Below are 57,671 nucleotides of genomic sequence, written 5' to 3'. Positions count from 1 at the left end.
CCATAAATCTTGATTATTCTGATGCTTACCCGCTTGGCGTTGGCGTTCCAACTCTTGCAGAATATCTAACTTCATTTCTGCACGTGAAGAACATTCCATAATCTCAAACAGGGTTGCCAAGGCTACATGGTGCGACCACTTATCTTCGCCCGCAACGGTATGATTGAAGCGGTTAAATAGGTGTTCTATACGGATTAAACTACGAACACGTTCTGATAAAGGGTGGTCAAAACTTAGCATATTTTCCTTTAACTTTCTGTATTTTTCAGGCTGCAATAGAATTGGTGCATTTTTTGCACGACTTGCTGTAAATCTTTCAGGCTGCTTTCATTGCGGATAACATCATCTGCCACGCGTAATCGCTCTTCATCTGTGGCTTGATTTGCCATAATATTGCGGACTTCAATCTCACTTAATCCATTGCGTTTCATCACGCGCTGCAGCCTGAAAACTTCGTTGCATTCTACCACTAAAATCCGTGAAACTAATGTTTGAAAATGGGGATTTTCAATCAATGTGGGGATTTCTATCAAGCCATACGCAGCCTGAAACTGGCTTTGCTGAAAATGTATTTCCGCCATAATCAATGGGTGCAATATCGCTTCCAATCGTTGTTTTGCTGTTTTATCAGTAAACACTAATTGGCGGATATAAGCTCGATTCAGGCAGCTTGAAACATCAATTGCTTTATCGCCAAATGCTTGCTGGATAGCATTTAAGGCTGAACTGTTCGGCGTATTCGTTAATTGGCGCGAAATTGCATCTGCATCAATAATCGGCACGTTCAAGGCAGAAAAACAGGCAGCGACCTGACTTTTGCCGCTGCCAATTCCTCCGGTTAATCCAATCCAAATCATTTTAGAATCCAGATTTCGTTAGCCACCAAGTTAATGCTTGACCTGCTGAACTGTAGAACAAGAAAACAAACCAACCTGCTACAGCCAAACATGGACCAAATGCCATAGGTTGCCCTTGTGATAAGCGTTTGGCATAAAAGGCGATAATACCAACCAATGCCGCAGCAAACACCACAATCGGCAAAATGCCAGTGCCTAACCATGCACCAATCGCAGATAGCATTTTAAAGTCGCCGTAGCCCATGCCTTCTTTGCCAGTTAACAATTTGAATACATGGAACAAAGTCCACAAACTCATATAGCCAACTACTGCGCCGATAACGGATTGTTCCAATGGGATAAATCCTGTTATTAAATTGAACAATAAACCTAGCCAAATCAATGGTAAAGTTAATTGATCTGGCAGTAACTGCGTGTCTGCATCAATAAAAGTTAAAGCGACAACAAATGCAGTAAACAAGCACGCGCCTACAGTTATTATGGTTGCGCCATATTGCCATGCCATCACACCAAACAGCACACTCGTTAATAGTTCAACCAACGGATAGCGAATGCTGATAGGCGTTTTGCAGGTATGGCATTTGCCACGCAAAATGAGCCAACTGATAATCGGCACATTCTGCCAAGGGCGAACGGGCGAACCACAGTTTCCGCAACGTGATGGCGGAACCATTAGGTTGAAAATAGGCTCTTCGCCTACTTCCATACCTAATTGCAATTTCGCTTCTCGATTCCACATATTTTCTAATATCAAAGGAATACGATAAATCACTACATTGAGAAAACTACCAATGAGCAAGCCAAAAACAACTGCTAAGATAATTGCAATATCCAATTCTTATCCTTTTTATTTGATGGCATCACCCATGCTGAACAGTGGTAAGTACATGGCAACCAGAATCACGCCGACAATACTACCTAAAACCACCATGATGATAGGTTCCATCAAAGATGACAGTGCAGCCACAGCAGTATCTACTTCTTCTTCATAGAATTCTGCTACTTTGTTCAACATATCATCTAACGCACCAGATTCTTCACCAATAGAAGCCATTTGCACTACCATGTTTGGGAATACATTGGCTGCATTCATGCCTGAAGTTAAAGAAATACCTTGGTTTACTTTATTACGAATTTCCATGGTTGCTTCTTCATAAATGATGTTACCGCAAGCACCTGCCACAGAATCCAATACTTCCACCAATGGCACACCTGCAGTAAACAGCGTCGCAGTGGTACGCGCCCAACGAGCAATCGTTGCTTTCATCACAATGTTACCGAAAATAGGCATTTTCAATAACCAAGCATCCACTTTCTTTTGGAATGCTGGCGAACGTTTATGGAATTGAGCTAAACCCCATACGCTACCAATCAGACCAGGGATAATAATCCAACCTTGAGCAACGAAGAAATCAGACAATCCCATCATCCATTCAGTCAAAGCAGGCAATTTTGCACCCAAGCCTTGATAAATTTTCTTGAACGATGGCAATACGAACATCATCATCACCAAAATCAAACCAACCGCAACCACCATCACGGCGATAGGATAAGTCAAAGCACTTTTCACTTTTTTCTTAATGGCTTGAGTTTTCTCTTTATAGGTTGCCAATTTATCCAGCAAGCCTTCCAACACACCACCCGCTTCACCTGCTGCAACCAAGTTGCAATAGAATTTATCAAAATAAGCTGGATGTGCAGCAAAAGAGTCACCTAAAGATTCACCTTGTTCCACATTGTTACGAATATTCATCAGCAAATCTGTCATATTCGCATTTGGGTTACCTTTTGCCACAATATCAAACGCTTGCATCATAGGCAGACCCGCTTTCATCATTACAGAAAGCTGACGAGTGAAGATGGTAATATCAGCTTGAGTGATTTTTTTCGCACTCATCTTTTTCATCTTCGTCAGTTGCATCACTTTGATAGAACGACGTGATAATTTCTGACGTGCTTCATCTTCATTCTTCGCAACCACTTCACCACGAACAATAGAATCTGTTTGTAAGTTTTTACCTTCAAACTGATAGCGGTTACCACGTTCTTTTTTTACTGGTTTGTCCGCTTTTTTCGCAGTTGCTTTTTTCACAGGCTTTTTAGCTGGCTTTTGAGGTGCCATTGTATTTTCCTTTAATCAAAATTATTCATTCGTTGTCGCAATTACTTCTTCCAAAGAAGTAATCCCTTGCATCACTTTCAGCAAACCTGAACGACGCAAATCGCACAATCCATCTTCATAAGCAATGTTAGCAATATCCACTTCCGTACCACCAGACATAATCACAGCCTTCATACGTTCAGACATCTTCATTACTTCATACAAACCGGCACGACCTTTATAGCCTTTACCTTTACAAGCATCACAGCCAACAGGACGATACATCATCCACTCTTTAGCCAAATCCTCTTCAGTAAAACCAGCATCTAACAAAGCCTGTTTAGGCGGACGCTCCATAGGCGCTTTACACGAATTACACAAACGGCGTGCCAAACGTTGCGCCATAATCAAGTTCACAGCAGACGCAATATTAAACGGCGCCACACCCATGTTCAGCATACGAGACAAAGTAGCCGGCGCATTATTCGTGTGCAAGGTTGAGAATACCATGTGGCCCGTTTGTGCCGCTTTAATCGCAATATCCGCCGTACTCAAGTCACGAATCTCACCAATCATAATCACGTCCGGGTCCTGACGCAGGAACGCTTTTAAGGCAGCTTCAAACGTCAAACCCTGTTTGTCATTCACGTTCACCTGATTGATGCCCGGCAAGTTAATCTCCGCAGGGTCTTCCGCAGTAGAAATGTTGATGTCATCCGTATTCAAAATATTCAAGCACGTATACAAAGACACTGTTTTACCCGAACCCGTAGGACCTGTTACCAGCACCATGCCATATGGACGGTGAATCGCCTCCATAATCAGCTCTTTCTGGAACGGTTCAAAACCCAATTGTTCAATATTCAAGCTTGCCGCGTCAGAGTTCAAAATACGCATCACGACTTTCTCACCAAACAAACAAGGCATAGTGTTCACACGGAAGTCGATGGCTTTCGTATTTTTAGAGAATTGCAACTGAATACGTCCATCCTGCGGCACACGTTTTTCAGAAATATCCAGTTTTGCCATCACCTTAATACGAGATGCCAGTTGGCTACGCAATTGCAAAGGCGGTTGCACCACTTCACGCAACATACCGTCCGTACGGAAACGCACACGCGCCATAAATTCATAGAACTCAAAATGAATATCGGAAGCACCCGTTTGAACCGCATCATACAAAATTTTCTGAATGAAACGCGCAACAGGACCATCTTCTTCCTCTTCCCCGTCCACAATCATTTTTTGCTGACTAGATTCCTCTTGTTTCAACTCCATGCCCATTTCCTTGAGCAATGCAGAGTTACTTTGACCAAACCATTCCAAAATCGTACTCAGTTGGTCATCGCGCACCACCACCAAATCCAATTGCAAGCCAGAGTTAAACACTGCTTTTTGAACATTTTGAATATTGGTTGGGTCAGACACCGCAACAAAAACTTTACGACCACGTTTCAAAATAGGAATCGCGCGCAATTCCTGCATTTGTGCCTCATTCATCACATCAGACACAATTCGGCTGCGTGGGAAATAGTTCAAATCCAACAAAGGATAGTTAAACAAAGAAGAGCACAAATCAGCCAACGCTTCAGGCGTAATAATTTTATCACCAAAAATCAAAGGCAAAACAGGCTTATTATCTTTAATAGCTGTTTGATATTTTTCAACTTTATCCTGCGGAACGAGTTTTTGTTGCACCAAAACCCGCAATAAACCAATACTCATAAATTTATCCTGTTTACAAATTATCCAGCTTCATGCAGCCTGAAAACACCTTTTCGGGCTGCATGAACATTTCAAAATTTCAATCCGTATAATTATAGCAAGAATAACGCCTATTCTGTTAATTGATAAAAGAAAATGTAAATTTTTTGACAGCAAGCGTTTTATCCATACAACAAAACAACACGCAGCCTGAAAAAAATCCTTTCAGGTTGCATTTTGTTATAATTTCGCATCTGAAAAATAATTGAATTTGTAACAAAAAATGAATATTCCCGATTTATCAAAAACCCTTTCAAAAGACCGCCATTTCCTAAAAACCGCTTTCAGACAGCCTGAAAAATTCGGCGGATTAGAAAAAGTCCAACAAAAATACCAAAAATCCCACGACCTATTTTTACAACGCCAAGCGCGTGTGCCAGCGATTACGCTCAACCAAGATTTGCCTGTTTACGAAAAACGCGAAGACATCAAAACTGCCATTCAAAACAACCAAGTAACCATTATTTGTGGCGAAACAGGCTCGGGCAAAACCACGCAAATTCCGCAAATTTGTTTGGAATTGGGGCGTGGCGTGTCGGGATTGATTGGACACACGCAGCCACGCCGTCTTGCCGCTCGCTCGGTGGCGGAACGGATTGCCGAAGAATTGCACAGCGAAATCGGGCAAGCAGTCGGCTACAAAATTCGTTTCAATGACAAAACTTCGCCATTATCTTTCGTAAAATTGATGACGGACGGCATTTTATTGGCAGAAACGCAAACCGACCGTTTTTTAGCGAATTACGACACAATCATCATTGACGAAGCGCACGAACGCAGCCTGAATATTGATTTTTTGCTGGGCTTTTTAAAACAATTATTGCCGAAACGTCCTGATTTAAAAGTGATTATTACGTCTGCCACGATTGACGCGGAACGCTTTTCGCAGCATTTCAACAATGCCCCTGTGATTGAAGTGAGTGGGCGAACTTATCCCGTAGAAATTCTCTATCGCCCATTAAATCAACAAGATGAAGACGAAGCGGAAATTGAATTGGCGGACGCGATTGTGGACGCGGTAGATGAATTGGCGTGTTTTGGTTCAGGCGATGTGTTGGTGTTTTTGTCGGGCGAGCGTGAAATTCGTGAAGCGGCAGAAGCCTTACGAAAATCGCCATTACGCAAAAATGACGACATTTTGCCGCTTTTTGCCCGATTATCAGCGCAGGAACAGCACAAAATTTTTCATCCGACTGGCGACAAACGCCGCATTATTTTGGCGACCAACGTGGCGGAAACGTCGCTGACCGTGCCGCGCATTAAATTTGTTGTGGATACGGGGTTGGCGCGTGTGAAACGCTATTCGGCGCGAGCGAAAGTGGAACAGTTGCACGTTGAAAAAATTTCGCAGGCAGCCGCGAAACAGCGTTCAGGGCGATGTGGTCGTGTGTCGGCTGGCGTGTGTATCCGCTTATTTTCGGAAGAAGATTTTAACAATCGCCCTAAATTTACTGACCCTGAAATTATTCGTACAAATTTATCGGGCGTGATTTTGCGTTTACTGGCGTTGGGGTTTGGCGATATGGAAACGTTTCCGCTATTGGATATGCCCGACCAACGCTATATCAATGACGGTTATCAGGTGTTGTTGGAATTGGGCGCGATTGCGGAAAGTTAAAAAGCAGCCTGCACTTTTTCAAGCTGCCTGAAAATAGGAATTGTGAATATGGAGACACAAAAATTGCCGCATTGGTTCTGGCAACTGTTGCCCGTTTTAACCAAACGGCAAAATATTGATTCTTTTGAGCAATGGTTATATGACACGCAAGCCGAAAGCTCATTTCCAAACGATGTCTATCAATCACTTTTATGGTTGAATTATCGTGAATCGTGCCAAGTCGTTATTACCAAACTAATTGAATTAGCAAGCCAGTATGTGCCTTTATATATGGATGATGATAGATTGTATGCCATACAATTTATGACTCAATTATTTTCATTTGAACACCCTGAATATTACTGGGAAAGTAATGATGAGATTTGGGCATTTTTGCCGATTGATAATGCTAATTATATTTCTGAATATCGAGAGATTATGGAAGATTATTGGTATGAGTTTGATAGATATAGCCAAGAATGGGAAAGTGATATTTCAACAGAATACAAGGTATTTCATTTGGAATATCAGCGAATTACAACTCAATTAACCGAAGCAATTTATAAACACATTACAGAACAAACGGATTTGCCCTGTATGCAGCCTAAACCTATTTTCAGGCAGTCTGAAAAATCCAGTTTCTCAATCTTCAATATTTTTAAAAAATATTTTTAATTTAATCTAAATAAATATGATGTCTCCACAAAAAAACCATTACAAACTCACCCCACTCGGCGAACAAATGGCGCGCCTACCGATTGACCCGAAAATCGCCCGAATTTTAATCGCCGCGAAAAAGCACGATTGCATGGCGGAAATGCTGATTATTGTGTCTGCTTTGTCTATTCAAGACCCACGCGAGCGACCGCTTGAAGTGCGCGATTTAGCGAATAAGGCACACGAGCGTTTTGCCGATAAGCAGTCGGATTTTTTGACGTATTTGAATATTTGGGACAGTTTTCAGCGTGAACGTGATAAAAAATTGTCTAATAAACAATTAGTTCAATGGTGTCATCAATATTTCTTGTCGCATTTGCGTATGCGTGAATGGCGCGAATTACACGCACAACTGACTGAAATCGCGGTGGAAATGGGTTTGACGAGCAAGGAAAACGCTTTCAGGCAGCCTGAAAATTTATCTGTGTTTGAACAATCCGATATTTCTAGCGATTTAGATTTATCGGCAAAACTCAAACAAAAACAACTGTATAAGAAAAATCATCGTGCCAATATCAAGGCGAAAAAAGAAGCGAGTTACGAGCAAATTCATCGTGCCTTGCTGACGGGTTTGGTGGCGAATGTGGGGCAGAAATCGCTTGACGCGAACGATTACATCGGGGCAAGGGGCAGCCATTTTCATTTGTTCCCTGCGTCCAGCGTGTTCAAAGCCAAGCCAAAATGGGTGATGGCGGCGGAATTGACTGAAACGTCCAAATTATATGCCCGAGATGTGGCAAGCATTCAGCCCGAATGGATTGAGCAGGAAACACCACATTTGGTGCGTTACCATTATTTTGAGCCGCATTGGGAGCAGAAACGCGGCGAAGTGGTGGCGAGCGAGCGCGTAACCCTTTATGGTTTAACGGTTTTGCCACGCCGTCCTGTGGCTTATGGGCGAGTTGCGCCCGATGAAGCGCGAGAGTTGTTTATTCGTGGCGCGTTGGTGGCGCAGGAATGTGATTTGCAGGCTGCTTTTTTCGTTCACAATAAAAAATTGATTAAAGAAGTTATTGATTTAGAAAATAAATCTAGAAAACAAGATATTTTGATTGACGATGAAATTTTGTATGAATTTTACAATCAAAGGCTGCCTGAAAATGTGGTTTCAGGCAGCCTGAAAAAGCCGCTTGCCGATATTCGCACCTTCGAAACGTGGCTGAAACACGCGGATGAAGCCACGCAAAAACGCCTGTTTCTCACGAGAGACGACTTGATGCAACACGCCGCCGCCCACGTTACCGAAGAGCAGTTTCCCAAATTTTGGAAAACGGCGGACGGCAAATTCAAGCTGTCGTATCGTTTTGAGCCGCACCACCCACTTGACGGCGTAACCGTTTCACTGCCTTTGACGGTGTTGAATCGTATCAATTCGGCAAGTTTGGAATGGTTGGTTCAAGGCATGATACGCGAAAAATTGCAGTTGTTAATCAAAGTTTTGCCAAAACAAATCCGCCGAATTTGTGTGCCTGTGCCTGAATTTATCACGCATTTTTTAAACCAAAATCCCGACCAAAACGCCCCGATTTTGCCCCAACTTGCCCAAGCGATTGCCAAATATGCTGGCGATATGCGGCTGTTGGAACAAATTGATTTGGACGAATGGGCAGCTTTCAGGCTGCCTGAACATTGCTATTTTAATTTACGGATTGTTGATGACGGCGGTCAAGAATTGGCGATGGGACGCGATTTAGTTCAATTACAACAACAGCTTGGACAAGTGGCAAGCATGACATTCCGCGACAACACGCAGGAATTTGAACGCGACAACATTAAAACGTGGGACATCGGCAAGCTGCCTGAAAGCGTGAAATTCGCTCGCGGTAAACAGCAACTAACAGGCTACATCGGATTACAACAAGAGAAAGACGGCAATATTGCCTTGCGTTTATTTGATACCGAATTGGCGGCGGAACAATCGCACCGAAAAGGCGTTATCGCCTTGATTCAATTACAATTAAAAGACCATATGAAAGACTTGAACAAAGGTATTCAAGGGTTTACGCAAGCAGCGATGTTGCTGAAACACATTGCCCCCGACACGCTGAAAGATGATTTGACGGCGGCGATTTGTGACCGTGCTTTTATTGGCGATGACGAGTTGCCACGCGATGAAAAAGCCTTTAAAGAACAAATCAAAAGAGCGAAAAGTCGTCTGCTAGCCGTGAAAGAAGCGGTGAGCCGATATTTGGACGAAATTACAACTGCCTACACCGAACTCAACGCGAAATTGGGCAAGCACCCACTCACGCCCTTAATCCGTGAACGACTGAATGTGCTGCTGGGCGTGGGTTTTGCCAGTCGCACACCTTGGACGCAGTGGGCGCGGTTGCCTGTGTATATCAAGGCGATGAGTTTGCGGCTGGATAAATATAGCGGCAATCCCGCGCGAGATGCGGCGCGTGAAGCAGATATTCAGGAATTGGAAGCGATATTGGCGGAGAAATTGGCGAATTTGTCGCGGCAGAATTTGCCTGTTTCAGGCAGCCTGAATGCGTTTGGGTGGCAGATTGAGGAGTTGCGTGTTTCGTTGTTTGCACAGGAGTTAAGAACGCCTAGTCCTGTTTCGGTTAAAAGGTTGTTGAAGGAGTGGGAAAATTTGAAATAAGTCTTATTTTTCAATTATTAAATTAAATATTTTTAGAAAGAAAAATTATGGAATTTATATTATTAGAACGTGGTGAATCTATTCCTAGCAATGCAAAGAATAAAGTATTTCTACGTATAGACAAATGGAACGATTATTCTTTTGTAACTGTGTTTTATTTACATTTTGTTGATAATTTAGGAACTCTTCATCATATTGGAAACGTAAAAATTGGTTTTAAAGGACAAACAACAGACACTGGTACTTATATAAAAATAGAAAAAGATTTTGGGGGTAAAAAATTTCTATCTTTAAATGATGAATATTTTTCTTTAGGAGAAGATCTAGAATACTATAAAGGATTAAACTTATTGAATGAAGATGTTAAAAAAGAAATTTTATCTTCGTTGAATGATTTAGCATATTTGAATCCTAAAATAGATGAAGTTAAAGATGAGAAAGTATTCAATTATTCTTTATTACGATTCGTTAGTTTAACAAGCATATATGGTCAGTTTGCAAGAATTATTAAAAGACAAGCTGAATTAACTGAATTTAATTTTAGTTTTGTAATTCCTAAAACTGAAAATAATTCTGAAATTAAACTTGATTTTAATGTTGAACCACTATCAAAACCCAGTACAAACATACACGCAATTATTGGTAGAAATGGTGTGGGTAAAACAACTATTTTGAATGGAATGGTTAAAGCCATTATGTCTAAAACTGAATCCAATAACAGATTTTATTTAGATTATTTAGGATTTTGTCGAAGAGAAATTGATAGTACTTATTTTAGTAATTTAATTTCTATCTCATGGAGTGCTTTTGATACTTTTGTTCCTCCAAAAGAGCAAGCAGACCCAGCACAAGGGACATGTTATTTTTATATTGGCTTAAAAAAGCAACATGGTATTCAAACCGCAACAGATATTCATGAAGAATTTGCTGAAGCACTATCTATATGTTTATTTAGAAAAAAAGAACAGCGTTTGACTAAAGCTATAAGAAATTTAGAATCAGATACTAATTTTAAATTTATGGAATTACCAGAAAAATTAAAGATTAATTCTAATGAATCGAATATTAATATTAAAGAAGCTGCAATTAAGTTAATTCAAAATATGAGTTCAGGTCATGCAATTGTATTATTAACTATTACAAAATTAATAGCAGTATTAGAAGAAAAAACACTTATTTTAATTGACGAACCTGAAAGTCATTTACACCCTCCATTATTATCAGCATTTGTGCGTGCATTGTCGGAGTTACTGTATGAAGTAAATGGAGTTGCAATTATTGCTACTCATTCACCTGTAGTTTTGCAAGAAATTCCTAAATCATGTGTTTGGAAAATTCAACGTGTTGGTATTGCAACTGATACAAAACGACCTAAAATAGAAACATTTGGAGAAAATGTAGGTGTTTTAACGCGAGAGGTATTTGGATTAGAAGTCATTAAATCTGGTTTTCACAAATTACTTATAGAATCTGTAAATGAAAATAAATCATATGATGAAATCTTAGATGAATATAAGCATCAATTAGGTATAGAAGCAAAAGGGTTGCTAAAAATATTGATTGCCGAAAGAGATAGAAAAAATGCTGAAATTAGAAGTGCCGAGTTATGAGAATAATGAAATATTTACATTATTGATTGAAAATATGAGCAATGCCATTTCAATAAAATCAAAATTGCAAAATCAGACAAATAAAGATTTGTTAATTCAAGCATGGGATAATTATGACCAAATGGCATCAGCACAACAGTTATTTTCTATACTACCTAATTCACAAGACGGTATTGTGCATAAAATTATTGGAGATTTAAGTTATGATGATTTAATACAAATGTATGAAAACTATTTTACTAAAAAAGAGAAAAAAATTAGACGTATATATGATGAAATTTTAGCTAAATCAGAAAGATGTCCGTGCTGTGGAGGGATAGGTATTTCTGCACAATTAGACCATTATTTACCAAAGCAAAAGTATCCTCAGTATTCTGTCTACCCAAAAAATTTAATTCCATGTTGTAGAGATTGCAATGAAGGATATAAAAAGGCTATTTTTGCAACACAAGAGAAAGACCAGTTAATACACCCCTATTTTGATAAGGAGATTTTTTTTAATGAGCAATGGATATATGCAAGTTATGATGCAACCTCCCTAAATGATACAGAAGCGACGATACAATATTTTACGCAAATTCCAAGTGCATGGAATGCCACAGATGCAAATAGAGCTAACAATTATTTTAATATTTTAGGATTAGAATCACGATTTGCAAAAGAAGCAAACAGCGAGTTGCAGATGCTTATTCCACAATTAAATCAATTGTTAAATTACCCAAATCCTTATCAAATGATGCTAGATGTTTACCAAAATTGTGCCGATACTTTTTCAATTAATCATTGGAAAAGAGTTATGTATCAAGCCGTATGTAAGAATATTTCCAATTTGATGAATGCAGTACCATAGTGATTGGTATTTACTAATTTATAACAGATAAAATTTTATCCAATATGTTATTAATTAAAAGGACTTTCATGCACGAAATCAAATGCCCCCACTGCCAAACCGCGTTCACGATTAACGAAGCCAGTTACGCTGGATATTTTAAATCAAGTTCGCACGCAAGAATTTCATGCAAAAATACATAATCATTTAATAATTTGAACTCATGCAACAAAAAGCAGCCTGAAACCCCTTTTCAGGCTGCTTTTATATTCCCTACCACCTCCAAAAAAACTCTCCAAATCCCCTTGCCCCCCCCACAAAAACTAGCTATATTTCACAATCCTTAACATACAAAAATACAAAGGAGTAAAAACCATGAATCAAGCCATCGAAAGAATCCGCCACTCAGGTTTACACAACAAAATCATGACTGCCGAACAAGCCGCAGAATTTGTCAAAGATGGTATGTTAGTCGGCGTGAGCGGCTTCACGGGTGCAGGCTATCCCAAAGCCTTACCCACCGCCATCGCCGAACACGCCAAAACCGAACACGCCAAAACCGAACACGCGCAAGGCAAGCCATTCGCCATTAAACTTATCACAGGCGCGTCCACTGCACCTGAATGCGACGGCGTATTAGCAGAAGCCAAAGCCCTATCGTTCCGCAGTCCATACCAATCCGACCCAACCCTACGCGCTGCAATTAACAAAGGCGAAGTCGCATATACAGACGTACACCTCTCCCACATTGAGCAGCAAGTGCGCTTCGGTTTCTTCGGCGAAATGGACATCGCCATTATTGAAGTGGTCGGCATCACAGAAGACGGCAAACTGATTCCGTCCACCAGCGTAGGTGTGAGCAATCAATGGGTTAAGTCCGCCAAAAAAATCATTATTGAAGTGAACACGCTGCAAAATCCCAAACTGGAAACCATGCACGATATTTTTGTAGACATCGGCACACCACCCAACCGCCGTCCGCTTTTGCTGCTAAACTCAGATGACCACATCGGCGATTATTATATCGATTGCGACACCGACAAAATTGCCGCCATCGTGTTCACCCACGACACCGATCGCAACAGCAAATTCACAGAGTCTGACGATATTTCCAAACGCATTGCCGCGCACATCATCGAATTTTTCAGCAACGAAGTGAAACACGGCAGATTAACTGAAAACCTATTACCGTTCCAATCAGGGGTCGGCAACGTCGCCAATGCTGTGTTAGCAGGCTTGCAAGACAGCCCATTCAGCGAACTCACAGGTTTCACAGAAGTACTGCAAGACGGCATGTTAGACCTGATTTTGTCAGGCAAAATGCAATCTGCATCCGCCACCGCGTTATCCTTTAGCCCCGAAGCATTGCAACGCTTTGATGACAACATCGATTTCTTGCGCGACAAAATCATCTTGCGCCCCCAAGAAATCACCAACCACCCAGAGCTGATTCGCCGCCTAGGTGTCATCAGCATCAACGCCATGATAGAAGCCGACATTTACGGCAACGTCAATTCCACGCACATCATGGGGACAAAACTGATGAATGGCATTGGCGGCTCAGGCGACTTTGCGCGTAACGCCATGTATACGTTCTTCGTAACCCCATCGGTTGCCAAAAATGGTGCAATTTCCTGCCTAGTGCCAATGGTGTCGCACCACGACCACACCGAGCATGATGTGATGTTTATCGTTACAGAACAAGGCATTGCAGACTTGCGCGGCAAATCGCCACGCCAACGCGCACAGCTCATCATCAACAACTGCGCGCACCCCGATTACCGCGATGCGCTGCAAGACTACTTTAACCGTGCCGAAAAAACCGCGCAAGGCGTACACACGCCACACTTGCTCGGCGAAGCTCTTTCATGGCATCAACGCTTTGTAGAAACAGGCGACATGCGCGTGAAATAACAAAAAGCAGCCTGAAAAATAATTTCAGGCTGCTTTTTATAGTAGCTGTAGGTCAGATACTTGAATCCGACATCTCTTCATCAATTTAGAAAGAAGTCGGATACAAGTATCCGACCTACTCCACCCAAGCCCAACCCCGTTCACGCAGCAAAACGCGCCATTGTTCCGCCACAGAATCCGTTTTCAGGCTGCCAACATCATCGCCCACATCAGGCAACAACATCACCACCAACCCAGCTTGCGCAGCTTGCGACAATTTCCCCAACTGCCGCACCACGCCCCTATCAGGTACATGTTTCGCGCGTACGCCTACCAATAACTGTACAGGCACAGTTTCCAATTCTGCTAACAAATCCCCTAAAGCCGCCCTATCTGCCACAGCCCCCCTATTCTGCCAATCCAAACCCAACACATTCACGCACCAATTGTCATCAGGCGCCAACGCGTCCAACAACACCGCCCAGCGCGTACCGTCCGCATTCAAGGCCACTTTCGGCACATTCAGCGCAACTTCATCTGCACGATAATCCGCCGCATCGTCCACCACGCGCTGCTGCCATTTCAGCACAATGTCCCGATAATACGGCAAATCCAAATCCAATTCAGGCTGCGAACGGCTCATCTGCCAACGGCAAACTACCCACGCCATCAAGCGCGGCAAGCAGCCATAACACACAATACTCCCCAGCAACAAACTGCCCCAAGCCGCCGCGTGTTCATAATGAAACGCATTTTGCGCCGCTTTTACTATTTCGGCAGACGGCACGGCAAAACCCAGTTTTTCAGGCAGCCAACTCAGCACCGCCACCAAACCCGCAAAATGCGAGCCGTTCAGCAAAGTGCTTTCCCAGTTGAAACTATATTGCCGTACCAAAAGCAGCACCAACACCGCCAAAAACATGCCCACCAGCGCACACAAAGCGCGTTGATGGCTCATCTCGCCCAACCGCCAACGCGCATGCGGTTTCATGGCAGACTGCGCATACACTTCAAAAATCGCCTGCTCCACGCTGTCTTTGCTGCCTGAAAACACACTTGCCAACATCGGTGGTATATGGCGCGGTTTACCAAACAGACTCACGCACCACACCAGCAGCATCAGCCAATTCATGCCCAAAATACCCACCAAAATCATCAAAAAATTCAGGCTACCTTGTTGCATAAGCTGATAAGTTCCCAAGAAACCCAATGCGAGCCACAACACGCGGCTCACGTGCGCCAAAAGCTGCAAACGCTGCCTGAAACTTTCCAAACGATGAAGTAGTTGTTGGTCGCGGTCAATCATCGCAGCGCGGCGGTTTAGCTTTTCTTGCACTGTGCCGTCTGCGTGGCGCAGTAATTCTGTGATAGCGAGTGGGTCGCTGGGAAAAAGGTGTCCGCGCTGCTCTAATATGCGCACGAGTTCTGTGTATAAATACATAAGTAATCAATCTGTTATTCAATTTCAGGCTGCATTTTAATACAAACGCAGCCTGAAAACCTTTTCAGGCTGCGTTCTAAAAATTAAATCAAACCTTGGTCTTTTAACGCGGCTTGCACACCTGCGTTATTTTGCACACGCTCAAAATGCGCCGCCAAATTTTTAAACTTATCAAATTTCACATCCAAACGTGGCAACCATAATTGCGTAACGTAAAAATACACATCGGCAATCGTAATTTCATTGCCCGTCAAATACGGCTGATGTGCCAATACTTCATCGGCTTGCGCGTAAATCGCTTTCATCGCCGCAATGCCCATTTCACGCAAGACTTGTTTTGCTTGCTCGTTTTCCACGCCCAACGCCGCAAACGTTTTACTAATCGCGCCGCTATGCAAATCACTGTTTGCCAACGCCAACCATTGTCGTGTCAACGCTTTTTGCTGTGCGTTACCACTACCGAAAATATTCGCTTGCGGGAATTTCTCGTTCAAGTATTCCAAAATCGCTACGTTTTGCGCCAGTTTGAAATCGCCGTCAATCAACAAAGGTACTTTGCCTTGCGGATTCAACGCCAAAAACTCAGGGGTTTTCTGTTCGCCACGTTCCACGTGAACTGGCTCAAATTCCGCTTTTGCCCAATGTAATGCGGTGTGTGGCACTAATGGACATGCGCCTTGTAAATAAAATAATTTCATCATTTTGTTTTCCTTTCTGTGTTTTCAGGCAGCCTGAAAGTTTAAATATTGCCAATTTTGTGTTGGTTCGCCGCCACCCACGCTTGCAACGCTTCTACGCTCATCCATTCAGGATTATTGTCGCTGGCATACACAAAACCTTCTGGCACTTTCTTGCCGTCCTTAATGCGTTCGGGCGTTTCGTCCCAACCGTTAATCGCTGGCAAAATTTTAAAATGTTCCGCGTATTCATAAGTGTGGAATGAATCTTCCGCGCTAATCATTTGTTCGTGCAATTTTTCGCCAGGGCGAATGCCGATGATTTCCAGCTTGCATTCAGGCGCGATTGCCGTTGCCAAATCGCTCACTTTCATAGACGGAATTTTCTTCACATAAATTTCGCCGCCAACCATATCATCAAACGCATGCCAAACCAATTCTACGCCTTGTTCCAACGAAATCATAAAGCGCGTCATGCGGTCGTCGGTAATCGGCAACACGCCCTGATTGCGAATATTCAAGAAAAACGGAATCACCGAGCCACGCGACCCCATGACATTCCCATAACGCACCACCGCAAAACGGCTGCCGTGTTCGCCCGAATACGCATTGCCCGCCACAAATAATTTATCCGAAGCCAATTTAGTCGCGCCATACAAATTCACAGGGCTGCTGGCTTTATCCGTTGAAAGTGCGACAACTTTTTTCACACCTTTGTCGATACACGCGTCAATTAAATTCATCGCACCGTTAATATTCGTTTTCACGCATTCAAACGGATTGTATTCTGCGGTTGGCACAATTTTCGTTGCTGCCGCGTGAACCACATAATCCACGCCGTCCAAAGCGCGGTATAGGCGGTCTTTGTCGCGCACGTCGCCAATGAAAAAGCGCACCCGTTTATCGCCTTGAAATTTCTTTGCCATTTCCCACTGTTTCATTTCATCGCGCGAAAAGATGATGATTTTTTTAGGGTTGTATTTCGCCAAAGTCATGGGAACGAATGTGTTGCCAAACGAGCCTGTGCCGCCTGTTACCAGTATAGTTGAATTGCTTAACATGATTTTTTCTACAATAGAATAAAATGAAAACGGCTATTATAGCAGCCTGAAAATATTATTTTGGAGAACGTCATGTATTTGCCTGAAAAACCGCCGTATGAACAGAAAAAATCGCCGTTCAATGGTGCAATCATCGCCGCACTGATAATTGTGCCGTTTGCGTTTTTGACGATGAAAACGGCGATAAGCAGCAAATCAACAAGGGCAACTTCGCAGCCTGAAAACGCCCAAGTGCCGTGGTACGCCAAAAAGCCCGACGCTGGCACATTTGAACGCGCCCATCAAGGCGACCGCAAGGCGCAATTTTTGGTTGGACGCTATTACATGCACCAAGACGATTGGGAAAACGCGGTGAAGTGGTACACGCTATCTGCTAATCAGGGACACCCAAAATCGCAAAACAATCTGGGTTTGGCATTTTTAGAGGGGCGCGATGTACCGAAGAATGCGGTAATTGGTTGCAAATACATGAAGTTATCTTACGAGCAAATGCGTACCCCTGAAGGCGCAGACAATGTGGCGATGTGCCACGACCAGCAAGGCAAAGGCACGCCAGCCGATATGCGCATTGCGTTTGAACATTACTTGGCGGCGGCTGAAGGCGGCATTGCACAAGCGCAGTTTGCGGTGGGCGAAATGTATTATCGCGACGAGGGCACGGACAAGCGGCAGCCTGAAAAAGCGGTTTACTGGTATCGTAAAGCGGCGGAACAGGAATACGTGAAAGCGATTGCGGATGTAGCGAAAATGTATTGGCGTGGCGATGAGTTGCCTGTCCGCAAAGAAAACGCTATTGCAGCGTAGTTTTTGTTGAAAAACGCACAAGTAAAAGCTGCGCAAAACGGGAAAGACAAGGCGGAAATGGAACAGAAATATCATTTGTCTGAAATGATTGCACAGTTGGAAAACAAAATGCCGCCTGATGTGCGGAAGAATATCCCCAAGTTATAGTGGATTAAATTTAGATTAGGACAAGGCGACAACGACCGCCGTTTACATCTAGTACATAAGGGAGTTGGCAACGCTGTACTAATCTAAATTTAATTCACTATAGAACAGGAATTGGCGGATAAACCGACAAAAGATTTAACTGATTAAAACGCTGACCAACAACGCTATTCGCTACACACCAAACGGTAGTCAAATCGATTTGTCCGCCGAAGAGTTGAGCGATAAGATTTTGATTTGCATTGAAGATAATGGAAATGGCATTCCCAAATCCGAACGCAAACGCGTGTTGAATCCGTTTTACCGCATTTTGGGGAGCGGCGAAGTGGGGACAGGCTTGGGCTTGTCTATCGCCGAGACGATTGCGAAACGCTATGGCGGTTCTATCGCGTTGAAAGAGAGTGTGAATTTTGAAACGGGGTTGCGTGTGGAAATCACATTTCCAAAAGCAGCCTGAAAACCACAAAAACGCAGCCTGAAAAATATTTTTCAGGCTGCGTTTGCTATAATTCCACTCTTGTTTATTCACTTCTCAGGTAGCCTGAAACATGCGTCTCACCCAAATCAAACTTGCAGGATTCAAATCCTTCACCGACCCCACCACCATCCACGTTCCCAGCCAACTTGTCGCCGTGATAGGACCAAACGGCTGCGGCAAATCCAACGTGATAGACGCCGTGCGCTGGGTGCTGGGCGAAGCGTCCGCCAAACAACTGCGCGGCGAATCCATGCAAGACGTGATTTTCAACGGCGCAGCCACACGCCGCCCCGCCCCACGCGCGTCCGTAGAACTCGTGTTTGACAACAGCGACCACACCCTACAAGGCGCATGGGGGCAATACGCCGAAGTCTCCATCAAACGCCAACTCACACGCCAAGGCGATTCCAGCTACTACATCAACGGACAACCCGTCCGCCGCCGCGACATCACCGACCTCTTCCTCGGCACAGGCGTAGGCGCGCGCGGTTACGCCGTAATCGAACAAGGCATGATTTCGCGCATTATCGAAGCACGCCCCGAAGACCTCCGCGCCTACATCGAAGAAGCCGCAGGCGTATCCAAATACAAAGAACGCCGCCGCGAAACCGAATTGCGTCTAAAAGACACGCGCGAACACCTGCAACGCCTGCACGACTTGCAAAACGAACTCACGCGTCAAGTGGAAAAACTCAACGCCCAAGCCGCCACCGCCGAGCAATATCGCAGCCTGAAAGCCCAGCTTGCCGCGCAACAAAACCAACTTGACTACGCCCAATGGCAAAACGCCCTCGCCGAAGCCGACAAAGCCGCCGAACAACACCAAATCGCCCAAACCAAGCAACAAAACACCAGCGCACAAACCGAACAACTCAACCAACAAATCCAAGCCCTGCGCCAAACCGAGCAAGCCCAACAAGAACAGCTTGCCCAGCTCAACGCCCAATACAGTCAAGTGCGCGAGCAACTCGCTCGCACCGAAGAGCAACAACGCGCCCACCAAACCCAGCAGCAACGCACCGAGCGCGAGCGCACCGCCGCTCAAGCCCAAATCGCCGCGCTGCACACCCAACACGCCGCAATCATTGCCGAGCGTGAAACCCTTGTTGCACAAAGCCAAGCCAAACAAACTGAATTGGAAACTCTCGCCCAAATCGTCGCCGAACACGAGCAGCGTTTGCCCGAACTGGAAACCCAAGAGCAAACCCAAGAAAACGCCTACCGCAGCCAGCAAGAACGCCTCAACCAAATGAAGCGCGAACTTGCCTTGAAACAACAACAACTGCAATACACCCAAACCGCCTTGACACAACACCAAGAGCGGCTCAACCGACTGCAACAAGAAACCACCGCACTCAACCTACCCGAAGACACCGAGTTAGCCACCGTGCGCGAACAAACCGAGTTGCACCAACAACAATACGAAACATCAGAAACCCAATTACAAACCCAAGAAGCCCAACTTCGCAGCCTGAAAATCGAATTACAAGCCGCTGAAGCCGCTTACCAAACCCTGCACCAACAACACATCACCGCCCAAGCCCAGCAGCAAGCACTTGCCCAACTGCTACGCAGTCAAACCACGCAAGACACATGGGCGAAAACCCCTTATGCCGACACCCCAGCCGTGTGGCAGCACATTCACGCCCCCGAAGCATGGCAACACGCGCTCAGCGTGATTTTAGCCGAGCGATTACACGCCCGTTTGCTGCCTGAAAACACCGAGTTGCAGCCTGAAAACCTGCCCCAAAGCGCAGCCGCATGGATACAATTTTCAGGCAGCCTGAACAAAAAAACACAGCCAGCACAAGCCCTAATCAACCAAATTCAATGCGACAAACCTTTTCAGGCTGCGTTGCAATATTGGTTAGACGGCGTACTTTGTTCGCCCAATTTAGCCCACGCGCTTACCCATCAACACGATTTGCAAGCCCACCAACAATGGCTCACACCCGAAGGACATCGCATTGATAAAACAGGCGCAATCCTGTTTAACGCCGACAATGCCGAACAACTCGTGCAGCAAAAAGCTCAGCACGACAGCCTATTGGCGCAACTGGAAACCCTAGAGCCGCAGCTAACCCAAGCGCAAACCCAACGCACCACCCTGCGCGAACAACTCGCCCAAGCCGAGCAACAACACAGCAACGCTCAAGCTCAACATCGCCAGCTTACCAACACCCTGCAAACCGTGCAAAACCGCGCCAACGAACTCATCACGCGCACCAACCAAGGGCAAATTCGCCGCGAACACATCGCCCAAGAACGCGCCAAAATCGCCGAAGAAAGCGAAATTTACACCCAGCAGCAAGACACCCTATCTGCCGATATAGACACGCTCACGCAAGCCGTTGCTGAATTGGACGTGCAAAACCGCGAATTGTCAAGCAGTCGCCAAAGCCAGCAAACTGCGTTAAAACAGGCGCGACTGGCGTTGCTGGAAGCCAATCTCCAACACGGCACGGCAGAACTCGCCCTGAACAAATGGCAGCAACGCATAGAAAATCTAAGCGTTCAGGCTGCCACGCTGGTTCAGCAGCAAGAAAACTGGCGTTTACGCATGGAAGAAGCCGCGCTGCTTGCCGAAAATGATGAACAAGCGCAGCTTTTGGCAACCCAGTTGGCAGACATTCAAGCGCAAGCCGAAGAACTGAACGAGCGCGTTTTAGCCGCACAAGCGCAACTTGCCGCCACACAAGCGCAAGGTCAAACCGTTTACGAAACCATGCAGCAAGCCAACGCGCAGTTGCCGCAGTTTCAGGCTGCCGTGCAAACCGCGCTGTTGCAGCAACAACAAGCCTTGCTCAACGCTCAGCGTTTCCACGAAAATTTATTAGAACGCGGCGCAGATTTGGACGCGTTCACGCCTGAAACTGAACGCAGCCTGAAAGAATTGGCACAGCACATCGCGCAGTTGCAGCAAAATATTTTGGATTTAGGTGCGGTCAATCTTGCCGCGTTGCAAGAATTGGCAGAAGCGCGTGAACGGGACAATTATTACCGCACACAAAGCGAAGACGTGTTAGCCGCGATTGCCTTGCTGGAAGAAGCGATTGCGCAAATTGACGGCGAAACGAAAGTGCGTTTCAAAGAAACTTTTGACGCGGTAAACGACAAAATGCAAGCGTATTTCCCCACGCTGTTTGGCGGCGGCGAAGCACAGTTGCAAATGATTGGCGATGATTTGCTGACGGCTGGCGTGTCGATTCAGGCGCGTCCGCCTGGTAAACGCAATTCCACCATTCACTTGCTTAGCGGCGGCGAAAAAGCCTTAACCGCCATGAGCTTGGTGTTTGCCCTGTTTAGCTTGAACCCTGCGCCATTCTGTTTGTTGGACGAAGTGGACGCGCCGCTGGACGATGCGAATACCAGTCGTTTCTGCAACTTGGTTAAAGAAATGTCTGCACAAACGCAATTTTTGTATATCTCGCACAACCGCTTAACCATGGAAATGGCAGAGCAACTGGTGGGCGTAACCATGCAAGAAAAAGGCGTTTCGCGGATTGTGGCTGTGGATATTCAAGAAGCCTTGCAAATGGCAGATGCAGCCTGAAAAACGCAAAATGTTGTTTGATAGGGACAAGGTTTATCCTTGTCCACATTTAACTTTCTGAAACACAAAAAAGGACAAGGCTAAACCTTGCCCCTACCAAATATCTGTTCGCAGCCTGAAAATTATTCCCACGAAAACCCTACCATGAACGCCTATCTCATTCTCTGCCACCGCGCCCCCACCCACATTCTCACACTCGCGCAACGCCACCCCACCGCGCAATACTATATTCACTACGACGCCAAAGCCCCGTTAATCAAGCTAGACAGCCTAAAAAACCAACCCAATATCCACATCGTCCGCAACCGCATAGACGTGAACTGGGGCGGCTTTTCCATGATAGAAGCCACATTGGTACTCATTCAGGCTGCGTTAGCCAACAAAAACAACCGCCATTTTCATTTGATGAGCGGCGATTGCGTCCCCCTAAAAACGCCCGAACAACTCGCCAAAATCTGCCAAACGCAGCCTGAAAATACCGTTTGGCTGCACAGCGAAAACGCTCCGCACCTGCGCTATCGCACCCGTTTCAACGCCCCACACGCCGACACCAAATGGCAACGCAAACTCATCGGCAAAATCCTCACACGCAGCCTGAAAATCGCCGACAAACTCATTCCCAGCAGCGAAACCTGCCTTTCAGGCAGCCAATGGTTTTCCGCCAACCGCGCTGCCTTGCAAATCCTGTTCAACGAAAGTTTGGGAGACCCCACCGCGTTTTTTGAGAAAAAACTCGTGCCAGATGAACACTTTTTTCAACACATTGTCGCCCAAAATTCAGGCAGCCTGAACCACATCAACAACAACCACCGCTTTATCCGTTTCGCCGAAAACGCCAACCACCCAGATGCACTCACGCTAGACGATTTGTGGGCAGCGCAACGACAAGATTTTTGGTTCGCGCGGAAAGTGTCGCCCGAAAATATTGAGCGGTTTTTGCAATACGAAACGCAGTTATGATTTTCAGGCTACTTGAAAATGGAACGTGGGCTGCCAGCCCACAAACACCCCACCCCCACCACTTTGCGGGCAAGCTGCCCGCACTCCATCGAACATGAACTTCACCGTCCTAATGTCGCTCTACATCAAAGAGCAGCCTGAAAACCTCCGCCAATCCCTGCAAAGCCTAGCCGACCAAACCCAACGCGCCAGCGAAATCATCATCGTGCTAGATGGCAACATCACGCCCGAATTGCAAGCCGTGCTAGACCACTTCCAGCCCATTCTACCGCTCAACATTTTCAGGCTGCCTGAAAACGTAGGGCTAGGCAAAGCACTCAATTTCGGGCTGCAACATTGCACGCACGAATGGGTGTTCCGCATGGACACAGACGACATCGCCACCCCCACCCGATTCGCCGAGCAATGCCAATACATCGCCCAAAATCCCAACGTGCAACTTTTGGGCGGACAAATCGCCGAGTTCGCCCAAAATCCCGAACACGCCCAACACGCCCGAATCGTCCCACAAACGCAGCCTGAAATCATCTCGTTCGCCAAAAAGCGCAACCCATTCAACCACATGACAGTCGCCTACACAAAAACTACTGTGCAACAAGCAGGCGGCTATCAACATCATCTGTTTATGGAAGACTACAACCTGTGGCTGCGAATGCTCTCAAACGGCGCAACCGCCGCCAATCTGCCGCAAACCCTTGTTTACGCGCGAACAGGCAACGCCATGTTGGAACGTCGCCGCGGTTGGCAATATGTGCAGAGCGAATGGCAGCTCATGCGTTTAAAACACAGATTGCGTTTTCAGGCTGCATTGCCCGCGTTTGGGTGTTTTTTGTTGAGAAGTGTGCCGCGTGTGTTGCCTGCGAAATGGTTACGTGGGGTTTATCAAGCTATCAGGAAATAAATCAAGCTGCCTGAATAGCTTTTGACGGGGATTTGATTAGAGAGAATAAATTAGAAATAATCACGCCTTCGCCGTTGCAAAACGGTGAAACTGGGAGGCAGGGATAACACAAAACCCCTGCTGGAACAGGGGTTTTTGTGTTGCACTTGCCAAGTGATTAACACTTTACAGGAGCAACGTAGGCGGTTTTTTATTGCGCTTTAAAAGCATGAAAACCGTACAAAATACACAACCCCCAAAACGCAGCCTGAAACCGTTATAATCCCATTTTTCAGGCTGCAATCAAAAACCACATGAAACCCACCCCGTCTCTCTTTATCCGACTGATTATCGGCGTGTTACTCATCGCGCTCACTGCAGAACTCTACCTATCCGTCAAAGACATCCACCCCCACGACACCAAAGTGATTAACAGCGCAATCATCTGTTTCATCGCCTATTTAACCACTGCCGTATCCATCACCACCCTCCGCGCCTTCCCTGGCAAACAAACCTGGCTGAACATTCTGCCCGCCGTCGGTATCGCATACAGCAGCGTATTTGCCGTCAGCGGCGTGTTATTCATCACATTCTCAAACAGCTTCGTGATTGCCAACGGACTGATTACCGCCGTCTTCTTTCTAGCCGACTTCTACATCAGCCGCCACCGCACCCCACGCATGGCATACATACCACTCGGACGCGCCACCCACGCCGCCGAAATCCCAAACGTAGAATGGCAACGCCTAGACCAACCCACGCTGCCTGAAAACCGCCTACGCGCCATCGTCGCCGATTTGCACAGCAACGACCTTTCCCCCGATTGGCAACGCTTTCTCGCCGATTGCACCCTGCGCGGAATCGCCGTTTACAACATTCGCCAAATCGAAGAATCGCTCACAGGGCGCGTCAAAATCCGCCACATGTATGAAAACGACTTAGGCTCATTGCTACCCAGTCCGCGCTATATGCTCGTGAAGCGCGTGTTGGATATTTTCCTGATTATCATCAGCGCACCGCTCACCGTGCCGCTGATGATAGCCACCGCCATCGCCATTCGCAGCGAAAGCGCAGGCAGCATATTTTTCGTGCAAAACCGCGTTGGGCAAGGCGGACACGAGTTCAAAATCTACAAATTCCGCAGCATGACGCTCGATTCCGAAAAAGACGGCGCAAAACTTGCGCAAGTGGGCGACGCCCGAATCACGCGCGTTGGCAAGTTTATCCGCAAAACGCGCTTGGACGAATTGCCGCAATTTTGGAATATTTTGCGCGGCGACATGAGCTTAATCGGCCCTCGCCCAGAGCAAAAAGTGTTTGTAGAACAATTCAATGAGCGCATTCCGTTTTATAATTATCGCCATATTGTGAAACCGGGGTTGTCGGGCTGGGCGCAGGTTACGCAAGGCTATGCAGGCAACGAAGACGAAACACAAATCAAGCTGGAACACGATTTTTACTACATCAAACACTTTTCGTTATCGCTGGATATTTTGATTATTTTTAAAACGATTAAGACGATTTTGACAGGCTTTGGGGCGCGTTGAGGTTTTCAGGCAGCCTGAAAACAAAAAGTCGGCTTGGAAAACCGACCTACAACAGTTTTGCAAAAATATCATTTTCAATCATTTTGAACAAAGGAAACCACCATGAACATTCTCGTAACAGGCGGCGCAGGCTTTATCGGCTCACACACCGTAGTGGAACTGTTAAACGCAGGACACAACCCCATTATATTGGACAACTTATGCAATTCATCAGCCAAAGTGCTGACTCGAATCAACGAAATCACAGGCAAAACGCTCGTATTTTATCAAGGTGACATCCGCGACCGCGCCCTATTGCAACAAATTTTCAGTGAACACAAAATCGATAGCGTGATTCACTTCGCCGCCCTCAAAGCCGTGGGCGAAAGCGTGGCGCAACCCTTGCGTTATTACGACAACAACGTTTCAGGCAGCCTTGTTTTATTGGAAGAAATGAGCAAAGCAGGCGTGTTTAGTATCGTGTTCAGCTCGTCTGCCACCGTGTATGGCGACCCAGAAATTGTGCCAATCACAGAAAGCTGCAAAACAGGCGGCACAACCAACCCTTATGGCACATCAAAATACATGATGGAACGCATGATGATGGACTTGCAACACGCCGACCCACGTTGGAGCGTGATTATCCTGCGCTATTTCAACCCAATTGGCGCGCACCCAAGCGGCAAAATCGGCGAACAACCGAACGGCATTCCCAACAACTTGCTGCCATACGTTTGCCAAGTCGCCGCAGGCAAACTAAAAGAACTTGCCGTATTTGGCAACGACTACGACACCCCAGACGGCACAGGTGTTCGCGATTACATTCACGTTCAAGATTTGGCAATCGGGCATTTAAAAGCCCTGAATACCAAAGCCCAAAGCGCAGGCGTACACATCTACAATCTCGGCACAGGGCAAGGTTATTCCGTATTGGACATCGTGAAAGCGTTTGAGCAAGCATCTGGGCAAAAAGTGCCTTATGCGATTAAACCGCGACGCGCAGGCGATATTGCTGCGTGTTATTCCGACCCAGCCAAAGCCAAAACAGATTTAGGTTGGACGGCAGAACGTGATTTAAACACGATGATGATTGACGCATGGCGTTGGCAATCTAATAACCCAAATGGGTATGAAGACTAAATAATTTTCAGGCTGCTTTTTGTGATACAAACTCAACGCAGCCTGAAAACCAATTGCCTACATATGGGCTGCATTTTTCCGATAAAATGCAGCCTGAAAATCTTTAACCATTCACAAAAAACACCATGAAAAACCTAATCCTAACCGCCATCAATAACAACTATCACTTTTGGTACAACCAAGCCATTCCCTTTTTTCTCAGCCTAGCCGACACCGATTTTTCAGGCAACGTTGGCGTGATTAGCTACGGTTTGTCCGAAGAAAAACAAAACGTCTTGCATGAAAATGGCTACTTAGTTTTTCAGGCTGCCCATCATTTTCAAGACATCACCATCGACCGCCAATGGACAGCCGCCCAAATCGCCCAATCAGGCGAATTTGACCGCGTCGCACTTTACGACACCGACATTTGGTTTCCCAATTCACATCTATCCGTATTCAACCCAATCCAAGACCCAGAAAAACTCTACGCCGCGTATGACGTTTCCTGTGCCAATTTCATTTTTAACTGCGCACAAGATTACGGAAGAGACCGTGTTCGCAACAAAATCAACCAACTCATGCAACAAAACGGCTACCCCTATCAAGTCGGCGTATTAATCGGCTATCCATTAGCATGGCAAAAATACAGCCAATATTTAGACACCCTGCTCACAGAAAACCAATTCAAAATCGAATACGGCGTAGATACCACCGCCTTTAACCTATACGCCATCGACCAAAATGGCGTGGCACGGCTGCCTGAACGCTACAATTGCCTACCCACATGGGGCTTACAAATCAGCAATTTAAGCGAACAAGGCAAGCAGCCTGAAAAAGAAACCCACCGTTTCACGCTCAACGGCGAACCCGTAGAAGGCATACACGTGGCAGGCAACTTGCGCCGTTGGGGGCGACACGATTACGAATACTCCGTTTATCATGGCGAACGCTACCATGCAGCAGGCAAAAAATTCCGTCATCGCCCATTCACACCACAAAACATTCCCGTTGAAGCCTTAACACACCAAAGCGCGTCGCATTCCCCTACGCTTATCGTCCGCCAAGTGATGATAGAAAACAGCATAGAAACCGAATGCCAAAACGACGAAATCCTCATTCGCGCATCAGGTTACAGCAAATTCACGTTGCACAACCCGCACGATTACGACATCACTTTTCAGGCTGCCTTACAAACTGTGTTAAACCGTCATTTATGTCAAGTAGCCATAGCACAACAATCCACAGGCGAAATCACCGATTTCAAATTCAAGCACAATTTCTGGCTCACGTTTACCATAAAAAGCGGCGAAGAAATCACGTTCTACACCAACGATTTAAACCCCGAACACAGCATGGCACAATGGCGGTTTAGATTAGTAAACTTCGCAGCCTGAAAACCCCATTAACAAAAGCAGCCTGAAAACATTTTCAGGCTGCAACATCATCATGAAAATCCTAAAAGACAGCTTCATCTACCTATTCGGCGAACTTGCCGCTAAAGCCCTACCCTTTCTCTTGTTGCCCTATCTCACACGCAAATTCGGCGCAGCAGGCTTCGGCGAACTCTCGTATTATCAAACCATCTGCTCCCTACTCATCATCGTTTTTGGACTCAGCCAAGACGGTGCACTGACACGCTATTTTTATGTGTACGGCAAGCGCAACCTAAACAACATCATGCTCGCAGGCTACGGCTACACCGCGCTCATGGCAACGCTCGCCCTGATTTTCGCCGCAATCACACAATCGCTCACAATCGCCGCCGTGATTTGCGCCGCCGCCGCCCAAACCGTGCTAGGTGTACAACTTGCCCTGCGCCAATGCCAAAAACGCGCCCTGCCCTACACCCTCATCCAAACCACAAACGGCGTGTTTACCAGTCTGCTCACCGTGCTGATTTTGGAAACCACCGTCGCCGCACCGATTGCCATGCGTTTCGCCGCCCTATTTCTCGGCAACGCAGCCGTGTCCATCGCCGCCTATTGCCTAATCCCCAAAACACAAAGCCGCCAAAATTTCAGAAAACTCAAACTTGCAGGCTGCTATGTTTTAACTTTTGGTTTACCGCTCGTCCTGCACCACGCCAGCGGCTTTGTGAAAGGTCAGCTAGACCGAATCGTCATTTATCAGCACTATCCAGCCGAACAGCTCGGCATTTATTCCGCAGGTTTGCAGCTTGCCAGCATACTCAGCATTCTACTGCTCGCCGTGAACAAAGCCACCGTGCCGCACTATTATCAAGCCCTGAAACAAGGTAGCCTGAACGCCGAAAAAGTCCGCAAATTTGCGTTATTTAGCCTGATTGCTGTCCCCATTCCCACATTTATCGCCTTTTTGCTGCCTGAAAAACTATACGTTTGGATTTTGGGCGCACAATATCTCGGTGTGAAATACTACATCTTGCTGTTTTTGCTCGGATTTGGGTTCACAATCCCCTATTATTTGCTCGTCAATTTCCTGTTTTATCATGGCGAAAACAAACGCATTGCGACTATTTCTGTGTTATCCACCGTTGTTTATTTGGTTGCACTGTTTGCCACTTCGCTGGTTGGTATTCAATGGATTCCGCTTGCCATGATTATTGGCAATATCACCATTTTGCCGATTTTGTATCATCGCGTTTCACAACATATCAAAGCAGCCTGAAATCTTTACGAAACTCGTAATGCTTTTGCAGCCTGAAAAGAGCCCCTGCCCCCTCGCAAGGGCTTTTTTCGTTTATTTGCTCTATTTTAATCTCTTAACTTTCCCTACAAAATATTGATAATGATTTTTATTTGTCTTAAAATTTTAGAAATAATTTGATTTTGTGAGCATGTAATTAATCATTCTGAAGAAATAGAGAGAACGGATGAAACGCTTTACCCTTTCTTTGCTTGCCATTCTTTGCGCAAACGCTTGGGCGGAAACTGCCACACCAGCCGCCAATCAAAACCTCCCCAGTCTCAAAGTAACCGCCTCCAAAATCAACCGCCCCTATCAAACCCCGTCTGCCGTGTCGCATATTGAAAAAGATGAAACTGGCAGAGACTTAAACGAAATCATCCGCAGCAGCCCCAGCCTGTTCACGCAGCACGACATTGGGCAAGGCGGTATTTCCGTGAACATGCGCGGCTTGGAAGGCTTCGGGCGCGTGAACACCACTATTGATGGCGTGAGCCAAACGTTTTACCAAACCAACCCAGCGCACGGCTGGAACGGGAACACGGTTTACGTGAACGAAGACTTTTTGGCAGATGCAGAAATTGAACGCGGCTTGGCACACGGCGCAGCAGGCGGCAACGCTTTGGGTGGCAGCCTGAATTTCCGCACACTTGCCCCATCAGATTTAGTGGAACAAGGCAAATCCTTTGGCGGACGCTTGACCTTGCGCCGTGGTTCAAATGGCTATGGCACAAACGGCATGGTCGCGCTGGCGCATAAGCAAGAATTAGCCAATTCAGGCAGCTTTGGCGCATTGCTCGCGTTTGGTGGCAAAGTGAAAGGCGGCTATAAAAACGGTGCTGGCGAAACCATTGCAGGCGCTGGCTTGGAAGACAACAAAGCCATGGAAAGTGGCGTTCACGCACGAAACTTTATGGGCAAACTGGAATATTCGCCCAACCGTTACCACAACTTCAAATTCAGCTACATCGGCAACCGCAGCCGTACGCACAACAACCACACTCCCATTGAAGTGGCAACAGACAGCGGCTTGCTGCAATACCGTTACAAACCCTTGTCTGATTTAGTGGATTTACGCGCAGACGTGTCTTACGGCGAATCCCGTCAGTATTTCCAAAAAGAAAACTGGGACAACGGCTACCAAAATCGCACCACCAAAAACCCAACGTGGTCATTCAATTTAAGCAACCGTTCCGCGTTTGAATTGGGCGATAGCGATTTGAGTTTAACGTACGGCACAAAAATCCAGCGCACCCGTTATCACTCAGATGAAGACAAATTAGACAATCCCGAAGCCTCAAGCGTGTTGGCGACAGGCAAGCAAAACACCGCCAACATTTTTGCTGAAGCAGAATGGAAGTTGAACAAATGGACAGTAACAAGCGGCGCACGTTACGAACGCTACGGCTACGCAGGTTATTTACCACCTACAGAAGACGATGGCGCAGTGGTTCTGCCAAAAGGCGGCAATGTGCATTTCAACAGCAAAGAAAACCACTTCAACCCTTATTTCGGTTTAGCGTATCAGTTCACAGACTGGCTGCAAGGTTACGCCACATACGCCCACACCAGCCGCGCACCGAATGTGCAAGAGTTTATGTATGTGAACAACTTGAAAAACAACCCTTATTCCGTGAACCCCTATTTGAGAGGCGAAACCGCGCGCAACCGCGACATCGGTTTCAACATCTTCAAACAAGGCTTTCTGAAAGACAATGACACCGCGCGTTTGAAAGTCAATTACTTCAACAACCGCGTGAAAAATTACATCTTCCAAGACCAGTTTTACGTGTGCAACAACTTCGCAAAATGCAGCTTAGACGATTATGTGCACAACGGCGGCGACATTTCTCCAGTTGGCATATTCCGCAACGCGACCGACACCACCAAAATTCACGGCTGGGAAATTGAAGGCGGTTACGACTTCGGTCGCGGCTACATCAACGTAGCCTACAGCCGCAGCAAAACCGACACGCCAACCGACTGGTTAGCCGACATTACCAGCACCACACGAACGCAGCCTGAAAGCCAGCTTGTGTTAGACGTGGGTTCGCGCTGGTTGGATAACAAACTCGTCGTTGGTGCGCGCATGACACGCATGGGCGACGACACCGTACCAGCAGGCATCGACACAGATTTGAATTTGCCCACCACCACCAAAATCAAAGGCGGCAAAAAAGTGTTTGATTTGTATGCGAAATACGACATCAATAAACACGCTAAACTGTTCTTCAACATTGATAACCTGACGAACACCGTTTACAACTATCCGCTCAGCAGTGGTGGTACGTTGGGGACGGGGAACACAGGCGCAACTTCTGACTGGGCGAACAAAGGCACAGGTCGCGGAAGAACGTATTACGCGGGTTTTACGATGCAGTTTTAATGAAACCTGTTTTCAGGCTGCTTTTGAGTATGCAACAAAAAGGCGATTTTGCCACTGTTAGTGAGCTGTGTGCTAGGCTACTTTTGAGTATGCAACAAAAAGGTAGACTGGGTCGCGCCCCAGCACATCTTCATGCAGCCTGAAAATATGGCATGTAGGGTGCGCCTCGTATACCAATTTTTCAAATTAACCCATTTTTCAGGCTGCCTGAAGATTTTAGTGCGTGGGGCACACCCTACGTTTATGCCATTTTGTCGCACACAAAAAGCAGCCTGAAACCCCAAAACCCCACCATGAAAACCCCATTCCTAATCATCATCGCCCTAGCCCTACCGCTCGCACACGCCGAGCCAACAGGCACAATCTACCAAACCGCCACAGGGCAAACCCTCACACCCGTTCAGCTTGCCGAGCAACTCAAGCAAGCTGACATCGTGCTGATTGGCGAAGAGCACGACAACCCCCAACACCACGCCGCCCAGCAATGGCTGCTGGAACACACCAACCGCCACACAGGCAGCACCATTTTGGAAATGCTCGCGCCCGAACAGCAGCAGCCCATCAACGAAGTGCAAACGTGGTTTCATCAAGGCGGTAAAAGCGGCATGCGTTCGCTCGCAGGCAAAATCAACTGGAACATGGCTTGGGATTGGTCGCAATATCAAAACGTGATGCACACGCTACTCACTCAAACACCAGCCATCGTTTCAGGCAGCCCCAGCCGCAGCGAACTAGCCGCCAACCAAAATTTCGCGCCGCAAGGCAAATTTGCCAGCCAAGCCAAAGTGCAAACTGCGTTGTCGCAAATCATCAGCAATCATCACGGCGGCGGCAACATGGTCGCTATGCAGCAATACAAAGACTTCCGCATGGCTCAAGCCCTGTTGCAATCGCCTAAACCAGCGTGGCTGATTGCAGGCAATATTCACGCATCCAAGCAACTGGGCGTTCCCCTGTTTTTGCAAGATGCAGGATTTTCAGGCAGCCTGAAAGTGCTGTTGCTCAGCAGCAAAGACAACGAAATCGACAAACAACACGCTGATTATATTTGGCTATTTTAATTTTTCAGGCAGCCTGAAAACAACACCCCACAAAAGAAAGCATTTTCATGACCCCAAACACCCTAATCGAAACCCAAGAACAATCCATTATTCAGGCAGTCAAACAAGCGCAACTGACAGAAGGACAATACCTCGCCCAACACCCGAACAGCCAATATCTCGGCAGCGAAATCAACGCCTTTTTGCTCAGCTTAGAAGCACTCGGCAACCTAACCAGCACCGTTCGCAACCCCATCGCCTACAGCCAAAAAACAGGCATTTATCACAACCTAGACCTGTCTCCCATGATGGGCACCGCCATCAATTTAGGCGGACTCGACTTGCGCCTATTTTTGCGCCGCTGGAAACACATCATCGCCCACCAACAAAACGATTGCTACAGCTTCCAATTTTTCGACACATACGGCAACGCCATCGAAAAAGTCTATCTCACGCAGCCTGAACAAATCCCAGCATGGCAGCAACTGTGTCAGCAATTTACCCAAAGCACCACGCCCGAATGGGAAACGCAGCCTGAAAACCCAGCCACCCCACTCAACACACTCACCCCCGAAACCATCGCTGCCTATCAGCAAGAATGGCAAACCCTGCAAAACGTCCACCACTTTCGCGTTGTGCTGTCTCAGTTTGGCATCGACCGCCTGCAAGGTTTGCAATACGCCCCACAAAACGATGCCATGCGCCTACCCATTGCCGCATTAGAAGCCATCATCACCCAATGCGCACAACGCAAAATCACCCTGCTGACTTTTGTGAACAACAACGGCATTGTGCAAATTCAAACAGGCAAAGTGCACCACATCACACGCCAAGACAACGGCTTACACATGCAAGACCAGCAAGAAGAACAGTTCACCTGCCACATACAAGACCAAAGCATCAGCCAATTTTGGTTTGTCCGCCGACCAGGCAGCAACGGCATAGTGCACAGCTTTGAAGCCTACAACGACCAACGCGAATTAGTTTTGCAATTATTTGGCAGACAAGCAGACGCAGAAAGCGAACCAGCTGATTGGCAACAGCTTGTTCAAGATATTTTGACTCAATTTCAGGCAGCCTGAAAATCTATTCACAAAGGAAAAAAACATGAAAAAAACCGCCCTACTATTAGCCCTTCTCGCCAGCAACGCCTTCGCGCAACGCATCGTTGTCCTCACCCCCGACACCGCCGAAATTGTCGCCAAACTTGGTGCAGCGAATGAAGTGGTCGGGATTCACGAATACAACCACCTGCCCGAATACACCCAAACGCCCACCATCGGCTTTTTCCGCACTCTATCGCCCGAACCCATTGTGTCCAAAAAACCCGATTTGGTGCTCGGCAGCTTTGTCGCCACACCCAACACCATTTTCCAAAACCTGAAACAAAGCGGCGTGCGTGCAGAAAACGTCAATCCCACCGAAACCCTCGCCGAATACACTGCCAGCATTAACCGCATTGGTGCACTGATTGGCAAACAAGCCCAAGCCAGCGAATTGACCAAACAGTTTCAGGCTGCCATCAAACAACAACCAGCCACAGGCAAACGCTATCTGCTGAGCTATGACGGGCGATACGTTTCAGGTCGCGGCACGGTGGGCGACACGCTGATTAAGTTAGCAGGTGGCATCAACGCCGCCGATTCCGTGCAAGGCTTGAAACCGCTCTCGCGCGAAGCGTGGCTTGCCGCCAAACCCGATGTCATTATCATCGCCAAACACAACGAAGCCATGCTAGGCGGTGCAAGCAAATTAGCTGCGCGTCCCGAGCTTTCAGGCAGCCCTGCCGCCAAAAATGGCAAAATCGTTTTTTGGACGGGCGACCACTTTTTGCGTTATAGCTTGCATACGCCTGAAAGCATTAAGCAGTTGAATCAGTTGGCGAAATAAAATTCAGGCAGCCTGAAAACGCATAACCGTAGGGTGCGCCCCGCTCACCAAAACTTTCAGGCTGCCTGAAAATTTGATTTCATTAAAAAAAACGGTGCACATGGTGCACCCTACGCAAAAATTCTCTCGCATTCAAAAGCAGCCTGAAAAACATAAAAATACATTCCACCCATGTTCACAAAATACATTCTTCCCATTCTCGCCATTGGATTACTCGCTCTCTTCTGCCTCGGCATCGGCGAAGGCACATGGCAAAACCCCTTCACCATCGACGACGTGATGCGCGAAATCCGCCTACCACGCATCATCGTTTCCCTACTCGTCGGCGCAGCCCTATCCGCAAGCGGTGCCGCCCTGCAAGCCCTGTTTGAAAACCCACTCGCCGACCCAAGCCTCATCGGTACATCAGGCGGCGCAGCGATTGGCGTTGTCGTCGTGATTGCGATGGGCTGGGGCAGCATCGGCGTACCGCTTGCCGCCTTTTTGGGCGCGTTTGGCGTGTGCATGCTGATTTTGCTTGTTCATCGCTGGATAGGCGGCGGCAAATACGGCTTGCTCGTTTTAGGCTTCGTACTCAGCGCACTCTGCAGCTCGCTCGTTAGCCTCATTTTATTTATGTCAGACGACATGGCACTTCGCAGCGCAATGACTTGGCTCGCAGGCAGTTTTTCCGAAGCAGGATTCATCTCGCTTAGTTACGCCGCCAGCATTATGCTCATCGGCTGGCTGATTTTATTAGCCATCGGTAGACAGCTAGACTGCTTACTTTTGGGCGACGAAGCCGCACAAACCATGGGCATCAGCATCGCCAAAACACGCACCCTCACCATTATCGGCGCAGCCATGATGACAGGCGCTGCCGTATCACTCGGCGGCATTATCGGCTTTGTTGGCATGATGGTGCCCAACGTATTAGCCCGCGTGATTGGCGGCGGACGCAGCCGTTTAATCGCCCTAGCCGCCTTATGGGGCGCAGTGTTCGTGCTGATTGCCGACACGTTTTCACGCTGGATTATCTATCCAATAGACCTTCCCGTTGGCATCGTCATTTCCATACTCGGCGGACCATTTTTCCTATGGCTCATCATGGACAAAAGAGACAAAGCATGACCCTACATTTTCAACACGGCAAAATTATTTCAGGCAGCCGCACCATTTTAGACGTGCCCGAAATCCAGTTCCCAGACCACCAAATCAGCACCATCATCGGCGCAAACGGCGCAGGCAAATCCACCCTGCTCAAACAAATTTTGCAATCTAAACACACCCAATGGCGCGGCCAACCTTTTCAGGCTGCCTTAAAATGCGGCAAATGCGCGTGGGTTGGGCAACACGAAAGTTTCCAGCTCCCCATGACACTGCTCGAATACGTCCTCATGGCGTGTTATCCCAAACTCGCATGGCATCAGCAGCCCAATCGCGCAGACAAAGAACACGCCGCCCACTGGCTGCAACAATTTGAGCTAGACCACCTGATAAACAAGCGCATCGACACCCTATCAGGCGGCGAAAAACAACGCGCCGCCATCGTCCGCGCCCTGTTACAAAATGCTGAAATTCTGCTGCTGGACGAACCTACCAATCACCTCGATATTCGTCATCAGCACGTTCTCATGCAGCAACTACGCGCCCTGAACGAACCCAAACCGACCATCATCATGGTGTTGCACGATTTGAACCTTGCCGCCCATTACAGTGATTTTGTCGCCCTGATGAAAGATGGCAAAGTCGTCACCCACGGAGAAACCAGCGAAGTGATGCAAGCGCAAACCCTCAGTCAGCTTTATGATTGGCAAATCATTGGCGACGTGCAAACAGGTTTTCAGGCTGCTTATACAGCACAGAAAGCAGCCTGAAAAATAGAAAAAGCAGCCTGAAAACCAATTTCAGGCTGCTTTTCATTTCCAGAATATCGTTGAATAAAATAAAAAACTCCTAACCTTGTAGGTCGGATTCTTGAATCCGACCTAAGAATATGGGATTTCTATTTCATTTCACTATACAATCCCATTTTTCCCATTCACGCAGCCTGAAAAATGAAAAACCTCTTTATCTGCCTCACCCCATTACAAGCCCTTATCGCCCAAGCCCTCATTCGCCAAACCGCCCCTATTCCAGCTGATTTGCTCATGGTCTGCTATCCCGAAGCCGACAACGCCAAATTCCACCATTACTACCAGCAAACCGCCGCTCAATGCCAGCATAGCAGCTACCAAATCATGCCCAACGGCAGATTTCAGCGCGAGTTCGCCCTGCCCAAACTGCTGAAAAACCTAGAAAAATCCTACCAAACCATTTACGCCGCCAGCATCGACAACCCCATTGTCCAATACCCACTCAGCCACCTAAACTTCCAAGTCCTCGAAACCTTCGATGACGGCACAGGCAACCTCTACCCCAACAGCATTCTCTACCAAAACCCACCACACAGCCTGAAACGCAAAATCATCAACCAAATCCAAGGCATACACTACCAAACCCAAGATTTGCGCCAACTCAGCCGCCAACACCACACCCTTTATCCCAACCAGCCAAATATTGTCAGCCCCACAATCCCCGTACAACTCTGGCAAATGCAGCCTGAAAACCAAACTCCGTTTTCAGGCTGCCAAAACACACAAAAAATTCTGCTCGGTCAACCTCTATTTCCCGAAGCAGAACAAAACATCACCCTTGCGCAACACATTGCCCAAAAATACCAAATCCCCCAATATTTCCCCCACCCCCGAGAAAATTACAGCGTGGACAATATGGAATACATCGACACCCCTCTCATTTTTGAAGACTATTTACTACAACAAATCCAAAAGCAGCCTGAAACCCAATTTCACATATATCATCTAGCCAGCACCGCCGCGCTGAATGTGAGCCATTTTCTGCGCGTGCAAATTCACACAATCCAACCCAATAACGCTCTTTTCAAGCAACAAAATTTCACCACTTTGTATCAAATCATGAACAACATGGGCTTGCACATTGAAAATTTAACTGATTAAAATCAAATAAAAAAATCAAAGAAAGTAAATTTCAGGTTAAGCAATAAATCTACATGAACAATCATGGTATTATCTCCCTCGCTTACTCCTAGCAACTGGCGTAATTGACTTCCCTATAATTTGCATGCAATTGCGCTTTTTCATTCCATAATGAAACCGATGTTGCCGCTCTTCTGGCAACATCGGCTTTTTTTGCGTAAAAAAAATGCAGCCTGAACACTTTTCAGGCTGCATTCACATTATTTCACAGCAGGCGCACTCGCAATACTCACATCACTTGGAACTGCTTGGTTCCATTTCTTCAAAATCGTCTCATACTCACCCGATTTTTTCACATTCGCCAAACCCGCATTGATTTTATCCAACAATTCCTTATTCCCCTTTTTTACCGCACAAACCAAGTTAGACCCACGGCTTACAGGCAATTCTTGAGAAACAAATTTCACATTCTCATCTTTAAACGTTTAGCTACCCATGTAGTACTGCAACACAGTAGAATCTGCCACCACCTTAGCCTGATTGCCCACCAACGTACGCAATGCACCAAAAAACCGAATCACGAATCACCAATTGAGATTGCTTCACTTGGAAACGTTCAGGCAAATCTTTTTGAGCATCTTCAGAACTAGAAATTGCAATTTCAGGCTGCTTAAATATGTTTTGCGAGTTCCGCCGCCTTGCCGATATACAGTGCAGGCGTAAGCGCGAGCAATTCCGCTTTGGCTTCATCGGGAATATTCAGGTTGCTGATAAATATTTTCAGGCTGCCTGAAGTGATACCGCCTTTGCCGCGCGTTAAATCTTTGAGTTGCTCGTAAGCGTTTGGCACGGCATAACGGCGCATAACTGTTTGAATCGGCTCGGCTAATAATTCCCAAGTTGCGTCCAAATCCGCCGCCATTTTTTCGGGATTAGCTTCCAATTTGTTCAAGCCACGCAAATGCGCGACCAAACCCAAAACGGTATAGCCCACGCCCATGCCCATATTGCGAAGCACCGTACTATCCGTCAAATCACGCTGCCAACGCGACACAGGCAATTTTTCCGACAAAAAGCCCAGCACCGCATTTGCCATGCCTAAATTGCCTTCCGAATTTTCAAAATCAATCGGATTGACTTTGTGCGGCATGGTGGAAGAACCCACTTCGCCAGCCTTCACTTTTTGCTTGAAATAGCCCAGCGAAATATAGCCCCATACATCGCGGTTGAAATCAATCAAAATCGTGTTGATGCGGCTAATCGTTTGGAAGAATTCCGCCATATAATCATGTGGTTCAATTTGGATTGTGTACGGATTAAACGTCAAACCGAGCGATTGTTCCACAAATTTTTTGCTGTGGTTTTCCCAATCCACATCGGGATACGCAACCAAATGCGCGTTGTAATTGCCCACCGCGCCGTTGATTTTGCCTAAAAATTCTTGTTCCGCTAACTGCTTGATTTGGCGATTTAAACGGTACAACACATTGGCAATTTCCTTGCCCAAAGTCGTGGGCGTGGCTGGCTGACCGTGTGTGCGCGACATCATCGGCACTTCGGCTAAATCATGCGCTAATTGCTGCAATTTGGCGGTAAATTCGGCTAATTTCGGCAATAACACGTCTTCATGTGCTTGTTTCAACATCAACGCATGAGATAAATTGTTGATGTCTTCCGAAGTGCAGGCAAAATGGATAAATTCGTTTACCACGTGAACTTCGGCATTGTTTTCAAAACGCTTTTTCAACCAATATTCAATCGCTTTCACATCGTGATTGGTCGTAGCTTCAATCGCTTTCACTTCGGCAGCGTTGTCTAAATTAAACGATTGAATCACGCTGTCAATTTCGGCAATCGTGCTGCCTGAAAATGCTGGTACTTCGGCGATTTTCGGCTCGGCTGCCAAGGCTTTGAGCCATTCCAATTCCACGCGAACACGCGCTTTCATCAAGCCATATTCTGAAAAAATCGGGCGCAAATCTTCGGCTGATTTGGCGTAACGTCCGTCTAAAGGAGAAAGGGCAAAAATGGGGTTAATCATGGGTTTCTTTCAAATCGGGTTTTCAGGCTGCCTGAAAGGTTTTTTTGGGGATTTCTAACGCAACATCGGCATAAATATCGACAAGCGATAAAGTGGTGTCCACGCAAGGTAAGGTTATCACGTCATCGGCTTGCACGAATGTTTCGGCTTTCCAGTTGTCTTCGCTGCGGTAAATGGTTACGGTGCGGAGATTTTGTTCAACTAAAATATAGGCTTCTAGTGTGGAAATTTGGCGGTAGCCGTTTAGCTTAATCGTCAAATCGACTGCGCGTATGCTTTCGGATAGCACTTCAAAAATCACAACGGGCTGACCTACTTGGTTTTCGTTGCGTGTGCTGTCGCAGTCAATTACAACATCAGGGTAGTAATAATTGTGTTTGCATTGGACGCGCCAATCTCTGACAAATGCTTTGCACTTTTTATCTTTAAACTTTGGGTATAAGTTACCCAAAATATTCCCAGTGATGAAAGCATGGTTTCACAACGCTCCTGCCATTGCCCAAATTTCGCCGTTGATGTATTCGTATTTTTCATCGGAAAGATTGGTGTAATGCTGCAAGTATTCTTGTTCGCTCACAAAAGCCATTATTTTCCTTTCAGACTGCAAAATAAAACTTCAGGCAGCCTGAAAGCACAAAACATACTTTTCAGGCTGCCTGAAATGGTTTTTTTATTTAGCAGCAGAAGCGGCTGGTGCAGACGCTGATGTTACAGGTGCACCAAACCATTGCACATGGATTTTGTCGTAAGTGCCGTCTGATTTAATTTGTGCCAAGCCTTTGTTAATCGCTTCACGCAAGCCATCGTTGCGACCTTTGCGGAATGCGAAACCGTATTCTTCTTTGATGAAACTTGGGTCTAAAATCATGGTTAATTTCGCATCTGGGTGCTGTTTCGCGTAATACGCAATCACACCGCTATCGCCCACCACTGCGTCCACGCCGCTGTTTTCCAGTTCTTTAAACGCCAATGGCATATTTTCAAAGCGTTTGATTTTTTGGCTGTCTGCGCCTTGCAATTTTTGCAAAATCAAATCGCCTGAAGTGCCTGATTGAACCGAAGCTGAACGCTCTTTCAAATCAGCAAATGATTTGATTTTTTCTTTGTTATTATCATTAAAAACAATCATTTGCGTAGCAGCAAAATAAGGGTCTGAAAAGTCCAATTGCTGTTTGCGTTCATCATTAATCGTGATACTTGCCAAACCAATGTCGCTATCGCCTTTGCCGATGTTGGCAAACAAGCCATCAAATGGCGTGTTCACGAAATTCAATTTCACGTTTTGGGTTTTGGCTGCTGCGTCCAAAATATCGTGTGAAAAACCCACTACGGCGTTGTTTTCCATGTATTCCATTGGTGCGTAAGATGCGTCAGTTGCCACGATATAGGTTTTGCTGGTATCAACTGAAGCGGCTGCGCTTGGGGCTGCTGAAGCTGCTTGATTGCCGCTTGCACCTCCGTTGCCCCCCGAACAAGCAGCCAGCAAACCAGCTGCTAACACTACAGATAAAATATTCCTTGTAAACATAATGTTACCCTTTTAAAAACTAAATTTTCAGGCTGCCTGAAAATCACTGTAAATTCAAAGAAACGTGATATTTCTGCTCTTTTTGAACTGGTTTGGCTTCGTGCAACACGATTTGGCTTTCAGGCACACCTTCTGCCAGCAATAAATCGCGCACTGCCAACATGCGTTCACGCGTTAAATGTGAATCGGCTGGCGTATCATAAAAACCTGAAATTTCTACTTTTTTGCCCGATTTCACACCAGCCAAAATGTCTTTCAGGCTGCTAATGGAATCGTCTGCAATATAAGTTTCTTCAGGCGCAAAATAAAAATGCACCGAGCCGTCTTTTTCCAGCACGGTTTTCATGTTGTCGTTTTCAGGCTGCAAATCTGCTAACAATTCATCAGCCACTGAAGACGCTGCCGAAGCTGAAACCGCAGAAGCCTCTGAAGCGTTATCTGTACCAAAGTCCGCAGGTGCGGTCATGCCTTTGGTTTGTTCATCGCTAGAGATTTGTGCGCGGTCTGCCGCTTCTGCTTCCGAAGAAGGAATCACGCCGCCGCGCAGTGCTTGCGCTGTTGTTTGCACGGCTTGCGCGGTGTCGTGTTCGCGCATGTCCACGTAGTAAGAAAAGCCTACCAACGCCGCCGCGCCCAAGCCTGCCACGACAACCACGCAACACAGGTGAAATTTCTTATTTTTCGTAGCCGAAAAATCGTCTGATAAATCAGACGATGTTTGGTTATTTTCTCGGTTTTCCGAAGCCATAATTTTAAAAAACAATCCAAAAAAACAATATAAATTGCTTTATACCGCAAATTAACATTATTTTACCAGTATTTTAAACTAATCTAACAAAGATTTTGCAGCCTGAAAATTGTGGAAACGCTTTCAGGCTGCATTCAAATACCGTAAAATAGCCAACTTTATTTAACACAACAATAGACTAGAACATCATGCTGACTTTTCAAGACATCGTCTTTAAATTACAACACTATTGGGCAGCGCAAGGTTGCGCGATTATTCAACCGTTTGATATGGAAGTGGGCGCAGGCACATCGCACCCAGCCACTTGCTTACGCGCGTTAGGCCCTGAGCCATGGAATGCGGCTTATGTGCAACCCAGCCGCCGCCCAAAAGATGGACGCTATGGCGATAACCCAAATCGCTTGCAACACTATTATCAATTCCAAGTGGCTTTGAAACCTGCACCTGATGACATTCAGGATTTGTATTTAGGCAGCCTGAAAGAATTGGGCATTGACCCAACCGTTCACGACATTCGTTTTGTGGAAGATGACTGGGAAAACCCAACTTTAGGCGCGTGGGGCTTGGGCTGGGAAGTGTGGTTGAACGGCATGGAAGTAACGCAATTTACCTATTTCCAACAAGTCGGTGGGATTGATTGCACGCCAGTTTTGGGCGAAATCACTTACGGTATTGAGCGTTTGGCAATGTATTTGCAAGGCGTTGAAAATGTGTATGATTTGGTGTGGACGGTTACGCCTGACGGCACGAATTTGACTTACGGCGACGTGTATCATCAAAACGAAGTAGAGCAATCTACTTACAATTTTGAACACAGCGATACGGAATGGCTGCTGGGTCAATTCAATGGTTTTGAAGCGCAAGCCAAACGCTTGTTGGAACAAGAAGACGCACAGTTGGCGTTGCCAGCCTATGAATTGGTGTTGAAAGCAGGGCATACGTTTAACTTGTTGGACGCGCGTGGGGCGATTTCCGTAACCGAACGCGCAACGTATATCGGGCGTATTCGTGTGTTGAGCCGTCAAGTGGCGCAGAAATTTGTGGCAAGCCGTGAAGCGTTGGGCTTTCCATTATTAAAACAAAAATAATTTTTCAGGCTGCCTGAAATCATTAAAGTGGGTAGCAATACCTACTTTTTCGTTTATCTATAAATAAAGGAAATATTCATGTCGCAAAAAAATAAAATGACACGTCGTCGCTTTTTAAGCAGCAGTGCTGTATTAGCAGGTGCGAGTTTAATCAGCGGCTGCAAAGAACCCATTTATCGCCCTGTTAGCGTTGCCCCTGCCGAAACAACCATCAGCAACAGGCCTTATTACCCTCCTGCTCTAACAGGCTTGCGTGGCGATAATGATGGTAGCCAGAATCACGCGCACGGTGTTGCCTTGCGTGGTAAAAACTACACGCTGCCTGAAAAAATCAGTGAGCAATACGATTTAGTGGTTGTCGGTTCAGGCATTAGCGGATTATCGGCAGCTTACTATTACCAAAAAGCTCAACCACAAGCCAAAATTCTCATCATTGATAACCACGCCGATTTTGGCGGACACGCCATTCGCAACGAATTTACAGTTGATGGCAAACAACTCATCACCTATGGCGGTAGCGAAAACATCGACTCACCAGAAACAAAATATTCAGAAGTTGCCAGCCAATTATTGCGCGAACTGGGTATTGATTACAAAAAGTTCAATCAGTATTTCGACCAAACGCTATATAAAGAAAAATGGCAACTTAAACGCGGCACATATCTAGCTGAAAAAACATTTGGTAAAGCCGCTATGATTATTGGTCAAACAGATGTCAGAAATAAAGATAACGCTGAAATCATCGCCAAGTTTCCATTTTCAGAAGAAGACAAACGCGCACTAACCGAAATCTACACCAAACCACAAGATTACCTAAAAGGCAAAAGCAAACGTCAGCGTCAAAAATACGCCGAAACAACTAGCTATAAAACGTTCCTAGCCGAACGTGTCAAACTCTCTGAAACCAGTCTGAAATATCTACAAAACCTCAGTTCAGATTATTGGGGACACGACATTTCCGCTATTTCCGTGAGCGAAGCCTTAGAAAACCACTACCCTGGTGTTCAGAATTTGGGCTTACCAAAACCCGATTTTGACCCAGATGCAGAACCTTATATCTACCATTTCCCAGATGGCAACGCCAGCATCGCGCGTTTACTGGTTCACAAAATGATACCGAATATCACGCAAGACAAAGCGGATACCATGGAAGACATCGTTACCGCAAAATTCCAGTACGACCAGCTAGATTTGCCAACCAATAACGTTCGTATTCGTCTGAACACCACAGCGTTATTACTGGAGAACAAAGATGATGGAGTAGCGGTTGCGTGCATGGAAAAAGACAAACAAGATTTGTATCGCATACAAGCCAAAAAATGTATTTATGCAGGTTTTGCGCCATTAGCAGCACGTCTCATTAAAGAGATGCCAGAAGCACAAAAAACCGCCATGTTATCAGGTGTACGTATTCCCATGATTTACACAAAAGTCGCGCTGAAAAACGCCCATGCCTTTAAAAAACTAGGCATTTACGCGTTTTATATGCCCGACCAGCCTTATTGCGGAATGATGTTAGACTTTTCTGTAAATATGGGTAACTATCGCGCACCACAAACACCTGATGAACCCATTGTGCTGCACATGATTGGTATTAGAACCGCGCTAGACGATTCAACCGCACGAGACAAATACCGTGCAGGTCGCCGACAATTAGCCAGCCAAAGCCAAGATGCACTCAAACAAGAAGTGATTGAGCAACTGCGCCCTATTTACGCATTAGCTGGCGAAAATGTGGACGACGCAATAGCCGACATGACAATTAACCGTTGGGCACACGGTTATAGCTATGAGCAAGTGGGTTTATTTGATAGTGACGAAACCACAGAAAGCACCACGAAAACCATGCAAAAATCTGTCGGCAATATTTATCTTGCCAACAGCGATGTGGCATGGATGCCGTATGTGCAAAATGCGATAGACCAAGGACATCGTGCCGCGCAAGAGGCTAGTAAACAGAAAACAGCCTAACATTTCAGGCTGCATCAATGGCAATGTAAAACACTACATTGCCATTTTTTTAATTGAAAATAGGGGCTAACCAAATCAAAGCACAAGCTAATGACACGGTACTTTCATAATTACGTTTTAATTTATCGTACCGTGTTGCCAGCGCACGAAAATGCTTTAATCGTACAAAAGCGTTTTCTACCAAGTGCCTGATTTTATATAAATACCAATCTGTGTCCACATTAAGATGCTCTCTACTTTTCTTATATGGAATATTGGCTTTACTTTGTTTAGAATGAATTAACCGACGAAAAGTATCACTGTCAAAACCCCTATCAGCACACACGGTTTCATTATCACTTAAGTCCAATTGTGCCAATAAATCAGGCGCAACAACAATCTCATTTACATTACCAGCTGTAATCATAAATTCAATTGGATTACCACAAGCATCAACCGCTAAATGAATTTTAGACGTATGACCTCCGATACTCTTACCGACAGCTTGATGCACAATGGATTTTTTACCCATGCCGTGTTGATGAACACGGATATGACTACCGTCCATAAAGACCCATTCCATATCGGGTGTATCTGCCAAATGTTTAAATAATTTGGTAAAAATACCGCGTTTAGACCAGCGATTGAAACTTTGGTAAAGGCTGTTTGCTTTACCAAAATAACTAGGTATATCAGCCCATTGGCAGCCTGTACGTAAGCGAAACAGGATACCTTCTACTGTTTTGCGTAAATTTTTCTTGCGATAAATGCCAAGCTGTTTCAAAATGGGCAACAGTCTCGACCGTGTTTCATTTGTAAGCGTGTTTCGGGACATGGCAAAGGTTTAGGATGGTTGTATGGAAACAATATCTTAAATCCTTTGCCTCTTTTTTTGAATTGTCAATAGCCCCTAGCGTTTTAAACAAAAATATTTAGCAAAAAATTATATTTCAAAAGAATGAAAAAATGGATTTTAGGCAGCCTGAAAATTGAGTAAAATACGCTTTTCTGATAAGCAGATAACGATTAAAACATGATTGAAAAATTAACTTTTGGACTATTTTCTGAACAAGATGCGCGTAGTTTTATGCGATTGCTGGCTTATATCAAACCCTACAAAGTGAGATTATTTTGGGCGATTTTGGCGATTGCTGGCGTGGCGTTTACGGAAAGCTATTTGGCTGCGTTTATTGCGCCGTTAGTAAACCAAGGTTTCGCGCCGCCGTCTGAACCGCCAAAATTATTGGTAGGCGATGATATTTTTACTACGCTACAAAACCTGAAAAATGAATTTAACTATTTGATTTGGGGGACAGAAAATAAAGTTTGGGTTGTGCCTGTTTTCTTTATGTCGCTTGTGATTATGCGTGGTATTTGCCGCTTTGCCAGCACTTATCTGATGACTTGGGTGTCTGTGATGGCGATTAGTCAGTTGCGCCGTGATATGTTTGCTAAGATGTTGTCGTTGCCGTCTGTTTTTTTTCAGAAAACGGCTGTGGGCGATGTTTTAATGAATGTTGTGCAAATGGCTGATGTTTCAATCAGTGGCGCAAGCAATGTGTTTATTGTGCTGATTCGCGATACTTTGATTGTGATTGGCTTGGTGTGTGTACTGCTGTATTTAAACTGGCAGTTGAGTTTGATTGTTGCGCTGATGTTCCCTATTTTATCTTGGTTATCAAGATATTATCGCAATCGTTTAAAAGATGTACTGAATAGTGCACAGCTTAGCATCGGAACATTAAATAACGTGGTTAATGAAACTCACCAAGGACATCATGTTGTAAAATTATTTAATGGACAAAAACAAGCAGAATCTAGTTTTAACGCTGTGATTAATACTATTGTTCGCCTAAGTAAAAAAATCACGCAAGCCACTGCGGCACGCTCGCCATTTAGTGAACTAATTGCATCTGCTGCATTAGCTATTGTGATTTTTATTGCTCTATGGCAAAGTAAACAAGGAACAACAACTATTGGTGAATTTATGGCATTTATCGTGGCTATGCTGCAAATGTTATCACCAATCAAAAACTTAGCTAATATCAGCATTCCAATGCAAACTATGTTTTTAGCTTCAGATAGCGTTTGTGGCTTTTTAGATACTGAATCTGAAAAAGACACAGGTACGAAACAATTACACAATATTTCAGGCAGTCTAAAATTTAAAAATATTAATGTGCAATACAATAAAGATGGCAAAAAAGCATTAGATAATTTCAATCTTGATATTAAAGCTGGCGAACGCGTTGCATTAGTTGGACGCTCAGGCAGCGGCAAAACCACAGCAGTAAATTTGTTGCCACGCTTTGTAGAACCCATTTCAGGCAGCGTTTTAATTGATGATGTGAATATCAACGAGCTAAAATTAGATAATTTGCGCAGCCAATTTGCCTTAGTTTCGCAGGATGTTTTCTTGTTTGACGGCACCTTAATGGCCAATGTGCGTTATAGCCGCCCTACAGCCACAGAAGAAGAAGTAATGGCAGCATTAGAAGCGGCTAACTTGAAAGATTTAGTAGATAATTCTCCGCTAGGCTTAAATCAACCAATCGGCGCAAACGGCAGTCAATTATCAGGCGGGCAACGCCAACGCGTATCCATTGCTCGTGCTATTTTGAAAGACGCGCCTATTTTACTGCTTGATGAAGCCACCAGCGCATTAGATAACGAATCCGAGCATTTGGTTCAACAAGCGTTGGAACGCCTAATGAACGGCAGAACCAGCATTATTGTTGCCCATCGCCTGACCACAATTGAAAATGCCGATAGAATTGTGGTGATGGACGAAGGAAAGATTATTGAACAAGGCACACATCAAGAGCTATTAACTAAAAATGGTTATTATGCAGCTTTGCAAAATATGCCCAAATTACACAAATAAACTTTCAGGCTGCATTCACTAAATGCAGCCTGAAAAATAAGAAAATAATAATTAGGGGCTGTCCTAGATAACTAGGATAAACTCGATTTTACTAACTGTTTTAAAATGGGAATTTGAACTTTTATCTCACTGTTGTTAAAACGCCATTCGCACGCCTTTAAATACAGCTCAAAATGCTCTTTGGGAATGCCGTTAAACTTGCGTAAATGACGTTTTGCTTGGTTCCAAAAATTCTCAATTCCGTTAATATGATTTTGTCGTTCAGCAAAATGTGTGCTGTGATTGATACGAAAACGAAGTTTCAGCGAAGCTAAAATGGCTTTGTCGCTCACATCTAATATATCATAGCTGCGATAACAATCCGTATAAACAATGCTGTCAGGTTTAACTTGTTCACGGATTATAGGCAATAAAGTAGCGGTTTGAGTATTCGATACAGTAACCGTATAAATCTTGCCATTTCGCTTCAAAAGCCCGAATACAGCGACTTTTCCAGCAGCCCCGCGACCGCGTTTACCTTTACGTTGTCCGCCAAAATAACTTTCATCTGCTTCTACTTCGCCATCAAACATTTCTAAATGCGGACTATTTTGATAGATAAGTAATCGTAAACGATGAAAGTAATAGACAGTGGTGTTTTTATTAACACCTACTAACTCTGCTGCTGTTCTTGCAGTTACGCCTGCGACAAATAGCTCAATGAGTTTATTTTTTTTGTACTGACTTAGACGACTTTTTCTCATAGGGATAATTCTAACTTAATTTGAATTTCCCTAGTTATCTAGGACAGCCCCTTTAATTAAGTCTAAATAATAGAAAGATTGCTTTAACATGGTAAACCAAACCTTATTAATTGAATTATTAACCGAAGAACTCCCCCCAAAAGCCCTAAACAATCTTGGCAACCACTTCGCCCAATCCATCGTAGAAGGCTTGGGAAAAGCGCAACTGATTGACGGCGAAACCCAATTCACGCCATATGCTTCACCGCGCCGTTTGGCGGTGCAAGTGGCGAATGTCAAAGCCGTGCAAGCCGACCAACACGTTGTCAAAAAAGGTCCTGCCGTGAGCGCGAATGAAAAAGCGATTGCAGGTTTTGCGCGTTCGTGTGGCGTGGAAGTCGGCAGCCTGAAAGTGATAAATGACGGCAAACAAGATATTTACGCGCACGAATTTACCCAAACAGGTCAAACACTTGCCGATTTATTGGGCGAAATCGTCAATGCTGCCGTGAAAAAATTGCCAATCCCAAAAGTGATGCGTTGGGGTAGCAGCACGCATACGTTTGTGCGCCCTGTGCATGGTTTGGTGGCGATGCACGGCGCGGACGTGTTGCCTGTGAACGTGTTGGGCTTGGCCAGCCGCAATTTTACGTTGGGACATCGTTTCTTGTCGCAAGGCGAAATCGTATTCGCGCAAGCCGATGATTATGCAAAACAATTAGCCGAACAAGGAAAGGTCATCGCCAATTTCGCAGAACGCAAAAACGCGATTCAGGCAGCTTTAAACGAACAAGCAGGCAGCCTGAAAGCGACTGTGGCGGCTGATGAAAGTTTGTTGGACGAAGTAACGGCGTTGGTGGAATATCCTGTTGTTTTGCAGGCTGGTTTTGAAGCGCATTTCTTGGCTGTGCCGCAAGAATGCCTGATTTTAACCATGCAGCAAAATCAAAAATATTTCCCATTGTTGGACGCGCAAGGCAAGTTGATGAACCGCTTTTTGTTGGTGTCCAACTTGCAGGCTGCCGACCCGGGCCACATTATTCACGGCAATGAGCGCGTGTTGCGCGCGCGTTTGTCGGACGCGGAATTTTTCTACAAGCAAGACCAAAAAGCGACTTTGGAAAGCCGTTTGCCGAAATTGGCGAGCGTGGTTTATCACAATAAAATTGGTTCGCAAGCCGAGCGCGTTGAGCGTTTGCAAACGATTGCGGCGCACATCGCCAGCGCATTAGGCGCAGACAAAGCGGCGGCAGAACGTGCAGCGCGTTTGGCAAAAGCGGATTTGGTTACGGAAATGGTGGGCGAATTTCCTGAATTGCAAGGCACGATGGGTAAATATTACGCGCAGTTGGACGGCGAGCAGCCTGAAATTGCGTTGGCGATTGAACAGCACTATCAGCCGCGTTTTGCGGGCGACGCGCTGCCTGAAAATGCGATTGGCACGGCGGTGGCATTGGCGGATAAATTGGAAACTTTGGTGGGCATTTGGGGCATTGGCTTGATTCCGACTGGCGACAAAGATCCGTATGCGTTGCGCCGTGCGGCGTTGGGCGTGTTGCGTATGTTGATGAATTATCCTTTGTCTATCAATGATTTGCTGAATACGGTTGCTGACCAATTCCCTGCGAATGTGTTGGAGGACAAGGCGAAAACAGTTGCAGAAATCGCTGATTTTATGCAAGCGCGTTTGGCGGTGTTGTTGCAGAATGATTATTTGCAAGACGTGGTGGCGGCGGTGTTGGCGCAACGCCCTGACCGTTTGAATGATTTGGCGGCAAAATTGCAAGCCGTTGAGCAATTTAAACAATTACCTGAGTCGGCAGCGTTGGCAGCAGCGAATAAGCGCGTGCAAAATCTGCTGAAAAAAGCGGACGCGCAATTAGGCGATGTGAACGCGAGCTTGTTCGCGCAAGACGAAGAAAAAGCCTTGTTTGCGGCGGCGCAAGATTTACAGCCCAAAGTGGCGGACGCGGCAAAACGTGGCAATTTTCAGGCTGCCTTAACCGAATTGGCGGCGATTAAACCGCAGGTTGATGCGTTTTTTGATGGCGTGATGGTGATGGCGGAAGACGCGGCTGTAAAACAAAACCGTTTGAATTTGTTGAATTTATTGGCAAGTTTGATGAATGCGGTGGCGGATATTGCGTTGTTGTCTGAATAAATATAAAAATTGCAGGCTGCTTCGTGAAAAGCAGCCTGCAATTTGATAGAATAATAAAACTAAATTTATCAATATTTTGGAAGTTAATCAATGTTCCAATTAAGCGAAATTCCAACAGAAATAGCGGTTTTTATTGCAACACATAAATCATTTCAGCGACCAGAAGGTCATGTATTTGTGCCATTGCAATTAGGTAATCAGCCAGAAAATCTAGGCTATTTACGCGAAAATCAATTAGATAATATAGCCGATAAAAACCCCTATTTCTGTGAATTAACCGCACTATATTTCTTATGGAAAAATGTCCATACTCCTGTGATAGGCTTGGTGCATTACCGTAGATATTTTGCAAAAAAGCGAAACATAGTTCAAAGAAGAATCAATCAACTCGCTTATTTATTAGGACTCGTTCCGAAGCAACAAACCTCTCGCCATACCATACTCACTTCTGATGAGATTCAGCAACTATGGCAAAACTCTCAAGCAGATTTAATCGTCCCAGCTGGTGTTGATTTAGACACTTCGATTTATGATAATTATAATCAAAATCATCATATTCAAGATTGGCATATCGTCAAACAAATCGCAGAAGAAAAAGCACCACAATATTCCCTCACTATTGCAAAAGTTGAACAAAATTGCATTCTTTACCCTTATAATATGTTTATCGGTAAAAAAGAAATAATCAATGATTATTGCGAATGGCTATTTGATATTTTGTTTGAAGCAGAAAAGAAAATTGACTGTTCCCAATACGATAGCTATAACCAAAGAGTTTTCGGCTTTTTAGCAGAACGATTATTTACCGCATGGATTGTACACAATCAAAATAAATACAAAATAAAACATGTGCCTGTTCAACGGGTACAAACATAACTGGGAATAAAAACATGAATTTTTTATGTGTCGGAGCAGGTTTTTCCTGCGCTGTTATCGCAAGAGAATTGGCTCAAGCAGGGCATAAAGTAACCGTCATTGACCAACGCGCCCACACCGCAGGCAACTGCCGCACCGAACGCGATGCCGAAACAGGTGTAATGGTTCATATCTACGGACCACACATTTTCCACACCGATAACGAAACTGTATGGAATTATTTGCAGCAATTTGGCGAATTTATGCCTTATACCAACCGCGTTAAAGCAGTAAGCGGAGGTCAGGTATATTCATTACCAGTTAATCTACACACGATTAACCAATTCTACGGCAAAACATTCTCGCCAAAAGAAGCCAAAGCATGGATTACCGAGCAATCTGACCAAACCATTGCCGAACCGCAAACTTTTGAAGAACAAGCCATGAAATTTGTTGGCAAAGACCTGTATCAAGCCTTCTTCAAAGGTTATACCGCCAAACAATGGGGCGTATCGCCAACCAAATTGCCTGCTAGCATTTTGAAACGCTTGCCAGTGCGTTTTAATTATGATGACAACTATTTTGCTCACAAATTCCAAGGTATGCCCAAAAATGGCTATACCGAAATCGTGGACAATATTTTGAATCACGAAAACATTACCGTAAAATTGAACACGCCATACAGCGAAGATATGCAATCTGAATACGACCATGTTTTCTGGTCTGCACCATTGGATTTGTGGTTCAAACACCAATTCGGAAAATTAGGTTATCGCACATTGGATTTTGAAACATTCCGCGATGAAGGCGATTTCCAAGGTAATGCTGTAATTAACTATTGCGATGAAACTGTGCCGTTCACACGCATTACCGAACACAAACACTTCTCGCCTTGGGAACAGCACGAAAAAACCTTGTGCTACAAAGAATACAGCCGAACTTGCGAAGATGGCGATATTCCTTACTACCCAATCCGATTAGCAGAAGACCAAGCCTTGTTATCGCAATATGAAACTGTTGCCAACCAAGCAAAAGGCGTAAGCTTTGTAGGACGTTTAGGTACTTATCGCTACTTGGATATGGACGTAACCATTGCGGAAGCACTTAAAACAGCGCAAGGCGTGTTGGCAGATATTGCCAATAAGCAGGAAATTAAACCGTTTTATTTTTCTTAATTTTTCCGCATTTCAGGCAGCCTGCAAAAGGCTGTCTGAAATATTTATCATTTCAAAATATTAAACAATCATGAATATTATCCAAAATCTCGTTTTCCCAAATCTAGACATTCAAGCCCCCGATGATTTATACGTTCGTTATTGGGGTGGTACGCAAGCATTCCGAAATGAAAGAGAAATCCGTTTCCTACAAAAAGGAGCTGGTTGCGTTTTTGATACCTTTTTCAACTCGTTTACCATTCAAACTTGGAAAAACCAAACCAATATCCGCCAAATTAAATTGCGTTTATTCGGTCATGGCGAGTTTTTAATCAAAATCCGCCGCCACAAGTTGCACGAAGACATGAAACATTTAAATGAATTAACCATTCAATTAAATGAATCAGGCACGGACATTGATTTCGCAGATTTGAACGACCACACAGAAGGCATGCTGTTTTTTGAATTGATTTCATTAACAGATAATGCTTATGTAAACCGTGGTTTTTATCACACTGATTTAGAACCGCAGAATCCTGTAAAATTAGGCATTGTGATTACGCACTTCAACCGTAAACATTACGTTTTACCTGCGATTGACCGCGTATCTAATGATTTGCTGCAAGACCCTTATTACAAAGATAAAATTAGTCTGATTGTTGTAGATAACTCACAAAACATCACACAAGAAGAAGCCAAACACGCGATTGTTATTCCAAATCAAAACTTGGGTGGCTCTGGTGGTTTTACTCGTGGTTTGATGTATTTGGAAGATGAAAAAAGCTATACGCACTGCTTATTTATGGACGATGATGCGTCTTGTGAAATTGAAAGCATTCGTCGTGCTTATGCGCTGTTGCAGTATGCAACAACTGAGAGATTTGCCGTAGCAGGGGCGCAATTACAAGAATCAGAACCGTATAAAATTCATGAAAAAGGAGCTGTGTTTTCTAGATTATCTTATCAATCTATCTGCCATGGTTTAGATACACGTAATGCTCATGATGTTTTATTGGCTGAGATTAGTGATGTTAAACCTAATTATGGTGGTTGGTGGTTATTTGCCTTTAAGATAAAAGATATTAAGTTTTACCCATTTCCTTTCTTTGTTCGCGGTGATGATGTTTCATTCGGCTTTATGAATGAATTTAATATTACAACTCTAAATGGGATTAATGTTTGGGCGGAAGATTTTTTTATTAAAGAGGGATTATGGACACGTTATCTGGGATTTAGAGGGTCATGTGTTTCTACAATTTTACAAGATTCAGATTATAGTAAATCCAAAATTCGTAAAGTATTTAAACAATGGTATTTTAATTGCATTCATTCTTATAATTATTCTTCAGCTAAAGCAATTATTTTAGCTTTAGAAGACTTTTTAGCAGGAACACAGACTTTTGTTCATGATATGACAGCCAGTCATGCTCGTGCAAAACTAGCACAGCTACCACAAGATGAAAAAATACAACCTATCAATCGCATAGATTACCCTAAATTAAGATACCCAACTCCTGTTAAAAAGAGAAAACACGAATTACGTCGTATTATTCGTCAATTAACATTAAATTATTTGTTGCTACCTGAACGTTTTATGAAAAAAGGGATCATTTTTCAACCTAAACATTTCGGTGCAAATTTGACTGATATTTATCGTTATAGACAAGTTTATTACGAACACGAAGCAACACGCACAGGCTATGTCGCAACGTTTGATAGGCAACGTTTAATTCAGGCTTATAAAGATTATTTTGCTGCATTACGTTTGATTGATGAAAAATTTGATACAGCAAAAGCAGATTATTTAAGTAAAAAAGATGAATTAACTTCTCGTGCTTTCTGGGAAAAAATTTATAACACTGAAAAATAATTTTTCACAAAAGGCTACTTGTTTGCAGGTAGCCTTTCATAGCAATTAAATTTCAATTTCTGGAATTTATAATTCCAACCGCAATATCCCGAAAATGAAAATTTTAATCTTACACAAATGGCTAATAACAGGCGGCATTGAGCGCGTATTGATTGATTATCTGCATATTTTTACTCAACTTGGGCATCAAGTTGATTTATCCTTAAAATATGACTTTAATAATCAATGTGCGCTGCTGGAACAAATCCCCCAGCACATCAAAATAGATTATTTTGCCAATGCTCAACAAACTGCTGCAAAAGAGTGGAAAAAGCAGCATCGCAAAGATAATTTAGCCAATAGAATCGCTTATGAATGGCAACGCATTATTAAGCAAAAAAACTATCGCGATTATTTGGCTTCGCGTGTTGTCAATTACAATTTAGTCATTGATTTTAGTGATTGTTTGGACGATATAATGCGTATGCCAAAATTCTTGCAACCGCATTTTCCACCAACTTTGCGTTGGGTACATTTGGCTTTATCCAAGGAACCCATTTTGTCAAATAAACAAAAGCGACGATTTACTGCTATTTTTTCTCAGCATACGGGTGTTGTTGCGATTTGCGATGCGATGCGTCAGCAAATTCAAGAAAATATTGACTTGCCTGAACATAAATTGTTTTGTTTGCACAATCCGATTGCGCTGGACAACATTCAAAAACAAGCAGCGTTGCCTGTTTCAAACACGCATCAAGCGTTGTTGCAACAACCTTTCCTTTTTCAAGCTGCAAGACTTGAATCTGTTAAAAACTTGTTTGAATTAATTGATATTTATGCTGCATTAAAAAGCAATCATTCTATTCAGCACAAACTGTACATTGCAGGCGACGGTAGTTTGAAAAATGAATTACAACATAAAATTGATAGCTTAAATTTAAGCCAAGATTGCTTGCTTTTAGGCAATTTAGATAATCCTTATCCTTTTTTTAAAGCGGCAACTTTATTTTTGCACACTTCCACGCGCGAAGGTTTGCCAACGGTTTTGCTGGAAAGTATGGCTTGTGGAACGCCTGTTGTGGCAATGGATTGTCCAACTGGCGTGGCAGATATATTGGGTAAACAAAGCGAGTATGGCAAATTGATTCCTATGCACAATCAGCAAATGTTTCAAAAAGCAGTTATCTCTTTATTAAATGATGCCGAACAGCTTGCTCAATATCAACAAAAAGCAACGCAACGTGCAGCAGATTTTAGCGCAGAGCAAATCAGCCAAAATGTGCAGTCTATTTTAGAAATGCTTAAACCATGATTTCTACCTATATCATCTCCCTAGCCAGCGAAACCCAACGCCGAGCGCACATGAAAGCGCAAGCCGAGCGTTATCAACTCAATGCCGCATTTTTTGATGCGGTGGATATGCGCCAAGCCACGCAAACGGATATTGAACATTTAAGCGTTCTGCCAAAACATAAAAAGCCCAAAAAACAGCGTTGGTTAAGCAAGGGCGAGCTGGGGTGTGCTTTGAGTCATCATCAAATTTATCAAGAAATGATAAATAAACAGCTAGATTATGCGTTTATTTTGGAAGACGATGCCCGTTTTTTGCAATCACCAAAAGCTTTGTTGTTGCCCGAAAATCTACGCAAAATTGCTGCTCAATATGATTTTGATATTTTGATTTTGGGTTATGTAAAAACGCTGGAACATCAATTGCCGTATTATCATCGCCGTATTCCAATTAAAAAACGTGCAACATTGCAACTGCCCGAACAAACGATTCAATTTGGCACGCCTTGGGAACAATATGGCTGTGGCGCAGTGGCTTATGTGATTACTAAAAAAGGCGCGGAAAAGCTGCTCAACATCACGCAAAAACCATGCGTCCCAGCCGATGATTGGCTATATTTTGAGCAACATTGCGGTGTAAAAGTGCTGCACGCTCGCCCTACTTTTGTGCTGGAAGATTTGGAACAGTTGATCAGCACCATTCGGGTAGAAAAAGCCAATTTTTTGCAACCCAAGTTGTCCAGCATTATCATTCGCAGCATCAAAGGCTGGTGTAAACACATCGCCATGAATTATTTGGGATTTAAATAATGTACGACCACATTTCTTTTCACACCGAAGGCGCGCCACACATCACGCCCGAGCAAGCTGCGCAACACATGGGTTATTATTTTGCGTGGGCGATTTCGCAAAACTTACACAGCAATTCGGCGGCTGCCCTGCCCCATTTTGCCGATGTGCAGGCTGGTTTGATATCGGGCGCGGATTTTGTGTTGCAGCAGCTCAACGGCGGCTTGGACGAAACGTGTTTTAATGCGCTGGGCAATCGTTTTACCCAGTTTTATTATGAAGATGAAGACGAAGGCTACGGGCAATTTATGGCGGATTATTTTGCCGAACTGGATTTGCAAAACGAAGCCGATTTGTATCAAGTAACGTGGCAGCCTGCACTGCAACAACAGCTCAATGCGGTTTTTCAGCAAGCGTTTTTGCGCTGGAAAAGCAGCCTGCGCCCTGTGGAATAAATCAACATGAAACTAATTATCCTAGACCGAGACGGCGTGATTAACCACGATAGCGACCAGTTTATTAAATCGCCCGATGAATGGTTGCCCATTGCAGGCAGCATGGACGCAATTGCGTTTTTGACCCAAGCTGGCTATACGATTGCGGTGGCGACCAATCAATCGGGCATTGCACGTGGTTATTTTACCGTGCAAACCCTCAACGAAATGCACACCAAAATGCACAAACTCATCCGCCAAGCAGGTGGCGAAATCAGCGGCGTATGGTTCTGCCCCCACGCCGCCGACAGCAAATGCGATTGCCGCAAACCCAAATCAGGCATGATTTTAGACATCCTCGACCGCTTTCAAGCAGAAGCCAGCGAAACCTATTTAGTCGGCGACAGCTTGCGCGACTTACAAGCCATTGCCAATGTAGGTGGCAAACCCATATTAGTCCGCACAGGCAAAGGCATGAAGACTCTTACCAACGAGAGCGACAATCTACCCGAAAATACCCAAATCTTTGATAGTTTGCTAGATTTCGCCAAAACCCTAGTCCACCCAAATCAACCCAGCGAAACTACATGAAACCCACCCT

The 57,671-nt window shown here is 45.1% G+C and carries 52 protein-coding genes (2 of these 52 running past the window's edge); 36 read left to right on the top strand and 16 right to left on the bottom strand.

Annotated features, from left to right (window positions below; translation table 11 throughout):
* The 5 genes in view from zapD to pilB are tightly spaced (at most 21 nt apart) and all read right to left on the bottom strand, a layout consistent with a single transcriptional unit that may run on beyond the window.
* Positions 1-240: the 5' portion of a cell division protein ZapD gene (zapD, locus tag QEO93_RS11445; RefSeq protein WP_032137992.1), read on the bottom strand. The gene continues 507 nt to the left of window position 1, outside the view; the window shows 240 of its 747 coding nt (coding positions 1-240); its start codon is at positions 238-240; its stop codon lies off the left edge, out of view.
* Positions 241-248: 8 nt separating this feature from the next.
* A complete protein-coding gene (coaE, locus tag QEO93_RS11440; RefSeq protein WP_032137993.1) occupies positions 249-857 on the bottom strand; it encodes a dephospho-CoA kinase in 609 nt (202 codons plus the stop codon).
* Between the two features lies 1 nt (position 858).
* Positions 859-1,692: a prepilin peptidase gene (locus QEO93_RS11435; RefSeq protein WP_032137994.1), complete on the bottom strand. Its 834-nt coding sequence runs from the start codon at positions 1,690-1,692 to the stop codon at positions 859-861.
* Between the two features lie 12 nt (positions 1,693-1,704).
* Entirely contained in the window at positions 1,705-2,979 is a 1,275-nt protein-coding gene (locus QEO93_RS11430) for a type II secretion system F family protein (RefSeq protein WP_032137995.1), read from the bottom strand.
* 21 nt (positions 2,980-3,000) lie between these two features.
* Positions 3,001-4,683 carry a type IV-A pilus assembly ATPase PilB gene (gene pilB / locus QEO93_RS11425; RefSeq protein WP_032137996.1) on the bottom strand — a complete coding sequence of 561 codons (1,683 nt, stop codon included), beginning with the start codon at positions 4,681-4,683 and terminating at the stop codon, positions 3,001-3,003.
* A 262-nt stretch (positions 4,684-4,945) separates the two neighbouring features.
* Between pilB and hrpA the strand changes: the two genes are divergently transcribed.
* From hrpA to scpC, 7 genes are all read left to right on the top strand, one after another.
* A complete protein-coding gene (hrpA, locus tag QEO93_RS11420; protein ID WP_032137997.1) occupies positions 4,946-6,340 on the top strand; it encodes an ATP-dependent RNA helicase HrpA in 1,395 nt (464 codons plus the stop codon).
* A 48-nt stretch (positions 6,341-6,388) separates the two neighbouring features.
* A complete protein-coding gene (locus QEO93_RS11415) occupies positions 6,389-6,994 on the top strand; it encodes a hypothetical protein (RefSeq protein WP_032137998.1) in 606 nt (201 codons plus the stop codon).
* Between the two features lie 16 nt (positions 6,995-7,010).
* Entirely contained in the window at positions 7,011-9,644 is a 2,634-nt protein-coding gene (locus QEO93_RS11410) for a DUF3418 domain-containing protein (RefSeq protein WP_032137999.1), read from the top strand.
* A gap of 47 nt (positions 9,645-9,691) precedes the next feature.
* Positions 9,692-11,254: an AAA family ATPase gene (locus QEO93_RS11405; protein ID WP_032138000.1), complete on the top strand. Its 1,563-nt coding sequence runs from the start codon at positions 9,692-9,694 to the stop codon at positions 11,252-11,254.
* The gene (locus tag QEO93_RS11400) at positions 11,226-12,104 is read left to right on the top strand and encodes an HNH endonuclease (RefSeq protein WP_052368847.1); all 879 of its coding nucleotides are present in this window, start codon (positions 11,226-11,228) and stop codon (positions 12,102-12,104) included. The genes QEO93_RS11405 and QEO93_RS11400 overlap by 29 nt, the downstream gene beginning before the upstream one ends.
* A gap of 44 nt (positions 12,105-12,148) precedes the next feature.
* Complete coding sequence (locus tag QEO93_RS11395; RefSeq protein WP_348651508.1) at positions 12,149-12,286, top strand: MJ0042-type zinc finger domain-containing protein; 138 nt, start codon at positions 12,149-12,151, stop codon at positions 12,284-12,286.
* 172 nt (positions 12,287-12,458) lie between these two features.
* A complete protein-coding gene (gene scpC, locus QEO93_RS11390) occupies positions 12,459-13,997 on the top strand; it encodes a succinyl-CoA:acetate CoA-transferase ScpC (RefSeq protein ID WP_085815448.1) in 1,539 nt (512 codons plus the stop codon).
* Positions 13,998-14,112: 115 nt separating this feature from the next.
* Here scpC and QEO93_RS11385 read toward each other — a convergent pair whose 3' ends face one another.
* From QEO93_RS11385 to pseB, 3 genes are all read right to left on the bottom strand, one after another.
* Positions 14,113-15,417 (bottom strand): DUF2868 domain-containing protein, encoded by a 1,305-nt coding sequence (locus tag QEO93_RS11385; protein ID WP_044250494.1) that lies wholly within the window; start codon positions 15,415-15,417, stop codon positions 14,113-14,115.
* 83 nt (positions 15,418-15,500) lie between these two features.
* The gene (locus QEO93_RS11380; RefSeq protein WP_052368848.1) at positions 15,501-16,118 is read right to left on the bottom strand and encodes a glutathione S-transferase family protein; all 618 of its coding nucleotides are present in this window, start codon (positions 16,116-16,118) and stop codon (positions 15,501-15,503) included.
* Positions 16,119-16,156: 38 nt separating this feature from the next.
* Positions 16,157-17,155 carry a UDP-N-acetylglucosamine 4,6-dehydratase (inverting) gene (pseB, locus tag QEO93_RS11375; RefSeq protein WP_032138002.1) on the bottom strand — a complete coding sequence of 333 codons (999 nt, stop codon included), beginning with the start codon at positions 17,153-17,155 and terminating at the stop codon, positions 16,157-16,159.
* A 72-nt stretch (positions 17,156-17,227) separates the two neighbouring features.
* On the opposite strand from pseB, the gene QEO93_RS11370 reads away from it, so the two are divergent.
* From QEO93_RS11370 to QEO93_RS11290, 17 genes are all read left to right on the top strand, one after another.
* Complete coding sequence (locus QEO93_RS11370) at positions 17,228-17,959, top strand: tetratricopeptide repeat protein (RefSeq protein WP_032138003.1); 732 nt, start codon at positions 17,228-17,230, stop codon at positions 17,957-17,959.
* Between the two features lie 6 nt (positions 17,960-17,965).
* A complete protein-coding gene (locus QEO93_RS11365; RefSeq protein WP_157686379.1) occupies positions 17,966-18,106 on the top strand; it encodes a hypothetical protein in 141 nt (46 codons plus the stop codon).
* A 199-nt stretch (positions 18,107-18,305) separates the two neighbouring features.
* Positions 18,306-18,560 carry a sensor histidine kinase gene (locus QEO93_RS11360; protein WP_032138004.1) on the top strand — a complete coding sequence of 85 codons (255 nt, stop codon included), beginning with the start codon at positions 18,306-18,308 and terminating at the stop codon, positions 18,558-18,560.
* Between the two features lie 91 nt (positions 18,561-18,651).
* The gene (smc, locus tag QEO93_RS11355) at positions 18,652-22,134 is read left to right on the top strand and encodes a chromosome segregation protein SMC (RefSeq protein WP_085815447.1); all 3,483 of its coding nucleotides are present in this window, start codon (positions 18,652-18,654) and stop codon (positions 22,132-22,134) included.
* 87 nt (positions 22,135-22,221) lie between these two features.
* Positions 22,222-23,094 (top strand): beta-1,6-N-acetylglucosaminyltransferase, encoded by an 873-nt coding sequence (locus QEO93_RS11350; RefSeq protein ID WP_245190688.1) that lies wholly within the window; start codon positions 22,222-22,224, stop codon positions 23,092-23,094.
* 94 nt (positions 23,095-23,188) lie between these two features.
* Entirely contained in the window at positions 23,189-23,995 is an 807-nt protein-coding gene (locus tag QEO93_RS11345; RefSeq protein ID WP_032138007.1) for a glycosyltransferase, read from the top strand.
* Positions 23,996-24,288: 293 nt separating this feature from the next.
* Positions 24,289-25,521 carry an exopolysaccharide biosynthesis polyprenyl glycosylphosphotransferase gene (locus QEO93_RS11340; RefSeq protein ID WP_032138008.1) on the top strand — a complete coding sequence of 411 codons (1,233 nt, stop codon included), beginning with the start codon at positions 24,289-24,291 and terminating at the stop codon, positions 25,519-25,521.
* A gap of 102 nt (positions 25,522-25,623) precedes the next feature.
* On the top strand, positions 25,624-26,640 hold the full coding sequence (gene galE, locus QEO93_RS11335; RefSeq protein WP_032138009.1) for a UDP-glucose 4-epimerase GalE: 1,017 nt from the start codon (positions 25,624-25,626) through the stop codon (positions 26,638-26,640).
* 125 nt (positions 26,641-26,765) lie between these two features.
* A complete protein-coding gene (locus QEO93_RS11330) occupies positions 26,766-28,016 on the top strand; it encodes a hypothetical protein (protein WP_032138010.1) in 1,251 nt (416 codons plus the stop codon).
* 52 nt (positions 28,017-28,068) lie between these two features.
* Positions 28,069-29,268, top strand: coding sequence for an oligosaccharide flippase family protein (locus tag QEO93_RS11325; protein ID WP_032138011.1), 1,200 nt, complete (start codon positions 28,069-28,071; stop codon positions 29,266-29,268).
* Between the two features lie 205 nt (positions 29,269-29,473).
* On the top strand, positions 29,474-31,672 hold the full coding sequence (locus tag QEO93_RS11320; protein WP_032138012.1) for a TonB-dependent receptor domain-containing protein: 2,199 nt from the start codon (positions 29,474-29,476) through the stop codon (positions 31,670-31,672).
* A gap of 293 nt (positions 31,673-31,965) precedes the next feature.
* A complete protein-coding gene (locus tag QEO93_RS11315) occupies positions 31,966-32,733 on the top strand; it encodes a ChaN family lipoprotein (protein WP_032138013.1) in 768 nt (255 codons plus the stop codon).
* 47 nt (positions 32,734-32,780) lie between these two features.
* A complete protein-coding gene (locus tag QEO93_RS11310; RefSeq protein WP_085815446.1) occupies positions 32,781-33,794 on the top strand; it encodes a ChuX/HutX family heme-like substrate-binding protein in 1,014 nt (337 codons plus the stop codon).
* Positions 33,795-33,819: 25 nt separating this feature from the next.
* A complete protein-coding gene (locus QEO93_RS11305; RefSeq protein ID WP_003791254.1) occupies positions 33,820-34,602 on the top strand; it encodes a heme/hemin ABC transporter substrate-binding protein in 783 nt (260 codons plus the stop codon).
* A 171-nt stretch (positions 34,603-34,773) separates the two neighbouring features.
* On the top strand, positions 34,774-35,712 hold the full coding sequence (locus tag QEO93_RS11300; protein WP_085815445.1) for a FecCD family ABC transporter permease: 939 nt from the start codon (positions 34,774-34,776) through the stop codon (positions 35,710-35,712).
* Positions 35,709-36,458: an ABC transporter ATP-binding protein gene (locus QEO93_RS11295; RefSeq protein WP_085815444.1), complete on the top strand. Its 750-nt coding sequence runs from the start codon at positions 35,709-35,711 to the stop codon at positions 36,456-36,458. Before QEO93_RS11300 ends, QEO93_RS11295 begins: the two co-directional genes overlap by 4 nt.
* A 180-nt stretch (positions 36,459-36,638) precedes the next feature.
* The gene (locus QEO93_RS11290) at positions 36,639-37,598 is read left to right on the top strand and encodes a glycosyltransferase family 52 (protein ID WP_032138016.1); all 960 of its coding nucleotides are present in this window, start codon (positions 36,639-36,641) and stop codon (positions 37,596-37,598) included.
* 239 nt (positions 37,599-37,837) lie between these two features.
* Here QEO93_RS11290 and QEO93_RS11285 read toward each other — a convergent pair whose 3' ends face one another.
* The 6 genes from QEO93_RS11285 to QEO93_RS11260 form a co-directional block, all read right to left on the bottom strand.
* Positions 37,838-38,044: a transporter substrate-binding domain-containing protein gene (locus QEO93_RS11285; protein WP_032138017.1), complete on the bottom strand. Its 207-nt coding sequence runs from the start codon at positions 38,042-38,044 to the stop codon at positions 37,838-37,840.
* Positions 38,045-38,247: 203 nt separating this feature from the next.
* Positions 38,248-39,618: an adenylosuccinate lyase gene (purB, locus tag QEO93_RS11280; RefSeq protein ID WP_085815443.1), complete on the bottom strand. Its 1,371-nt coding sequence runs from the start codon at positions 39,616-39,618 to the stop codon at positions 38,248-38,250.
* A gap of 22 nt (positions 39,619-39,640) precedes the next feature.
* Complete coding sequence (locus QEO93_RS11275) at positions 39,641-40,069, bottom strand: Uma2 family endonuclease (RefSeq protein WP_052368850.1); 429 nt, start codon at positions 40,067-40,069, stop codon at positions 39,641-39,643.
* 27 nt (positions 40,070-40,096) lie between these two features.
* Positions 40,097-40,204 (bottom strand): Uma2 family endonuclease, encoded by a 108-nt coding sequence (locus tag QEO93_RS11270; protein ID WP_218775914.1) that lies wholly within the window; start codon positions 40,202-40,204, stop codon positions 40,097-40,099.
* A gap of 84 nt (positions 40,205-40,288) precedes the next feature.
* Positions 40,289-41,146 carry a basic amino acid ABC transporter substrate-binding protein gene (locus tag QEO93_RS11265; RefSeq protein ID WP_032138019.1) on the bottom strand — a complete coding sequence of 286 codons (858 nt, stop codon included), beginning with the start codon at positions 41,144-41,146 and terminating at the stop codon, positions 40,289-40,291.
* A gap of 43 nt (positions 41,147-41,189) precedes the next feature.
* Entirely contained in the window at positions 41,190-41,894 is a 705-nt protein-coding gene (locus tag QEO93_RS11260) for an OmpA family protein (RefSeq protein WP_052368852.1), read from the bottom strand.
* A gap of 188 nt (positions 41,895-42,082) precedes the next feature.
* Here QEO93_RS11260 and glyQ point away from each other — a divergent pair, with 188 nt between their 5' ends.
* Both glyQ and QEO93_RS11250 read left to right on the top strand, forming a co-directional pair.
* Positions 42,083-42,982 (top strand): glycine--tRNA ligase subunit alpha, encoded by a 900-nt coding sequence (glyQ, locus tag QEO93_RS11255; RefSeq protein ID WP_032138020.1) that lies wholly within the window; start codon positions 42,083-42,085, stop codon positions 42,980-42,982.
* A 78-nt stretch (positions 42,983-43,060) separates the two neighbouring features.
* Positions 43,061-44,953 carry an NAD(P)-binding protein gene (locus QEO93_RS11250; protein WP_032138021.1) on the top strand — a complete coding sequence of 631 codons (1,893 nt, stop codon included), beginning with the start codon at positions 43,061-43,063 and terminating at the stop codon, positions 44,951-44,953.
* A 49-nt stretch (positions 44,954-45,002) separates the two neighbouring features.
* Here QEO93_RS11250 and QEO93_RS11245 read toward each other — a convergent pair whose 3' ends face one another.
* A complete protein-coding gene (locus QEO93_RS11245; RefSeq protein WP_284627598.1) occupies positions 45,003-45,767 on the bottom strand; it encodes an IS5 family transposase in 765 nt (254 codons plus the stop codon).
* A 198-nt stretch (positions 45,768-45,965) separates the two neighbouring features.
* Between QEO93_RS11245 and msbA the strand changes: the two genes are divergently transcribed.
* Positions 45,966-47,816: a lipid A export permease/ATP-binding protein MsbA gene (gene msbA, locus QEO93_RS11240; RefSeq protein WP_032137421.1), complete on the top strand. Its 1,851-nt coding sequence runs from the start codon at positions 45,966-45,968 to the stop codon at positions 47,814-47,816.
* Between the two features lie 71 nt (positions 47,817-47,887).
* Here msbA and QEO93_RS11235 read toward each other — a convergent pair whose 3' ends face one another.
* Positions 47,888-48,559, bottom strand: a complete 672-nt coding sequence (locus QEO93_RS11235; RefSeq protein ID WP_032137420.1) for an IS1595 family transposase — start codon at positions 48,557-48,559, stop codon at positions 47,888-47,890.
* An 88-nt stretch (positions 48,560-48,647) separates the two neighbouring features.
* Between QEO93_RS11235 and glyS the strand changes: the two genes are divergently transcribed.
* The 9 genes from glyS to QEO93_RS11190 all read left to right on the top strand — a co-directional run.
* A complete protein-coding gene (gene glyS, locus QEO93_RS11230; RefSeq protein ID WP_032137419.1) occupies positions 48,648-50,699 on the top strand; it encodes a glycine--tRNA ligase subunit beta in 2,052 nt (683 codons plus the stop codon).
* A gap of 90 nt (positions 50,700-50,789) precedes the next feature.
* The gene (locus QEO93_RS11225) at positions 50,790-51,575 is read left to right on the top strand and encodes a DUF4422 domain-containing protein (protein WP_032137418.1); all 786 of its coding nucleotides are present in this window, start codon (positions 50,790-50,792) and stop codon (positions 51,573-51,575) included.
* 14 nt (positions 51,576-51,589) lie between these two features.
* Positions 51,590-52,729, top strand: coding sequence for a UDP-galactopyranose mutase (gene glf / locus QEO93_RS11220; RefSeq protein ID WP_032137417.1), 1,140 nt, complete (start codon positions 51,590-51,592; stop codon positions 52,727-52,729).
* A gap of 70 nt (positions 52,730-52,799) precedes the next feature.
* Entirely contained in the window at positions 52,800-54,578 is a 1,779-nt protein-coding gene (locus QEO93_RS11215) for a glycosyltransferase (protein WP_085815441.1), read from the top strand.
* A gap of 94 nt (positions 54,579-54,672) precedes the next feature.
* A complete protein-coding gene (locus tag QEO93_RS11210) occupies positions 54,673-55,869 on the top strand; it encodes a glycosyltransferase (protein ID WP_085815440.1) in 1,197 nt (398 codons plus the stop codon).
* Complete coding sequence (locus QEO93_RS11205; protein WP_003786865.1) at positions 55,866-56,657, top strand: glycosyltransferase family 25 protein; 792 nt, start codon at positions 55,866-55,868, stop codon at positions 56,655-56,657. The genes QEO93_RS11210 and QEO93_RS11205 overlap by 4 nt, the downstream gene beginning before the upstream one ends.
* A complete protein-coding gene (locus QEO93_RS11200; RefSeq protein WP_032133553.1) occupies positions 56,657-57,091 on the top strand; it encodes a DUF7832 domain-containing protein in 435 nt (144 codons plus the stop codon). The genes QEO93_RS11205 and QEO93_RS11200 overlap by 1 nt, the downstream gene beginning before the upstream one ends.
* A 6-nt stretch (positions 57,092-57,097) precedes the next feature.
* Positions 57,098-57,661, top strand: a complete 564-nt coding sequence (gene gmhB, locus QEO93_RS11195; protein WP_032137414.1) for a D-glycero-beta-D-manno-heptose 1,7-bisphosphate 7-phosphatase — start codon at positions 57,098-57,100, stop codon at positions 57,659-57,661.
* A protein-coding gene (locus tag QEO93_RS11190; RefSeq protein ID WP_085815439.1) for a glycosyltransferase family 2 protein crosses the window boundary here: on the top strand, positions 57,658-57,671 show its start. Its footprint extends 949 nt past the window's final position; only the first 14 of its 963 coding nucleotides appear in the window; the start codon lies at positions 57,658-57,660; the stop codon falls past the right edge of the window. The genes gmhB and QEO93_RS11190 overlap by 4 nt, the downstream gene beginning before the upstream one ends.

It is taken from the genome of Kingella negevensis (assembly GCF_030177895.1).
Lineage (GTDB): Bacteria > Pseudomonadota > Gammaproteobacteria > Burkholderiales > Neisseriaceae > Kingella_C > Kingella_C negevensis.
The sequence above is the reverse complement of the archived record's forward strand: the minus strand, read 5'-3'. Positions and strand labels throughout refer to the sequence as shown.

Excerpts from the sequence above, each read along its gene's own strand:
- coaE (WP_032137993.1), bottom strand. The coding sequence starts at position 857 with ATGATTTGGATTGGATTAACCGGAGGAATTGGCAGCGGCAAAAGTCAG.
- QEO93_RS11430 (WP_032137995.1), bottom strand. The coding sequence starts at position 2,979 with ATGGCACCTCAAAAGCCAGCTAAAAAGCCTGTGAAAAAAGCAACTGCG.
- pilB (WP_032137996.1), bottom strand. The coding sequence starts at position 4,683 with ATGAGTATTGGTTTATTGCGGGTTTTGGTGCAACAAAAACTCGTTCCG.
- hrpA (WP_032137997.1), top strand. The coding sequence starts at position 4,946 with ATGAATATTCCCGATTTATCAAAAACCCTTTCAAAAGACCGCCATTTC.
- QEO93_RS11415 (WP_032137998.1), top strand. The coding sequence starts at position 6,389 with ATGGAGACACAAAAATTGCCGCATTGGTTCTGGCAACTGTTGCCCGTT.
- QEO93_RS11410 (WP_032137999.1), top strand. The coding sequence starts at position 7,011 with ATGATGTCTCCACAAAAAAACCATTACAAACTCACCCCACTCGGCGAA.
- QEO93_RS11405 (WP_032138000.1), top strand. The coding sequence starts at position 9,692 with ATGGAATTTATATTATTAGAACGTGGTGAATCTATTCCTAGCAATGCA.
- QEO93_RS11400 (WP_052368847.1), top strand. The coding sequence starts at position 11,226 with ATGCTGAAATTAGAAGTGCCGAGTTATGAGAATAATGAAATATTTACA.
- QEO93_RS11395 (WP_348651508.1), top strand. The coding sequence starts at position 12,149 with ATGTTATTAATTAAAAGGACTTTCATGCACGAAATCAAATGCCCCCAC.
- scpC (WP_085815448.1), top strand. The coding sequence starts at position 12,459 with ATGAATCAAGCCATCGAAAGAATCCGCCACTCAGGTTTACACAACAAA.
- QEO93_RS11385 (WP_044250494.1), bottom strand. The coding sequence starts at position 15,417 with ATGTATTTATACACAGAACTCGTGCGCATATTAGAGCAGCGCGGACAC.
- QEO93_RS11380 (WP_052368848.1), bottom strand. The coding sequence starts at position 16,118 with ATGATGAAATTATTTTATTTACAAGGCGCATGTCCATTAGTGCCACAC.
- pseB (WP_032138002.1), bottom strand. The coding sequence starts at position 17,155 with ATGTTAAGCAATTCAACTATACTGGTAACAGGCGGCACAGGCTCGTTT.
- QEO93_RS11370 (WP_032138003.1), top strand. The coding sequence starts at position 17,228 with ATGTATTTGCCTGAAAAACCGCCGTATGAACAGAAAAAATCGCCGTTC.
- smc (WP_085815447.1), top strand. The coding sequence starts at position 18,652 with ATGCGTCTCACCCAAATCAAACTTGCAGGATTCAAATCCTTCACCGAC.
- QEO93_RS11345 (WP_032138007.1), top strand. The coding sequence starts at position 23,189 with ATGAACTTCACCGTCCTAATGTCGCTCTACATCAAAGAGCAGCCTGAA.
- QEO93_RS11340 (WP_032138008.1), top strand. The coding sequence starts at position 24,289 with ATGAAACCCACCCCGTCTCTCTTTATCCGACTGATTATCGGCGTGTTA.
- galE (WP_032138009.1), top strand. The coding sequence starts at position 25,624 with ATGAACATTCTCGTAACAGGCGGCGCAGGCTTTATCGGCTCACACACC.
- QEO93_RS11330 (WP_032138010.1), top strand. The coding sequence starts at position 26,766 with ATGAAAAACCTAATCCTAACCGCCATCAATAACAACTATCACTTTTGG.
- QEO93_RS11325 (WP_032138011.1), top strand. The coding sequence starts at position 28,069 with ATGAAAATCCTAAAAGACAGCTTCATCTACCTATTCGGCGAACTTGCC.
- QEO93_RS11320 (WP_032138012.1), top strand. The coding sequence starts at position 29,474 with ATGAAACGCTTTACCCTTTCTTTGCTTGCCATTCTTTGCGCAAACGCT.
- QEO93_RS11315 (WP_032138013.1), top strand. The coding sequence starts at position 31,966 with ATGAAAACCCCATTCCTAATCATCATCGCCCTAGCCCTACCGCTCGCA.
- QEO93_RS11310 (WP_085815446.1), top strand. The coding sequence starts at position 32,781 with ATGACCCCAAACACCCTAATCGAAACCCAAGAACAATCCATTATTCAG.
- QEO93_RS11305 (WP_003791254.1), top strand. The coding sequence starts at position 33,820 with ATGAAAAAAACCGCCCTACTATTAGCCCTTCTCGCCAGCAACGCCTTC.
- QEO93_RS11300 (WP_085815445.1), top strand. The coding sequence starts at position 34,774 with ATGTTCACAAAATACATTCTTCCCATTCTCGCCATTGGATTACTCGCT.
- QEO93_RS11295 (WP_085815444.1), top strand. The coding sequence starts at position 35,709 with ATGACCCTACATTTTCAACACGGCAAAATTATTTCAGGCAGCCGCACC.
- QEO93_RS11290 (WP_032138016.1), top strand. The coding sequence starts at position 36,639 with ATGAAAAACCTCTTTATCTGCCTCACCCCATTACAAGCCCTTATCGCC.
- purB (WP_085815443.1), bottom strand. The coding sequence starts at position 39,618 with ATGATTAACCCCATTTTTGCCCTTTCTCCTTTAGACGGACGTTACGCC.
- QEO93_RS11270 (WP_218775914.1), bottom strand. The coding sequence starts at position 40,204 with ATGGCTTTTGTGAGCGAACAAGAATACTTGCAGCATTACACCAATCTT.
- QEO93_RS11265 (WP_032138019.1), bottom strand. The coding sequence starts at position 41,146 with ATGTTTACAAGGAATATTTTATCTGTAGTGTTAGCAGCTGGTTTGCTG.
- QEO93_RS11260 (WP_052368852.1), bottom strand. The coding sequence starts at position 41,894 with ATGGCTTCGGAAAACCGAGAAAATAACCAAACATCGTCTGATTTATCA.
- glyQ (WP_032138020.1), top strand. The coding sequence starts at position 42,083 with ATGCTGACTTTTCAAGACATCGTCTTTAAATTACAACACTATTGGGCA.
- QEO93_RS11250 (WP_032138021.1), top strand. The coding sequence starts at position 43,061 with ATGTCGCAAAAAAATAAAATGACACGTCGTCGCTTTTTAAGCAGCAGT.
- QEO93_RS11245 (WP_284627598.1), bottom strand. The coding sequence starts at position 45,767 with ATGTCCCGAAACACGCTTACAAATGAAACACGGTCGAGACTGTTGCCC.
- msbA (WP_032137421.1), top strand. The coding sequence starts at position 45,966 with ATGATTGAAAAATTAACTTTTGGACTATTTTCTGAACAAGATGCGCGT.
- QEO93_RS11235 (WP_032137420.1), bottom strand. The coding sequence starts at position 48,559 with ATGAGAAAAAGTCGTCTAAGTCAGTACAAAAAAAATAAACTCATTGAG.
- glyS (WP_032137419.1), top strand. The coding sequence starts at position 48,648 with ATGGTAAACCAAACCTTATTAATTGAATTATTAACCGAAGAACTCCCC.
- QEO93_RS11225 (WP_032137418.1), top strand. The coding sequence starts at position 50,790 with ATGTTCCAATTAAGCGAAATTCCAACAGAAATAGCGGTTTTTATTGCA.
- glf (WP_032137417.1), top strand. The coding sequence starts at position 51,590 with ATGAATTTTTTATGTGTCGGAGCAGGTTTTTCCTGCGCTGTTATCGCA.
- QEO93_RS11215 (WP_085815441.1), top strand. The coding sequence starts at position 52,800 with ATGAATATTATCCAAAATCTCGTTTTCCCAAATCTAGACATTCAAGCC.
- QEO93_RS11210 (WP_085815440.1), top strand. The coding sequence starts at position 54,673 with ATGAAAATTTTAATCTTACACAAATGGCTAATAACAGGCGGCATTGAG.
- QEO93_RS11205 (WP_003786865.1), top strand. The coding sequence starts at position 55,866 with ATGATTTCTACCTATATCATCTCCCTAGCCAGCGAAACCCAACGCCGA.
- QEO93_RS11200 (WP_032133553.1), top strand. The coding sequence starts at position 56,657 with ATGTACGACCACATTTCTTTTCACACCGAAGGCGCGCCACACATCACG.
- gmhB (WP_032137414.1), top strand. The coding sequence starts at position 57,098 with ATGAAACTAATTATCCTAGACCGAGACGGCGTGATTAACCACGATAGC.